The following is a 56,964-nucleotide window of genomic DNA, read 5'->3' on the forward strand; positions in this document are numbered from 1 at the left end:
TTAGCTTGTCCCTGAATCGCTTGCGCGTATAATAGCACCGCTGCTGGTTCCATTCAGCGTTCTTTAGCTCCCTTCGTCTAGCGGTCAGGACACTGGCCTCTCACGCCGGTAACAGGGGTTCGATTCCCCTAGGGAGCGCCATCTCAAATAACTATGGAAGCTCTGATTAATTTGAAATCGTCATTCCGGCGCAGGCCGGGATGACGAATTAATCAGACCTTCCCTATATTCTCAAATCCTTAGAATACAGATACGAAATAGTCTCCCCTTCAACCGTCGATGCATAGGCGGCCTCTTCATGCGAGAACTTCATAATATCTGCGGAACCAAATCCCTGAAAATGGTTGAAGACTTTTTCCAGAACATCACGCTCGGTTTGCTCAAATGCACCAGGATCGGGTTCAACACAGGCCACGCATTTGAAGCCCGTGTAATTACCAAAGATCTCCTCCTCAACAGCCAGGTAATGCTCACGTGACAATTCGGCAAAGTAGTAATCGTAATCATCGGGTACCGGACCATACTGAAGATGTACATAACGCGCACCAGTAATGGAAATAGAATATTCCTTGAAATGCTTGAAATCAGCATAAAAGAGTAGTTTGTTCAGTTTTGTTTTGGGTTGTCCGTCCGAGCAAAAGTAAATGATTGCATTACACAGCTTCCGCCAGTCCAGCTTGCGGTATCCGCTGAATTCATCCGGCGCATAATTACCAAAGCGTTCCTCGAAAAGACGTTCAAAAGAACACGCCTCATCATCTGCGGCATGCAGTTCTCGCAAGAGGCGCTCGCGCTTGTCCTCGGGAAGTGCATCCGGTGCTTCATCGATGAGCGTGATCAAATTATGGGGTTCCATCGCGAGCCGCAGAATCTTCTCGTGCGCCTCACTATGCAACGCGCCGTTTTCGTACCGGCTCAAGGTCACGCCACCCCAACCGAGGATTTTGCTCAATTCATTCTGGGTCAGCCCATATTGCTTGCGCCAGTCACGAATTTGTTCGGGCTGGAGCATGTCGTGGCGATGACGGTATTCCCGGTAGGCCAGCACAAGCGCATCCGGCTCCCGGGTATTTTCGAAGTCCACTCCGCACGCCATACACCGGAAGAATTCAACATCGACCTCGATGGGTTCGCCACGAACCTCAACCACTTCCCGGCAGCGTACACGTTCGAGTTCGGTCTCTTTCTCACAATTTGGGCAAATACCTTTCATAACAATTCCTCCACTGGCCGTTTAGGCACCGTTACCTGAGTGGGTACTTCAGTGGAAATCTGGCGATATGAAACGAGATACATTTCGCGATCTGTTTGTCTCCAATCTGCGCCACCTTCAACTTGATATAAACCTCATGTCCTTCAATCTCACGTCCGAAAATCCACAGATTACCTGGACGGTCCCGGTCGGGTTTCGGCCCCTGGCAGTAATCCGTGACCGATAACCCCAGCAAAATTTCTTCCAGATTCGCCTTGGTCAGACCCAGCCGTGCGAGTGTTGGTCGGGTTTCCGCCCGAGGCACAATGTCGACACCACTGCCGCCAGTAGCCACTTGTTTGAATTCCAACAGGAAATCCCGCACGTCCTGGATGGGCACTGAATCACTCCTTGATAAATAGCGGCCATTGACAACAATTATTTATCAATTGATAAGTTTTGGCAAGCGTAATAAACAAAAAGCCCCGCACCAACGGTGAGGGGCCATACTGATACACCTGACTAAAGTCGGCATACACCCGCCGGTTATACGGCAAACCGTATACCTGTAAATACGCTATACCGTATAAACATGGGGTTTCAGCTCAAACTGAACTGTGCCTCAGTAGCGTGAAGCCTCCGCCAGCTCTTTCATCACCTCGTTGAGCGAAGCTTCCTCATTATCGATGAAACACACCAGGTTGCCGACGCTGCACACAGTGGCCTTTGCGCCGCGCACGATCCAGCCGCCCGGCGGGGTCCAGCCCGGCATGCCGGTAAACATGGAAAACTGGTCGGTATTGCCCTGCACCATGCGTTTATAGTCGTGGGCGAACTTGGCGAGGCGTTCCATCATATCATCGCCGAGCATACCGTAACCTTCCACCAGTGCGCCGTCGTCACGGAAATGACAGATAACAAAGACACCGTCGAGTGCGAGTAACTGTTTAATCATACCCCGTACTCAACTGTCCAGCGCGGCGTAGGCCGCTTCGAAATCGCAATCGTTATTGCGCAACACCACTCCACGGTGGCCGTTACCCACGGCAGACCACTCCAGGCCCACCAGTGTGAAGCCCTGCACAGGGTAGAAACCGCCCTGCCCGGTGGTCTTCTCCCAGCCCCTCGCCTGCATGGTGGCGATGGCGATATTGGCGACAAATACATGCGCCAGCAAATCCAGCGCATCGGTTGTTAAATCCGAGTCATCGGAAATGCGGTGGTTGGTCAGTTCGCCGGTATCCGAAAATTCAAATGCAGCGGCGGCGCCGTGCAGGTTCATCAGGTTATCAAGACTGCTCATCATTGTTCTCCAACTGCATGGCCGGTGTAGCAACCGGCGCTAGATCATTTCTTCTACGTCAGCAAGTTTATCCTGCATCTGTTTCATCACGCGGTTCAGCAGGCCGGCTTCGTTCTGCAAAAAACAGAACACATTGGCCACTACACACACACTGAACTGCGGTCCGCGCACCACCCAGCCATGGGCCGGGTCAAACGGGCAATTCTCGCTGTTGGCGCCGAGAATTTCCGCCTGCATATGGGTTCCCATGGTGGTAGCGCGGCACATGATGGACGCCATGCGCGCCATTTCATCGTTCAACTGGCCCTTGTAGTTGTAGCGGTCACCCCGGTAGGCATATTCGCCTGCCGCAATGACGCCGGGGATGTCGGCCAGATCGGCGTAGACACTCATCCGGTTACTCCTTCGTGCTTTTGTTATTTTCCCGCCTTGCGGCGATCCCGTCCGAAATATGGCCTTTCAACCTATCCCGTAGGGGTTTCATAGCACAGCAACACACAATTGTCACCGTTGCAGCAAGTATGCCAGACACCGTACATTAGGCCTGCCGCCAACCGATCAAGATGACAATGACCGATTCCTCAAGCCAGCCGCCACCCGCCGGACTTTTCCGCCGGCTTGCCGCATTGCTCTATGATTCACTGCTGTTACTGGCAGTCATGTTCATCTCCACGGCAATCCTGCTGCCTTTTACCGGTGGCGAGGCGGTTCATCACAATCCGTTTCTGACGACGTATCTGCTGTTTATCAGTTTCGCGTTCTACAGCTGGTTCTGGATGCATGGCGGGCAGACGCTGGGCATGCGCAGCTGGAAGCTCCAGTTGCGTAACATCAATCCCGGCCCGATTACATTGTGGCAGGCATTGTTGCGCTTCATGGCAGCCATCCCTTCGGCGCTGCTGCTGGGCGCCGGATACCTGTGGATGCTGATCGACCGGGATAAACTCACCTGGCACGACCGCTATTCGGAAACACGCATCGTACAACTCGATGAAAACCCGCTGGCGCGCAAGCGCTGACAGGTGGGGGTATCTCGCAATGAACGGGGAGTTATATTAACCGTCGCATCAGGATCACAGCGGCAACAAACACCAGCAGCGAAGGTATTAGTGCCGTTATCCACGGCTCGCTGCCGTAAACCAGCCCGGCGTGTGCAACGGTTTCATTCCCCAGCTTGAACAGCAGCCCGATCATTACGCCGGCCAGCACGCGCAGGCCCATACCCTGACGGCCTAACGGCCCGAGTACCATACCGACCGACAGCATCAGCATGGCCAGCACCGCCAGTGGCGCGCTCAGGCGTTGCCAGAACTCCAGCCGGTATCGATCCACCCGCATACCGCCCTGCTCCAGCCCGCCGATGTAACGCAGCAATTCCGGCAGCGAAAAGCTGCCGGTCTGTTGTGCGAGCAAGCGGGCGAGTTGCGGGTCGACCAGTTCACCTGCGGCCAGCTTTTCCTGCTGCTCGACCGCAACCTCCTCCCCATTAAAGCGAGTACGCCTGACACCTTCCAGCATCCAGCCCTGCTCTGTATATACAGCCCGGGCAATGGCGCTGGCGGTAACCAGTTGCGGTGGCTGGTCGAGGGTATAAATGCGGACATCAGAAAGGCTGCCGTCTGCCTCGGCGCGGCCGACCTGTATCATCCGCTGCCCCTTGTGCACCCAGAAGCCGTTGCCGCGCTCAACGCCTGCCTCTGCAAAGATTGCCTGGGCACGAAGGCGGGTCGCCGTCTGCGTGGCCGCCGGCGCAATACCCTCGCCCAGCGGCAGTACCGGCACCAGCATCAACACACCGGCCAGTAATACCGAAAGACTCAGGCGCGACTGTGAGCACCCGGCCAGCCGGAACGCATTCAATTCACCTTGGGCGGCGAGATTCCCCAGGCCAAGCAGGGTGCCGATCAGTACGGCCATGGGAAAGGATTGCCACGCTTTGGCCGGTAACGACAATGACACGAACAGCAGGGCGTCCTGCCAGCCGTACTCTCCGCGGCCAATGTCCCCCAGTTCGCCGAGAAAACTGAACAGACCGTCAAGCGCGACCACCACCAGCCAGGCAAGCAGTGTTGCCGACATCACTGAGCGGGCGATATAACGGTCCAGGTGCTTCATGGCGCAAACCGTCGACGCAGGAACAACAGCGTGGCCACCGGCACCAGGATTACAGCATGCACCCACCAGAGACCGGCCTGCCCCACCAGCCTGTCCTGCTCGATCCACAGGCGCCCGACACCCATCAGGCTGTAATACACGGTAAACACCAGCACCCCGAGCCAGAGCGGCGTATAGCGGCTGTCGGCGGCCGGTCGCAACCGCGCCAGCGGCACAGCAATCAACACCAGCACCAGCACGCTGACCGGTCTGGCCACGCGCATGGCCAGTTCGGCGCGGGCAACCGGCGCAGGGTCCGCGACCAGTTCAGCCGTAGCAACGGCATCCTGTTTGTCAGGCACGCTGACCTGTGCAGGATCGAGGCGGACCCTGTAGTCGTGGAAGCGCAGGCGCCGGTAGTCCGCCTGCCCGGCCTCACCGTCATACTGGTAGCCTTCGCCCAGTACCAGGTAACGTCCGTTGTTACCCGCTTCGATCGAGGCGTGTTGTGCGACCAGTACCTGCGCACGTGGCCGCCGGTCGATATGGATAAAAATGTCTTCCAGCGTCCCGGCTTTCGCGCCGGCACGCTGCGCGTACACCACCCACTCGCCGCCGCGCAGGAAAGTAAACTGCCCCGGCGTCAATGCGCTGGCATCCAGCCGTTGTTCCGCCTCGGCACGCAGGCGATAGCCCTGCGCGGCCGTGTGCGGTACCAGCCAGGCACTCAGCAGCGCAACCAGCAGGGTCGCCAGCACGACCGGCACGGCGAAGGCCCGGTACAACTGCCACGGCCCGACACCGCTGGCGGCCAGCGCCAGCGCCTCGCTGTCGTGGTTCAGCCGCCCCAGCAACCACAACAGCGCCAGGAACAGCGTCAGCGGTAACAGGAACACAAAAAACCCCACGGATTTCAGGCCAAGCAGCCACAACACCGTATCGGCCGGGATGCGGCCACTGGCTGCCTGCCCGAGGTAAATGGAAAATCGCGCTGCCAGCAGCACCAGCCACAACACCAGCGTGAAGGACAGCCAGTAGCGCAGCAGTTCCCGGCCGAGGTAGCGATGCATGACGGAAGGCATGGAATGTAGCTTTATCCTGTTTGTCCGGTGGGGCGGCATTTCAAATCAACGCCCGGCCTGTTAAATTTGCGCGATACTGATAATCCAGCATAACGCACCGAAATTCCAACCGAAGGAGCAGTTCATGGACTTCAATGCCAAAACCGCTGACGCCGACAAGCTTGCAAGCAGTTGCGTGGTGGTCGCCGTTTCATCGCCGCGCCGCCTTTCACCGGCTGCCGCACGTCTCGACAAGGCCAGCCGCGGACAGATCAGCGCACTGATCCGGCAAGGCGATATCAGCACCGACTGCGGAAAAACCACCTTGATTCTCAACCCGGCCGGTCGGGTAAAGGCCAAACGTATTCTGGTGGTGGGCTGCGGCAAGGCCAAGCGACTCTCCGCGCAGGCTTTCAACAGGATTGCCTCGGCCGCTGCCAGGGCAGTACAGGACAGCGGCGCAACCGATGCCGCCAGCTGGCTGAGCGAAGTCGAGGTAAAAGACCGCGACAGCCGCTGGAAGGCGCAGCAGATTGCCTCCGCCAGCGAAGATGCCGTGTACCGCTTCGATGAGCTCAAGAGCGATCCCAAACCACCCAGACGCCCATTGCGCCGGCTCAGTGTTATCGCCGCCAGCCGTGATGAACTGGACGCGGTTCGCGAGGGCGTAACCGCGGGGGCGGCGGTGGCACACGGCATGAACCTCGCCCGTACACTGGGTAACCGTCCGGGCAATTACTGCACGCCAGCCGACCTGGCCGATGAAGCGCTGTCACTCAAAAAAGACTTCCCCTCACTCAAGGTGCAGGTGCTGGAAGAAAAGGACATGGAAAAACTCGGCATGGGGGCACTGCTTTCCGTGTCGCGTGGCAGCCGCGAACCGGCCAAGCTGATCGTGATGCAATATCACGGTGCTAAAAAGCGTGACAAGCCCACGGTACTGGTCGGCAAGGGCGTGACCTTTGATTCCGGCGGTATTTCCATCAAGCCGGGGGCGGCGATGGATGAAATGAAGTTCGACATGTGCGGTGCCGCCAGTGTGTTCGGCACGGTGGCCGCCGTGGCGGAGATGAAACTGCCGGTAAATCTGGTCGGCATTGTGCCGGCCACCGAGAACCTGCCCGATGGCCTTGCCACCAAGCCGGGCGATATTGTCACCAGCATGAGCGGGCAAACCATCGAGGTATTGAATACCGATGCCGAAGGCCGTTTGATTCTGTGCGATGCGCTTACCTACGCCGAGAAGTTCAACCCCGATGTTGTCATCGATATCGCCACCCTGACCGGCGCCTGCGTGGTGGCACTGGGCAAACACGCCACCGGCCTGTTCAGTAACCACCAGCCGCTGGCCGACGAGCTGCTGTCCGCGGGACAGACGACGGGGGACCGCGCCTGGCAAATGCCAATGTGGGACGAATATGACGAGCAACTATCGAGCAACTTTGCCGACATGGCCAACATCGGCGGCCGCGACGCCGGCAGCATCACCGCCGCCTGTTTCCTGTCACGCTACACCAGAGACTATCGCTGGGCACACATGGATATCGCCGGTGTAGCCTGGAAATCCGGCAAGGACAAGGGCGCTACCGGCCGCCCGGTGCCATTGCTCACGCAGTTCCTGATGGAACGGGCCCATGACGCAGGTTGATTTCTATGTACTCGGCGACAGCGCGCCGCGCTCGCGCCTGCAGTTTGCCTGCCGACTGGCCGACAAGGCCTACCGGCTGGGTCACCGGGTCTATATTCATACTGAATCGCCTGAACAGACGCAGGAACTCGACACCCTGCTGTGGACCTTTCAGCAAAACAGCTTTGTGCCGCATAGTACCGTGGAGAATACAGGTGATACGATACCACCGGTATTGCTCAGTCACGATACCGAACCGGACGCCAGCCAGGTGATGATCAACCTTGCCGCCGACGTTCCGCTGTTTTTCAGCCGTTTTGAACGCGTCGCCGAACTGGTCAACGCGGACAACACGGTACGACAACAGGGCCGCAGTCGCTACAGTTTTTACAAGGAACGCGGTTACCCGTTACGCACCCACGAGATCAAGTCCTGATGGAAGAACAACCGATCAAACTCGATGACGACGGGGTACCGGTGCTGGACAACCCCGTTAACCCTGAACTTCTCCAGCAACAACCCGTCCCTGCCGGCCCTGACCTCACCAGCCACGACGCCATCGAACAACTGCTCGAAACAGAGGGCATCCGTGAACTGGTTAATGACCTGACTGAAGACCTGCAGAAACTGGTCAGCTGGAAAATCGAGGCGGTACTCAAGGAAGAACTCGCCCGGTTGATACACAGCGCCACTGAACAGAGCAGTGAAAAGCTCAGCGAAGACATCCGCACCCAGTTACAACTGGCGCTGCCGGAACTGGTGGCGAAGATTGCACAGACGAAGCCGGAGTAACCTGGCTGTCTTCCTGCAACAGGATTTGCGTAACGGTGCTGTCCAGACCGTAGACAGACAGGCCAGCCAGTTGGCACGACAGGCGATTGAACCCGTTCACAATTCCGGCTACTGGAACACTGCCTGCACAGCGCTGGCAACCGTTACCAGGCGCGAGGCCGGCTGTGTACCGATCACCGCATAGCCAAACTCGCCATCGATCCAGTAGAACACGTGCAGATCACCCTGTTCACGGTAACGGAATTCACTGCTGCCATCCGCATCAGCAACCCGCCGCACATACACAGTCAACCGCTGCCCCTGTGCATCTTCGTACATGAACTGGGCGGCCATCCGGTTGGTGGATGGCAACAGGCGACCGCCAATAAATGTCAGGTTTTCATGTGACAGGTCCGGTGCCTTCAGTTCGGTGTGCATGCGCTGTGATAACCAGCGGTTCAGTGAAGCCTGTTCGGGTGCAGGGATTTCCACCGGGTAACGCATGTCCGTGGAGTAGACCTGGTGTGCAAACGTGGCAGGCTGGACCAGGTCTGCCATGATCGGCCCGGTCGACAGTATTTGCGCTGCGGGTTTCAGTGACCAGCCAAACAGACCGGAGACCAGCATCAACAGGAGGACAGTTGCCACACGTGAGAACTGCACAAGCGGGTGTCGACCGGCTGGCATGAAAGCTTCAGGTGATTCAGCCAGCACAGTGTCGAAGCGCTCGTGCAGTTGCGCCTGGACCTGTCGGTAATCATTTAACCGTTCAGCCGCATCGGGAGACGTCGCCAGCCAGGCTTCAATCTCCAGACACCGTTGTGCATCGAGCTCACCATCAAGGTAGGCATGCAGATCCTGTGCACTGAAGGTTGTGTCGTCTTCTTTCACTTCACACTCCGTATACGCCTGGCCTTGCCAGGGGCCCGGTTCAGCCTGCCACGCAGTTTTTCGCGTGCCCGGTGCAGACGCGACATCAGCGTACCCGGTCGAATACCCAGTACACGTGCGCTCTCGGCATAGGACAAACCCTCCAGGCTGACCAGCAACAATGCGGCGCGCTGCTCTTCAGGCAACTGCATCAGGACCTGTTCGATATCCTGCAGACCGGCGTGCAACTCTGCACTGTCGGCACTGGCCATTTCTGCGCAGACATCATCAAGCGGCACGACATCGGGGCGTTTCCGCACACGCCGGCAATCGTTGGCGAACTGGTTGTGCATGATGGTAAACAACCACGCGCGCATATCGCTGCCGCTTCGCCAGAAGTGCAATCTGCCAAGCGCACGCGCCAGCGTTTCCTGCACAAGATCTTCAGCATGCTCGCTATCACCGAGCAAGGCACGCGCATAGCGCCGCAATCGGGGAATGTACTGGAGTACAAGTTCGTCACGGCGGAGCATGCGAAATATCAGGCGGGAAACCCGCTATTTGAATACCGTGGGGAACAGGGCCGGCGTCGTAAACACCCAGTCATTGCCCTTGACCGGGGTGTGGCAGGCAATACACTCCTGGCCGACGCCCGCATCCTTGCCATAAGGCTTCTGCTCAGGACCGACCCAGCGCGCCCAGCCCCAGCCCGTGCCGTTAGCCGCCCATTTCTTACTGTCGCGAAACATGAACTCGGCATGCACAAATCGGTCAGGGGCAATGGCAGCCGGCCAGTGAGACTCTGCCATTTGCTTCCACACCACCTTGCCAAGTACTGCGCCATCCGGCCAGGGATTGGTGTTACCTGCCCGTGCAGCCTCGATGGCAATATCATTACCCAGAATAACGCGCATGGACTTGTTATCGGTGCGATGCGATATGGAGATAACCCGCCAGTTGGGATAATCGGCGGGAAATTCAATACCGTTCGGTGCCGGCGGAACCGCTGTGCCACCCCCCGCAAACGAGGCCGTGGCGAAAACCAGCGCAGATACCAGCAGGGCAATATTGATTGTTTTCATTGGGTGCTTCCTGTTCGTGATTGGAGGTATGTCACCCCTGTAAACAATCGGCAATACGGTTTATTCCATACCGAATTAAATTAATTCACCCCGGCAGTATCTGTTCACGTTGAAACAGTCTGGCGACTACTTGTACGACTCCGGCTCACGAATGGCCGGGATCAGCTTGCCTGACATCAGCACGACGTAATAATGGAGGACAGGTTTACCCTCCCTCATTGTCTCCACCACGACCATGTAGTGCCAGATATTTTCATGATGCGGGACAGGCCGTAACTGGATTTCCTTCAGGCTGGCGTTGTTCAGGGTTGGGGTTTTTTCCAGGTACGCCTGCATGATGCCGAGTACGCCTGTCAGTGTCAGGGGCGGCGCACCCTCAAACGGAGCCCACTGGCCTTCCCTGTGCAGGTCATCTTTATTGATATTGACGACGACACGTGCACCATCGACGCCTTCGATCATTTCAATCGGGAACTGAAACGCCCAGACACCGCTGCTTGATACATACAACAAACCCGCCAGTACTGCTCGAAACATACAAAATTCTCCCCATCAGTCATTACTGGATAGCACCATGCCACCCGGGGTGCGAGGATAGCATGACCTGCTCCCGCCCGACCTTTCCGCGCCAGTGCGGTATAATCCCCGCCCATTCTTGCAGCCTAACCAAAGACCCCTGATTTTCATGGAAAAAACCTACAAACCCCATCAGATTGAGCAGCGCTGGTACCAGACCTGGGAAGACAGGGGCTACTTCGCCCCCAGCGGCGAAGGCAAACCCTACTGCATCATGATCCCGCCGCCCAACGTGACCGGCAGCCTGCACATGGGTCACGCTTTCCAGGACACACTGATGGACGCGCTGATCCGTTTCCACCGCATGCGCGGCGACAACACCCTGTGGCAGGCGGGCAGTGACCACGCCGGCATCGCCACCCAGATGGTGGTGGAGCGCCAGCTGGAAGCAGAAGGCAAGACCCGCCACGACCTGGGGCGCGAGGCGTTCATCGAACGCGTGTGGGAATGGAAGAAAACCTCCGGTGGGCACATTACCCGCCAGTTGCGCCGCATGGGTTCCTCGCTGGACTGGGAACACGAACGCTTCACCATGGACGAGGGATTGTCCGAGGCAGTCAGGGACGTGTTTGTCCGCCTGTATGAAGAAGGCCTGATCTACCGTGGCAAACGACTGGTCAACTGGGACCCCGTCCTGCACACCGCCATCTCCGACCTGGAAGTGCTGTCGCAGGAAGAAAACGGCCACCTCTGGCACATGCGTTACCCGCTCAGCAACGGCACCGGTCAGCTGGTGGTGGCAACCACACGTCCCGAAACCCTGCTCGGCGACTGTGCCGTTGCAGTTCACCCCGGCGATGAGCGTTACAAGCACCTGCTCGGCGAGTTCGTTGAGCTACCACTGACGGGGCGCAAAATCCCCATCATTGCCGACGACTATGTCGACCCGGAGTTTGGTACCGGCTGCGTGAAAATTACCCCGGCACACGACTTCAACGACTACCAGGTGTGGACGCGTCACCGGGATGAAAAAGCCATCAGCGAACAACCGCACGGCGGCCTGATCAATGTCTTCACCCGCGATGCCGCCATTCGAAGCAATGAAGCGGAAGAAGATGGACTGATTCCCGAGTCCTACATCGGCATGGACCGCTTTGCCGCGCGCAAACAGATCGTCAAGGACCTGGAGGCGCTGGACCTGCTGGAAAAAATCGAGGATCACAAACTGGTCGTGCCACGTGGCGACCGTTCCGGTTCCGTCATCGAACCCTTCCTCACCGATCAGTGGTACGTACGCGTACAGCCGCTGGCTGACCCGGCCATCAAGGCCGTCGAGAACGGCGACATCCGTTTTGTGCCGGACAACTGGAAGAACACCTATTTTGAATGGATGCGCAACATCCAGGACTGGTGTATCTCACGACAGATCTGGTGGGGGCACCGCATACCGGCCTGGTATGACGACCAGGAAAACATCTATGTCGGCCACAGCGAAGCCGAAGTTCGCGAACGGCACAAACTGGCCGATGATGTCGAACTGCGCCAGGACGAGGATGTACTCGACACCTGGTTCAGTTCCGCACTATGGCCATTCAGCACGCTGGGGTGGCCGGAGCAGACCGATCGGCTGAAGACCTTCTACCCGACCAGCGTACTGGTCACCGGTTTCGACATCATTTTCTTCTGGGTCGCACGCATGATCATGATGGGCCTGAAATTCATGGGCGATGTGCCGTTCCGCGAAGTCTATATTCACGGCCTGGTGCGCGACGCGCACGGCAACAAGATGTCCAAGTCCAAGGGTAATGTCCTCGATCCCATCGACCTCATCGATGGTATCGACCTGGAATCGCTGGTGAAGAAACGTGCCGGCAGCATGATGCAACCGCACCTTGCAGAAAAAATCACCCGACAGACGCGCAAGGACTTCCCCAACGGCATCCCCTCATTTGGCACCGACGCACTGCGTTTTACCTTTGCCGCCATGGCCTCTACCGGCCGTGATATCAACTTCGACCTGAACCGCATCGAGGGTTACCGCAACTTCTGCAACAAGCTGTGGAACGCCGCACGCTACGTACTGATGAACACCGAGGACAAGGACTGCGGCCAGAAAGGTGGTGATAACGAACTGAGCAGCGCTGATCGCTGGATACTGTCCCTGCTGCAACAGACCGAACAGCAGGTCATCGACAATATCAACAACTACCGGCTCGATCTGGCTGCACAGGCCATCTATTCCTTTATCTGGGACGAGTACTGCGACTGGTACCTGGAACTCTCCAAGGCCGTACTGACCGACGAAAATGCCAGCGAAGCCGCACAGCGTGGTACACGGCAAACCCTGGTGCGCGTGCTGGAAACCGTACTGCGGCTGGCTCACCCGATTATCCCGTTTATTACCGAGGAAATCTGGCAACGCGTTGCGCCACTGGCCGGTGTCGAGGGCGAAACCATTATGCGCCAGCCCTACCCGCAACCGGATGAAACGCTCATCGACGAATCGGCTGTGGCGGAAATCAACTGGGTCAAGCAGTTCGTACTGGGGGTACGCAAGATCCGAAGTGGCATGAACATCGACCCGCGCAAATCACTGCCGGTGCTGTTACAGAACGGCAGCGCAATCGATCAGCAACGCCTCGAAGCCAACCGTAATTTTGTTACCTCGCTGGGCCGTGTCGAATCCATCGAATGGCTGGGCGACAGGGAAGGCCCGGAATCTGCTACCGCGCTGGTCGGAGAAATGAAAGTCCTGATCCCCATGGCAGGGCTGATCGACAAGGAGGCCGAGCAGGCACGCCTGAACAAGGCACTGGAACGCAAGCGAAACGAACTGGAGCGCACGGAAAAGAAACTCGGCAACGCCAGTTTTGTGGACAAGGCACCGGCCGCTGTGGTGGAAAAGGAAAAGGCCAAGCTGGAAGACATCCGCACCACGATTCGTCAACTGGAAGAACAGCTGGAGAAAATCGCCAAACTGTAATATTTGGGGTCAGAGTAAAAACTTCTTCCCGCGCATATTGTTAATCACATATTTTTACTCTGACCACAGATTTAATTCCGCAGGCTGAAGTCTGTGTTCCCGGGTTGAATTCGTCGCAGGTGGGGTGTCCTTTATCATCGACAACGGTTTGCCCGCTACGCGGGCAAACCGTGGAAGTGGAAAGCCCTGATAATCCATTGCTAACACCACAACATGCAAGCACCTTCAAAAATCAAAACCCTTAAGCACCATATCGGTAAAGCTGACTATCCCGACCATCTTCCTGTCATCTATGACCGGGGCGCGTGAAAGGCCAAACCGCTCAAACATGCGTGCGCAATAACGAATGTCCATATCGGACGGCACAGAGATAACCGGCTTGGCCATGATTTCGTAGATATTCACCCGTTCCGGCGAGCGATCACGCGCCAGCACCTGTTTGGCTATATCAGACAGTAGCACCATGCCATATTCATCGTCATCGTCACGTTTATCGACGATCAGACACTTGGTCTCGACGTGCTGCATGGTTTTCAGCGCATCAGCAACTGTCAGCTTGCCATCAATCATATCGAAGCGTGACTTCATCACATCACGGACCCGAACCACCCTGCGATCACTCATAATTCACTCTCCACTCGTTCTACCAGTTCCATCACTTGGTGTTGAACACCCACGGCATCCTCAACATCAATCTGAAAGGCGATACCGGTACCCGGCGTTTCATCAAAACGGCCGACTTCACACACCTTCTCCAGGATTTTCCGACTCAGATGTTCCTCGACCAGGAACAACAATACGTCACGCTGTGTTTCCAGCGACAGACCAAGAAATGTCTTGCACTTTTCCATACCTTCACCGCGCGCATTACCGATCACGGTCGCGCCTGTCGCTCCGGCCTCGCGCGCGGCATCCATCACCTTGTCTGTCTTGCTGTCTTCCACAAAAGCAATAATCAGTTTGAAATGCATACGCTATCCACTCCTCGTTGTACTGTGTTTTGCGCGCCTGGCCCGAAACTCCGACAACTGCGCATAGGCCATCACACTCATGATCGGAAACAGGCTGGCGAACGCAATCAAACCGAACCCGTCAATCAATACATTCCGCCCGGGTACGGTTTCCGCCAACCCGAGTCCCAATGCGGCAATCAGTGGCACCGTCACAGTCGATGTCGTTACACCACCGGAGTCATACGCCAGTGGCACAATAATTCTTGGTGCGTACAGTGTCTGGATCACCACAACAATATAGCCAGTGATAATAAAGTAATGGATCGGTAAGCCGGTTACGATTCGCCACGCACCCAGCGCAATACCAATCGCCACTCCAATCGCCACAGAGACCCTGAGTCCCCACACGCCCACTGAACCACCGGACACCTGGTTGGCCTTGATGGCAACCGCCATCAGTGAAGGCTCGGCAATGGTAGTAGAAAAACCAATGGCGAAGGCAAACAGGTATACCCAGTAATATTTCGTCCAGTGCACAGCCCCCGCAAGCTGCTCAACACCCCCAAAGATGAATACCGGGTCGGTCAGTTGCATGGCCATTACCCTTCCCAGCGGGAATAACGCTCTTTCCAGACCAAGCAGGAACAGCGACAGGCCAATCACAACATAGACAAAACCGGTCAGCACCTGGCGAAGATGGGGTGGGGGGCGCCGGATAACCATGAACTGGAACACGCCAATAACAATAACAATCGGCGCCACATCCCTGAGCGTACTGAGCAAGGTCTGCAGGAAATCAACCAGCAGGCTCATTGCACCACCATGCCGTAGAGCATCACGAAAACAATGGGGGTCAATGACGCCAGCGCAATCAGCCCAAAACCATCCACCATCGGGCTGCGCCCGCGGATCGAAGAGGCCAGCCCTACACCGAGCGCTGTCACCAGCGGTACTGTAATAGTGGAGGTCGTCACACCACCGGAATCATAGGCGATACCAATGATCTCGCGGGGTGCAAAGAAGGTAATAATCACAACCAGCACGTAGCCACCGGCAATCAGCCAGTGCATGGGCCAGCCTTTAAGAATACGGATCACACCCAGCACGATGGCGAAACCCACGGAAAACGCAACAGTCAGTCGCAGCCCACTGGCATAGGCATTGCGGGCCTTGTCACCGGGGCCTATGGCACCGGCGGCAGACGCCACATCGGCCGCCTCAGCCGCTACGGCAATCAGGGCTGGCTCGGCTATCGTCGTCCCGAAGCCCAGTGAAAAGGCAAAGATCAGCAACCAGGTGAGGCTGCCCTTGCGGGCCAATGCGTGCGCCAGTGATTCTCCAATCGGGAACAGCGCCATTTCCAGACCACTGATAAAAAACGTCAGCCCGGTAACCACCAGCAGGATACCAGCAAGAAGTTCAAGCAGATTGGGGACAGGCTGTTGCAGTACCACCAGCTGAAAAAACACCACAACCAGCACAACAGGTAACAAATCCCGGGAACTGCTCAACAGCGCCCCGGCAAACGCGCGCACCGGACCTGGCATCAGTCAATCCGGGTCAGGATGGCTGCACCGCGCTGACAACCAGCTGAACAACCGCCCAGATCGTCAGAATGAACAATAATGTCGCTACAGCGCCGACTATGATGTAAGTGGAAACCTTGCCTTGCCTGAAATCTTCCTTGTGTTTGCTGCTGCTCTGCACACCAAACATCGAGGCGGCCACACTGCGGACCACGCTAAACAGCGACTGACCGCGTTCTGATACCGGTTTTTCCTGCTGGGACATACAAACTCCTCGAAACAACCTGTGATAGATCAAGCCACTGGACGAAGGCCTGACGAATATCATTGAAATCCGTCACTTAAGTTTGGCCCAAACCCGCCGCTAGCTTCAATCGACGCCCGCCGTGAAGTTATTTTAACTCATTTTTCAGGGCGTTAGTGAGGCAATATTACCTCGGTAGTGCGGTAAGCAGGGAAGCTCCGCAGTGTAGTTTTTCTGCTGTGACGATTTCTGGACATTTTAGGGGCACCGTATGCCGACGGTCTTGATTCTCGACGGGGAGCTTTCCCGGCGACAACATCTGGTCAAGCTGATCACAAAAATCGATCCGCATCTCCATGTCGAGACGTTCGTCAAGGCTGAGGCCGCCCTGGCATGGCTGCGCTGGCACCCGGCCGATCTTGTCGTTTCCGACAGCCAGTTTGCCGATATCCGTGCCACCAGCATCATCCATGGCATACGCCAGCTCCCGGATTGCAGTGACCTGCCCGTTGTCATGCTGACACCGTGCGAGGATCTTGACTGCCGCCGCGACGTGCTGAACGCCGGCGCCACGGACCTCCTCACAACACCGCTCGACGACCTGGAGTTTGGTGTGCGTTGCAGGAACCTGCTGACCTGGCGCAGTCAGCAAAAGGTTATCCACCAGCGCGCCCGCTGGCTGGAACGGCGCGTGTCGGAAGCCACCAGCGAAATCCGCAAGCGCGAGCACGAAACCCTGCTGCGGCTGGCCAAGGCCGGCGAATACCGTGATGAAGATACCGGCAACCATGTGCTGCGCATGGCCAAATACGCCCGCCTTATCGCCGAACAACTGGGCCTGTCCAGGAGTGACTGCGACGCTATCGAGATGGCGGCACCCATGCACGATATCGGCAAGATCGGCGTACCGGACCAGATCCTGCGTAAACCGGGACGACTGACCCACGCTGAATTCGAGATTATGAAGCAGCACACGCTGATCGGTTATGAAATTCTGAAAGAAAGCCCCTCGAAGTATCTGCAGACCGGTGCAATCATTGCGCTGAGTCACCATGAAAAATTCAATGGGACAGGTTACCCGCACCAGTTGGGGGGACACGAAATCCCGCTGGTCGCGCGCATTGTCAGCGTGGCTGATGCCTACGACGCATTGACCTCTGAACGCCCCTACAAGGAAGAATGGCCCGTAAAGAAAGCTGTCGATTACATCAACAGCCAGCGCAGAAAATTCTTCGACCCGGAATGTGTGGATGCTTTCCTCGCCCAGCTCGACAACGCGCTGCGTATCAAACAAACCCTGACGGACAAGCCACGCAAGTCGAACTCACACCGCTAGGGAAGGCCTGATTAATTCGTCATCCCGGCGCAGGCCGGGATCCAGGGTATTGAATTGTCTGGATTCCGGCCTGCGCCGATGACGGGATATTGCGCTGGAATGACGGGATATAACGACTATGCTGGTTCGAGGAGAACTACTCGAACGGATGCCGTTTGATCAGCGTTTCCTCTCGATCCGGCCCGGTTGAAATAATATCGATCGGTACACCACACAGGGATTCAACCTTGTCCAGGTAATCGCGTGCTGCCTGCGGTAACTGGTCGAGCGACCTGGTGCCAACGGTTGATGCTTTCCAGCCTGGCATTTCGATCAACACCGGCTCGCACTTCGCCATCAGGTCAGCACCGACAGGAGGGATGGTGATCTCCTTGCCGTCCAGCTTGTAGGCCACGCAGATCTTCACCGTTTCCATGCCGTCCAGCACATCCAGCTTGGTGATACAGATACCGGTGACACTGTTCACTTCAAGTGAGCGACGCAGGGACACGATATCGAGCCAGCCACAGCGACGCTGGCGACCGGTCGTTGCACCAAACTCGTGACCTTTCTCACCCAGGTACTGGCCGTCGTCATCAAACAGTTCCGTCGGGAACGGGCCTGCACCCACGCGTGTGGTATAGGCTTTCACAATGCCAAGAATATAGTCGAGCGCACGTGGCCCTACACCACTGCCACTGGCTGCGCCACCGGATGTCGTGGTTGACGACGTCACATAGGGATAGGTGCCATGATCGATATCCAGCAACGCGCCCTGCGCACCTTCGAACATCACGCTCTTGCCTTCGGCGCGCAGCTTGTGCAGTGTGCCCGGCACATCCTCGACCATCGGCGCAATCTGCTCGCCCTGCGCCAGCGCTTCATCAAGTACCTTCTGGTAATCGACGGTATCCACCTTGAAATAATGTTCCAGCGCGAAGTTGTGGTACTCCATCACTTCACGCAGGCGTTCCCTGAAATGGCTCTCATCAAGCAGTTCACCAAGGCGAATACCGCGCCGGGATACCTTGTCCTCGTAGGTCGGACCGATACCGCGCCCGGTGGTGCCAATCGCCTTTTTACCACGCGCGATTTCGCGGGCCTGGTCGAGTGCGATGTGATACGGCAGGATCAGCGGGCAGGACTCGCTGATACCGAGCCGTTCACGTGCCGGTACACCATTGGCTTCCAGGGTTTCGATCTCTTCCAGCAGCGCGGCCGGCGACAACACCACGCCGTTACCGATCAGGCAACGCACACCCACGCGCAGGATACCGGAAGGAATCAGGTGCAATACGGTCTGCTTGCCATCGATGACCAGTGTATGGCCGGCATTGTGCCCACCCTGGAAACGCACCACGGCGGATGCACGGTCGGTCAGCAGGTCGACAATCTTGCCCTTGCCTTCGTCACCCCACTGGGTACCGATAATCACTACGTTCTTGCCCATGGAACTCTCAACCCTGTTTCTTGTAGCTGTTAAAAAATTGATCCCGGTTCAGGCGCCGAGCGGTTGAACAACCCACTGCGAACCATCCCAGTGCAACACCCGGTCGCAACCGGTTTCCGCGACATTGCCGGCCTGGCCGTGCAACTGCCGGATAACGATTTCCCCTGTATCACGCAGTTTGGCAATGGCCTCTGTCAATGCGGCATCATCCTCGGCCGGGGCGAGAATCGCACCTGCCTGTGCCGGCCATTGCCGGCTGCCCAGTTCCATCAGCGTGCGCAGATCGGTACTGAAGCCGGTCGCCGGTCGCGCCACGCCGAACACCTTGCCAATATCGTCGTAACGTCCGCCGCGCGCAATCTCCTGGCCGCGGTCTGCCACGAACACGGCAAATACAACGCCGGTCTGGTACTGGTAACCGCGCAGTTCGGCAAGGTCAAAGTGCAGGCTGACGTCCGGTAAACGCCGCGCTGCCAGTTCGGCAATCTGCTCCAGGTTGTCCAGTGCGGCCAGCACATTGTCACTGCTGCCCGCGAGCAGATCACGGGCGCGCGGCAACACATCCTGGTCACCATTCAACGTGGCCAGTCCGGCCAGTCGCTCACGTTGCGCCGTGGAAATCTCCAGGGCGCCAAGGAATTCATTGATTTCCGGAATCGCCTTACGTTGCAGCGCATCAAACAGTAAAGCTTCCTGCTCACCGTCCAGGTTGGCGTCACGCGCCAGGCCACGATAGATACCGACATGACCCAGGTCGATATACAGGTCATCGATACCGGTCAGGCCCAGTGTCGCTACCATCAGCTGCAGAATCTCGACATCACTTTCCGCACCGGCGTGGCCGAACAGTTCCGCGCCAACCTGCATGGGACTGCGCGAACCGGCAAACCCGTCCGGGCGTGTGTGCAAAACAGTACCGAGGTAACACAGTCGACTGGGGGCCTCGCGTTTCAGGCCGTGCGCATCGATACGCGCCGCCTGCGGTGTCATGTCCGCGCGCAGGCCCAGCAGACGACCGGACATCTGGTCAATCAGTTTGAAGGTCTGCAGGTCAAGATCGTGGCCGGTACCGGTAAGTAATGAATCCAGGTAATCCACGAACGGCGGGATAATCAGTTGATATCCCCAACCGCGATATAAATCGAGAAGTTCACGACGCAACTGTTCCAGCCGCGCGGCCGGCTCCGGCAGCAGCTCTTCAATGCCCTCGGGCAGTAACCAGCGATTCTTGCCTTTCATCACGTCGGTATCGTCCTAGCGAACCCAGTACAGTAGAGCCAGGCCGGCCAGCATACTCACCAGACCGGCGACACGCAGACTGCGATCGTCCATCTGCGCCAGTGTTGCCATCATACGCCTCACGGCACCCGGGTTTACGAACGGCGCAATGCCTTCGATGACCATCAGCAGCGCCAGCGCCGCCCAAAGATCATCCCACATCGCACCCTCCAAAAAAAAGCCGGACGACATAACGTCGCCCGGACTCAGTATTATACGTCATTCGCCGACTGGCGTTATCACTTTGCCTTATCGAAATAGCGGAAGAAATCGCTGTCCGGGCTCAACAACATCATGTCGCCACTGCCACCGAGACTTTCACGGTAAGCTTCCAGGCTACGGTAGAAGCTGTAGAACTCCTTGTCCCTGCCATAGGCTTTCGCGTAGATCCCGGCAGCAGTCGCGTCGCCTTCGCCTCGCACCTGCTCGGCGTCACGATAAGCCTCGGCGATAATAACCTGTCGCTTGCGATCTGCGTCAGCACGAATTTTTTCCGCCTCTTCGAAACCGCGTGAGCGGAACTCCTTGGCGACACGGGCACGCTCTGCCTGCATGCGTCGATAGACCGAGTTGCTGACTTCAGCCGGCAGATCGATGCGCTTGATTCGCACGTCTTCAATCGCAATGCCGATTTCCTGCGCCTGCAGGTTCGATTCCTCTGTCAGCGCACGCATGATTTCATCGCGTTCACCGGAAACCACCTCGTTGATGGTGCGTTTACTGAACTGTCCACGCATACCATCCTTGATGATCTGTTCCAGTCGCAAGCGTGCATGACGCTCGTCGCCCGAAACAGCGGTGTAATAGCGCGTTACATCAGCCACCCGCCACATGACGAAGGAATCGACAATCACGTTTTTCTTTTCCGCTGTCAGAAAACGTTCCGGTTCGACATCCAGTGTCAGGATACGCGCGTCGAACTTGCGCACGTTATTGACAAACGGAATCTTGAAATGCAGCCCGGGTTTGAAATCCGCTTCACGAATTTCACCCAGACGGAACATGATAGCCTTTTCCCATTCGCTGACGCGAAACATGGAGAAACTGCCGACCACCAGCACTACCAGTGCCAGCACCAGGACAAAACCCTTGCCATTAGCCATCAGCGTGTCTCCCTGGTCGTGCGCCGTGCCGGCCGGGTCGGTATTTTATTGTCACTCCGGACACGGGTTCCGTTACGGGCACCGGTACCGGTAAAGGCATCACTGACGTTGGTTCCGGTACTGCGTCTGCTGGTGTTCTGTTTCATTAACTGGTCCAGTGGCAGATACATCAGGTTATTGGCGTTATCGCTGTCCACAATAACCTTGTTGGTCCGCGACAACACGGTTTGCATGGTTTCCAGGTACAAACGCTGGCGGGTAACTTCCGGCGCGTTTTTGTATTCTTTCAGCAGCGCAGTAAAGCGACTGGCTTCACCTTCTGCCTTGGCAATCAGCGATTCCTTGTATGCCTGCGCTTCCTGGGTCTGGCGCGCGGCACGACCACGGGCCTTGGGGATAACCTCGTTGGCATAGGTCTCGGCTTCGTTCTTCAGGCGCTCCTTGTCCTCACGCGCCTTGATTGCATCAGAGAAAGCACCCTGCACTTCTTCCGGTGGCTGGGCATCCTGCAGATTGACGTCGGACACCAGCATGCCACTGTCGTACTCATCGAGGATCGTCTGCATCGATTTCTTGACCCGACTGACAACCTCGGCGCGTCCCTCCTTCAGCACGAAGTCCATCTCGCTCTTGCCGATCACTTCACGCACGGCGCTTTCCGCCACCTGCTTCAGTACAGCATCGGGTTGACGCACATTAAAGAGGTATTTACGCGGATCATCGATCTGGTACTGCACGGCCAGCTGGATATTGACGATATTTTCATCTTTGGTCAGCATCAGCGCTTCGCGCTCAACCGTCAGGCCGGCCTGGCCACCGGCACCGGAACGGTAACCGATTTCCACGAAACGGCGCTGTTCGACATTGACGATCTCGACCTCCTCAATGGGGTACGGCAGATGCCAGTGTGGACCAGGCATGGTTGCACCGGTGAATGCCCCGAAACGCATGACCACGCCACGCGTACCTGCGTCGACGATATAAAAACCGGAAAACAGCCAGACGACAAAGACAATACCGGCAATCAGGCCAAATCCCATCATCCCCTTGCCCGAACTGCCGCCACCCGGACCGCCACGCCGGCCACCGCCGCCGAACAGGCTGCCAAGCTTGTCCTGCATTTTCTTTACGACCTCGTCGAGATCAGGCGGGCCCTGGTCTTTACGACCTCCCCACGGATCCTTGTTGTTACCGCTTCCCGGCTCGTTCCAGGCCATGTATGACTCCAAAATTACATAAAAATGCTGGTTTATGGTGCTCGAAACCGGAGATTCTAGGGGGCTTGTGCCGCGCCCGCAACATTGATTGAATCCCGCCCGGTGTGCAGAGTGTATTCCAGACCCTCGCGGCGGTACAGATCATCCAGTTCCCGGCCACTGATGGTCACTTCCAGCCACCAGCCGCCAGCAGGATCCGGGGCATCCGTCAAAACCTCGCCAGTTTTGTAAATCATGGCGCGCAACCGTCCGGCAGCAGGCGGCAAATACAGCCAGCCTCGCACCTGGTCCGGCATGAAATACTCGCATAAGGCGCTTTCCAGTAAATCCAGCCCCTCGCCACTGACGGCTGAACACCCGATCCGCGTTACCTTGCCGTCGGAATCACGCAGCAACTTTGCCGGCTCGCTGCTCAGATCAATCTTGTTGTAGACCATCAGCTGCGGCACGTCACCCGCGCCGATGTCGGCCAACACCTCGTTGACCTGCTCAACGCGCGTCTGGCGCTCGGGATCATGGGCGTCCACCACGTGCAACAGCAAATCCGCTTCCAGCGTCTCTTCCAGGGTGGATCGGAATGCCGCCACCAGCTCGTGGGGCAGGTTACGCACAAAGCCTACCGTGTCGGCCAGCACCACCGGCCCGAAACCGGGCAGATCAAAACGCCGCAGGGTCGGATCAAGTGTGGCAAACAACTGGTCCGCGGCATACACGTCCGCCGCACACAGTCGGTTGAACAAAGTGGATTTACCGGCATTGGTATAGCCGACCAGCGACACCGTCGGCACTTCTGCCCGGTCTCTCGCACGACGTCCCTGGGCGCGCTGGCTGCGCACCTTTTCAAGGCGCTTGTGGATCTGCTTGATACGGTTGCCCAGCAACCGACGGTCGGTTTCGAGCTGCGTCTCCCCCGGACCACGCAGACCGATACCGCCCTTCTGGCGCTCAAGGTGGGTCCAGCCGCGGATCAGCCGGGTGGAAAGATGGCGCAGCTGCGCCAGCTCCACCTGCAACTTGCCTTCGAAGGAACGGGCGCGCTGGGCGAAGATATCCAGGATCAGGCCGGTACGGTCCAGTACACGCGCACTGAACAGCTTTTCCAGGTTGCGTTCCTGGCTCGGCGACAATTCGTGGTTAAAGATAACCAGCCCGGCCTCTTCCGCCAGCAACAGCTCGTGGATTTCCCCCGCCTTGCCGGAACCCACATAATATTTTGAGTCAGGCGCGTTGCGACTGGCGGTTACTGTCGCAACCGGTTCGGCACCGGCCGAACGTGCCAGGTCGGTAAATTCCAGCAGCTCTTCCGGCTCGGATTCGCCCGGAAAATCAACGTGAACGAGGATCGCCCGTTCACCACTATCTGGTCTTTCAAACATGAGGGTATTGGAAACCGGACCCCGTCAGGGTGAGGTCCGGTATGATGAACGTACTGCAGGAATCAGTTATTCCCGGCGTCTGAATTATGATTTTCATCTCCACTCGCCAGGCGCACATTACGCGCCGGCACAACAGTCGAAATGGCATGTTTGTATACCATCTGACTTACGCTGTTCTTCAGTAACACCACAAACTGGTCAAATGACTCTATCTGTCCTTGTAACTTGATGCCATTCACCAGGTAAATAGCAACAGGAATACGCTCCTTGCGAAGCGCATTCAGGAAGGGTTCTTGCAGTGACTGCCCTCGGGCCATGTCATTTCTCCTTCTTCTCGTAACGTGTACTTGCCCGCACGCCTGCGAAATTTCCGGGGCGCTGACGGTGTATACGGATTTATTGTGCCACATCCCGTGTGGTTAAAAATTTTCCTTACGGGCAAAACTATAGCACATTCAATTGCCTGCTGCGCCAACCTGCTTGATGAGCGTACTAACAGTTCTGGCTGCGTCCCTGATGGACGGATCAACCCGGTTTGTATTCCCCTCGCTGCGCAGCCAGGTAAGTTGTCGCTTGGCATACTGACGCGTTGCGACAATGGCCCGTTCGACCCATTCCTGCGCAGATAGTTTCCCATCCAGGTGCGCCCAGGCCTGGCGATAGCCGACAGCGCGCATGGACGGCATGTCGGGATTGAGGTCACCGCGAGCGCGCAAGGCACTGACTTCATCAAGAAAACCCTGTTCCAGCATGAGATTGAAACGCTGACGGATACGCTCGTGCAGTACGGCGCGGTGTTCCGGCACCAGGGCAATTTTCAGGAAATCCAGTGGCGGCGGCTTGTCGCTGCAACGCTCAAACTGCTCGGTCATGGATACCCCGGTGATTTCGTAGACTTCCAGTGCCCGCTGGATACGCTGCGGGTCATTGGGATGGATGCGCGCCGCGGCCACCGGATCGATGCGGGCCAGGCGTTCATGCATGGCCGCCCAGCCACTGACCCGGGCCTCCGCCTCAAGTCTGGCGCGCACCACTGGGTCGGCAGCCGGCAGGTCGGACAGGCCCTGCTCCAGCGCCCTGAAGTAGAGCATGGTGCCACCCACCAGCAACGGGATACGGCCGGCACGATGAATCGCACCGATTTCCCGCAGCGCATCGTCGCGAAACCCGGCCGCGGAATAGGCCTGTACCGGATCACGGATATCGATCAGCCGGTGAGGTGCAATCCGCAGGGTGTCGGCATCCGGTTTGGCCGTACCGATATCCATGCCCCGGTAGACCAGTGCCGAATCGACGCTGATGATATCCAGCGGGAACCGCTGCACCAGCTCGACCGCCACAGCGGTCTTGCCGGACGCAGTCGGCCCCATCAGACAGATGACCCGTGGGTGAGCCATGGGTGACCTACTGGCCGCGCATGAACAGGGCGTCCAGCTCGCCGAGGCTGAAACGCACCCAGGTGGGGCGGCCGTGATTGCACTGCCCGGAACGTTCGGTTCGCTCCATGTCACGCAACAGGGCATTCATCTCATCGAGGGTCAGGCGCCGGTTAGCACGTATGGAACCGTGGCAGGCCATGGTGGACAACAGTTCGTTGACAGCCTCTTCGATACGCTGGCTGCTGCCGTGCGCATTGAGGTCTGACAATACATCGCGCACCAGTGCCTCGACATCGCCACTGGCCAGCAGCGCCGGCGCCTGGCGCAGCACCAGCTGCTCGGGCCCCTGGCGGTCTATCTCGAAACCCAGCGCCGCAAACCAGTCGCGGCGTGATTCCGCCAGTTCCGCTTCGGCCTGGCTGACAGCAAGACTCAACGGCACCAGCAGCGGCTGGGAGCGAATACCCTCTGCGGCAAAAGCGGATTTGAGATGCTCATAGGTAATCCGCTCGTGTGCGGCGTGCATATCCACCAGCACCAGACCCTGCGCATTTTCTGCCAGAATGTAGATGCCTTTCAATTGCGCCAGCGCAAAACCCAGCGGGGGGATTTCAGCACTGTCGGTTTCGTGTTCAGCGGCAGACGGGGTCAGCGCATTGCCTTGCGCAGCCGGCACGCTGGCCAGCCCGGGGCTTTGTGTGCCGTGCAATCGGCCATATTGCCCGACCTGCTCCGCCATTTGCAGGGATAGCCCACCCTGCCGGGAAGGTCCCGCACCCGCATATCGTTGCCCCGCCCCGGGCAGTGGCCGCACCGGTTGCGGTGCAAGCTGGTCGTCGGCCGGGCGCAGATCGGCCAGCAGGTCATGCAGCGTGCGAAACAGGAAATCGTGTACCAGCCGCGACTCACGGAAACGCACTTCGGACTTGGCCGGGTGCGCGTTCACATCGACAGCCTTCGGATCAAGTTCAAGAAACAGGACAAACGCCGGGTGGCGGCCGTGGAACAGGACATCCTGGTAGGACTGGCGCACGGCATGTGCCAGCAGCTTGTCACGCACCGCACGTCCGTTGACGAAAAAAAACTGCAAATCGGCCTGGCTGCGGGAAAAGGTCGGCTGGGCAATCCAGCCGGACAAACGCAGCCCGGCGGCTTCGTGTTTGATGCGCAGCACCTGTTCGGCAAAGGCACCGCCCAGCAGGGTGTGAAGGCGCTCCAGTTGTGCCGCTTCGCCTGTCCCGGCACGCAGGTGGTATTGCGGCTTACGGTTTTTACGCACCGTGAGTTCAACATCCGGCCGGCTCAGGGCGATACGCTGCACCACCGCATCCAGGTATTTCTGTTCGGTGTTTTCAGTGCGCAGAAACTTGCGCCGTGCCGGGACATTAAAAAACAGGTCACGTACTTCGATGGTGGTGCCGGGCGGGTGAGCCACTGGCTCCGGCGCCAGTGTCGCCTCGCGGCCATCACCGCGCACCTGGTAACCGCTGCCACTGTCGGCTGTGCGCGACTGTACGGTCAGACGGGATACCGAAGCGATACTGGGCAGGGCTTCACCGCGGAAACCCAGACTCATCACCTGTTCCAGATCTTCCAGGGAAGCGATTTTGCTGGTGGCGTGGCGCGACAGGGCCAGCCCCAGGTCATCAACGTGTATGCCGTGCCCGTCATCACGTACCCGGATCAGGCGCCTGCCACCTTCCTCGATATCGACTTCGATACGCGTGGCACCGGCATCGAGGCTGTTTTCCAGTAACTCCTTGAGCACCGACGCCGGACGTTCGATGACCTCGCCGGCGGCGATCTGGTTAATCAGCTGAGGTTCGAGGGCATGGATACGCATGCCGGAATGGTACCGTGAAATACGCTGCCGGGGCGAACGCAAACGCAGCGGTTGGCTAGCCGCCCTTTGACGGAATCTTCAGCACATTCCCCACCAGCAGGCGGTCGCCCTTGAGACGATTGCGGCTGCGCAGGGAGGACATGCTCACGCCATAGCGCTGGGCGATATGGCTCAGTGTATCGCCGCGACGTACGACATGACGACGTGGTGTCTGTCTGGCCGCCAGACGGGTGCCCACCGGCGGATTGGATACAAAATAACTGCGGACACCCCTAAAGATGGCATTTGCCACTCGTTGCTGGTGCTTGCGGCTGCGCAGACGGTTCTCCTCGGACGGGTTGGAGATAAAGGCGGTTTCCACCAGCATGGAGGGAATATCCGGCGATTTCAGCACCACGAAACCAGCGTGCTGGACCTGCCGCTTGTGCACCTTGCCGAGTTTCCTGAGTTCTGTGAGCACATTGCTGGCGGCGCCGGTACTGGTTTCCAGCGTTGCGGTCTGCGCCAGGTCCAGCAGCACCTCGGCCAGCAGGTCATCCTTGTCATCCAGGCTGACACCGCCAACCAGATCGGCGGCATTTTCACGCGCGGCCAGCCAGCGCGCCATTTCCGACGAGGCACCGCGCCGTGACAGGACATAAACCGAGGAACCGTGCACGCGACGGTCACGGAAGGCATCGGCATGGATGGAGATAAACAGGTCAGCACGATGCTTGCGCGCCTTGTCGATACGTTTACGCAGGCCGACATAGTAATCACCGTCGCGCACCAGCACGGCTTTCATGCCCGGTTCTTTATTGATCAGCGCAGCCAGTTTACGTGCAATACCCAGCACCACATCTTTTTCACGCGTGCCCTTGCGCCCGCGCGCACCCGGATCATCGCCACCATGACCGGCATCGACGGCGATGACCAGATCACGCAGCCGGGCTGGCCGGTTGACTGCCTTGACGGTTTTTGGCTTACGCTGTTCCGCCTTGCCGGCCTTGAACAGATCAATGACCAGGCGGTGGCCGTATTGATCGTTGGGTTTGAGCATAAAGCTCCTGGGTTTGACCGGGCTGGAGAGATCCAGCACCAGGCGCAGGTCATCCTTGTTGCGCGAACCGCTGCGCAAGCCCTTCACCACGCCACTGGCCTGAAGCTGCCTGACCAGCGCCCTGTCGATGCTGGCGTGCTTAAGATCGATGACCAGACGATCCGGCCCCTTGAGGGTAAATAACTGGTGTTCTGCCGGACCGGTAATATCGAAAACGACCCGCGTGCTGTCGGGCGCCGCCCACAGTCGCACGCCGTTGACCTGCAACGAACCGGCATTCGCCATGCTGGTCAGCAGCCATAACAGCAACAGGCCGAGGCGCTTCACGTTTGTTGTTCCTTCCGGTCGAGGTGCGGCATAAGGCAAAGATATAGCGCATTCTGCGGGGAAATTCAACAAATCTCTTTAGATGTCACCGAGATAGGCCTGATAGTTAGCAATTCAAGTGAAGCGTTGAGCAGCGGCTCGCATGAATGTTGTTTTTATGCCGCAACCTGTGCCTGAAGCAGTGCGACAATCTCCTCGTGGTGTTAGCGCAGGCCTGCCCTGGATACATTCGTTGTGAGTATTGAGTATTTGGGGTCAGAGTAAAAACTTGTTATTAGCGATATACGAAATACGCGAAAGTCGTTTTTACTCTGACCCCAAATATTCAACGACCTGTTCGCCACGAACAGAATGCGCCTCTAATGTCAGCCGCCGTCCCTGCCCTTCTACGCTCAGGCGAATATTCACATCCGGCTCCGGCAACATCCCCTCACCGCGTTGCGGCCATTCGATCAGGCACACGCTTTCCCCGTCGAACAGGTCACGCAGCCCGATCCATTCCAGCTCTTCCGGGTCGGCCAGTCGGTAGAGATCGAGGTGGTAGAGATGCCCCTGCCCGGTTTCATAAGGTTCGATCAGGGCATAGGTCGGACTTTTCACCGCGCCCTGGTGACCCAGTCCGCGCAGGTAACCGCGCACCAGTGTGGTCTTGCCCGCACCGAGATCACCGTGCAGGAAAACCACCAGCCCGGGTTGCTGACAGGCGGCCAGGCGACGGCCGAAGGCTTCGGTAGCGCCGGCATCGTCCAGATGGATATCAATTCCGGTCATTGATCCCCTCGCGTAACAGCGGCATGAGATCCCCGGCGAGCAAGCCCCGTTCACCGCCCGTGGCGGCCGCCCGGTCGGCGGCCTGTGCGTGCAGACAAACGGCAGCGCGTGCCGCGGTACCCGCAGCCAGCCCCTGCGCCAGCAAGGCAGCCACAACACCACTGAGCACATCGCCCATGCCGCCACTGGCCATGCCGGGGTTGCCGGCCGCACAAATGGCGGGCAGATCACCCTCACCAATCAGGGTTCCCGCGCCTTTTAGTATGATGCTGCCGCCATAGCGTTCGCGCAGGGCTTCCAGTGCGGCAAAGCGGTCCCGCTGAACCGTGGCCGTGGCCGTGCCAAGCAACCGCGCAGCTTCTCCGGGGTGTGGTGTGAGAATCCAGTTGCGGCGAACCAGTGGATCACGCGCCAGCAGGTTGAGGGCATCGGCATCCACCACCAGCGGCAGGGTGGTTTCGAGCACTTGCTCGAACAGTTGCCTGGACCAGCCGGACTGCCCCAGCCCCGGCCCGACCACCACCACGCTGGCCCGTTGCAGCAGCGGCGCCAGCTCATGCGTATGCGTGACGGCATGCACCATCAACTCCCAGCGCCCGGCATTCAGCAGCCTGGCGTTGTCAGGGTGTGTCGCAACGGAAACCAGCCCGGCGCCACAGCGCAAGGCGGCCTCGGCCGACAGTCGCGCAGCACCCGGCATGCCGGTACCGCCCCCGACCACCAGTACATGACCAAAATCACCCTTGTGACTGCTGCGTAGCCGCGGCGCAGCCAGTGCACCAAGTGGCGGCTGTTGTAACAGACAGGCATGCGCCGGCTGCCTGTCATAGATGGCTGCTGGAACATCGAGGTCGGAAAACTCAACCCTGCCCGCACAATCCACACCCTGCGCGGTATACAGGCCACGCTTGCGGCCGATAAACGTTACTGTGCGCTGTGCCTGCACGGCAATACCACGGATCACGCCGCTATCCGCATCCAGACCACTGGGAATATCGACAGCCAGTACCGGCGCAGACTGCGCATTGAGCGCCGCAATCGCCCGCCGCCAGGGCCCTTCCACATCACGCGTCAAACCGGTGCCGAGCAAGGCATCCACCTGTAACGGGGCGGTATTCAGCTCACCGTCAAAGGGTGTCGCCTGGCCGCCGCCCGCCATGAAATCGGCAACCGCCGTCGCCGCATCCCCCCTCAGCTTCGCCGGTTCACCGAGCGTCTGCACACTGACCTCAAACCCGGCCTCGCGCAACAGGCGCGCCAGCACATAACCGTCGCCGCCATTGTTACCCGCGCCACACACTATATTGACACGCCGGCACGCCGGCCAGTTGGCAACAACCGCCCTCTGCAGTGCCTGGCCAGCCCGGCACATCAGGGTATAACCGGGGATTCCATGTTCCTCGATGGCGAGGCGATCCAGCTCACGCACCCCGGCCGCCGTATAAAGCGGCAAAGCGTGGGTTTCCGGCATACAATGTCCTTTTCCGACAGGCATCTGTAAACCATACCGCACCGTGACACTTTCACCCAAATCCACGACCTCGATCAGCCGCGACAATATCGACTTCACGCAGCTCGCACAGGACATCAGGGCCCGGGGCCGGGCGCTGGGCTTCCAGCAGGTGGGCATTACCGACACCCGCCTCGACGAACACGAGGCGCACCTGCTGAGCTGGCTGGGTGAAAACCTCCACGGCGAAATGAAATACATGGCCGCGCACGACAGCAAGCGCAGTCGGCCGCAGGAACTGGTGCCGGGGACGTTGCGAATCATTTCCGTACGCATGGACTACTGGCCCGGCCAGGCTGACCCGGCGGACCATGTGCTGGAAGATCCTGCGCGCGCCTATGTGTCGCGCTACGCACTCGGGCGTGACTACCACAAGGTATTGCGCAAGCGCCTGCAAAAACTCGCCGACCACATCGCCGAACAGGTCGGCCCGTTCGGTTTCCGCGCCTTCACCGACAGCGCACCGGTACTGGAAAAAGCCATTGCGCAAAAAGCCGGGCTGGGCTGGATCGGCAAGCACACCAACCTGATCAACCGTCGCGAAGGCTCCTGGTTCTTTCTCGGCGAACTGTTTACCGACCTGCCGTTACCGGTAGACACACCGGCAGACAACCATTGCGGCAGTTGCCAGGCGTGTATCGATATCTGCCCGACACAGGCCATCATCGCGCCTTACCGGCTGGATGCGCGCCGCTGTATCTCCTACCTGACCATCGAACTGCACGGCGCCATCCCGCTGGAACTGCGCAAGGGTATCGGCAACCGGATTTACGGCTGTGACGATTGCCAGTTGATCTGCCCCTGGAACCGCTTCTCCCGGCCCAGCGGGGAAACTGACTTCAGCCCGCGTCACCGGCTCGACAGCCGCACGCTGATCGATCTTTTTAAATGGAGTGAGGCGGAGTTTCTACGCTATACAGAAGGCACCGCCATTCGTCGCATCGGGCATATCAGCTGGCTGCGAAATATCGCGGTTGCGCTGGGGAACAGTCCGGGCAGTGAGGCGGTGATCGAAGCACTGAAGTTGCGCAGCAGTCATCCATCGGAACTGGTACGGGAACATGTGCGGTGGGCGCTGCAACAACATGCGCATGACGTCCAGGCAGAATACCCGTAACCTCAATCGGTTTTCCTGAGCGCAACACCGCGTTCGTACAGGTCTCGCTTGTTCAACCCTGTCAGTCGTGCCGCCAGTTTGGCAGCTGTTTTAACAGGCAACGCTTCCATGAGAATCTGCAACACACGTTCAGCCTCGGCATTCAGTAAATCACCCTCAGGCTGCGACCAGCCTTCTACCAGCACCACGATTTCACCTTTCTGCTGGTTGCTGTCTGCCTCGACCCAACGCTGTAATGCACCCAGTTCATCCTGATGAATGGTTTCAAATTGTTTGGTCAGCTCACGTGCCAGCACGGCACGGCGTGATTCACCAAACACGGCCGCCATGTCGGCCAGGGAATCGGCGATCCGGTGGCTGGATTCGTAAAACACCAGGGTACGCGGCTCACGCGCCAGCTGTTCCAGCCGGTTGCGGCGGGCGGTGGACTTTGACGGCAGGAATCCCTCGAACACAAAACGGTCTGTCGCCAGACCGGCTGCCGACAGCGCACATATCAATGCGCTGGGGCCCGGTATCGGTACGACCCGCACACCGGACCGGCGCGCCAGCCTCACCAGGTTGAAACCGGGATCGCTGATCAGCGGCGTCCCTGCATCGGAAATCAGCGCAATCGACTGGCCGGCCCGCAGCTGCTCGATGAGCGCGGGGGCAGCCGTGCGTTCATTGTGTTCATGCAGCGACAGCATCGGTGTCTGGATCGCGAAATGCTGCAATAACCGGGCACTGTGCCGGGTGTCCTCGGCTGCAATCCGGTCGACCTGTCTGAGTACGTCGATGGCGCGCGCACTCATATCGCCAAGATGCCCGATCGGCGTCGCCACGACGTACAGGGTTCCGCCATCGGCCGTCTGCTCCGCTTCCGTCATGGCTGTTTATCCCTGTCACAGCAGGTCCGGGAAAAGAACATGCACATCCGCATCCACCTCATTTACAATAGGCGCTCACCAAAACAGGTATCGCCCTTCGTGTCTGTATCCAGATTATACGTGCTTCTTCCCCTGCTGCTGCTGGGACTTGCCGGCTGCGGGGGCACCCCCGTGCAACCGCTCAAACCCGCAGACCAGGGCATTGATGCCCGGGTTCAGTCGTATGTTGAACAGGGCGACTATCTCATGGCTGCCCGGCAATACCTGGATGCAGCGCGCAGCGCAGCGGCCGACCAGCGCCCTGCGCTGCGCCTCAGGGCTGCCGCGTTGCTGGAACAGGGTGAATTGTGGGACCAGCTCAAACCGGTGCTGGCCAGTATCGACACACGCACCCTGAGTGAGCCGCAACGTATCCAGCACCTCCTGCTGAGCGCACGGCTGGACCTCGCCGAAGGCCATAGCGAGGCAGCATTGCAGCGGCTGCAACCCATTCGCAACCCGGAACTGTTGCCCGACCACGGCTACCGTTATTACCAGCTCCGCGCCATGGCCTACGCCATGCGCGGCAATGCACTGGAAGCCGCGCGCCAGCTGATCTGGCTGGATGGCCTGGTGGATGACCCGCAACAGAAACTCGACAACCAGTACCGGATCTGGGAACAGCTTTCCAGGCTCACCAACCAGGCACTTGAAAGACTGCGCACCAGCCCCCCACCCGACCCGCTGAGCGGCTGGATGGAACTGCTGCAGATCACCCGCCAGTCGCACGGCGATCGCCAGGCGTGGATGCAGCAACTGGACAACTGGCGCAACCGCTACCCGGGGCATGCGGCGGAATACGCCCTGCTGCCGGACCTGCTCGGACAGGTTCAACAACTCACCGCACGCCCGCAACACATTGCCGTATTGCTGCCCTTTACCGGCCGCGCCCACGAATCAGCGGCCGCATTACGCGACGGTATGCTGGCGGCCTGGTACGAAGAACAACCTGTTGATACGACACTGCGTTTCTACGATACCGGTGGTGATGCCATGCTGCTGTGGTCGGTCTATCAGCAAGCCGTGGAAGATGGCGCGGACTTTGTCATTGGACCGCTGCTGAAAGATGCTATCCGCCAACTGGCGCAATCCGGCCTGCTGCCGGTACCGGTTATGGCGCTTAACCAGATACACGGCGAAACCGGTGCCGGGCTGCCGTTCTACCAGTTTGGCCTGGCACCGGAAGATGAGGCACGCCAGGCAGCACAACGTATTTTCAATGATGGCCACCAGTATGTCATATCGCTGATTCCGGACAATCCCTGGGGTGAGCGTGTCTTTACTGCATTCACCGCAGCCTTCGGCAACCTTGGCGGCGAAGTCCTCGAAACCGGCCGTTACCCGCCAAACACCGCAGACTTCAAAAAGCCCATCGAGAGAACACTCAATCTCGACGACAGCAAGCGGCGGCATAATGCGCTGCAGCGGTTACTCGGGGAAAGACTCCATTACGAGCCTCGCCGACGCAAGGATGTCGAGGCGGTATTCATCCTCGGCTTTCCACCACAGGCACGCCAGCTACGGCCGCAATTGCGTTTCCATCACGCCGGTGACCTGCCGGTGTACAGTACCTCGCATGTATACGCCGCCACATCCGACCCCGGGCTGGATCGCGACATGGACGGCCTGATGTTCTGCGATATCCCCTGGGTACTGGACAAATCCGGGCGCTGGGCGGAAAAACGCCGGATGCTGGCCTCGATCTGGCCGCTGCGCAGTAAACGCTTTCAGCGTCTGTTTGCGCTCGGCTACGACGCCTGGCAGGTCACGCCCTGGCTGGGCACCCTGAATATGCCCGGTTTCGCCAACTACCCCGGGGCAACAGGCACCCTGACGCTGGACGAACAGAAACGCCTTCACCGCACTCTGGAGTGGGCACAGTTCCAGCGCGGCGTACCGAACAAACTTGCCCACAGTGATCACCCCGTGTCCACGGAGGGACGCCATGAATCACAAAAAGACCGGGAACCAGGCAGAGGCGCTGGCCTGTAGTTTTCTTCAACAGCGCGGATTGACGCTGGTAACGCGCAATTTTTATTGCCGGGGCGGAGAAATAGACCTGGTGATGCGTGACAGCGGCACACTGGTATTCGTTGAGGTACGATACCGCCGGCAAACCCGTTACGGGAACGCCGCCGAAACTGTCGCCAGAAGCAAACAGGTGCGCATCATCCGTTGTGCACAGTATTATATACACTGCCATCACGCCTGGAACGACATGGCCCGCTTCGATGTCGTATCCCTCGAAGGCGATCCGGGTGATCCTGCGATAGACTGGCTGAAAGATGCGTTCCGGCTCGACGCCTGACCGAACCGACCGATACGAGATAACAGGAGAACAATATGATGAAAACCCGCTGGCTGGCCTCTGCTGCACTACTGACCACAATACTGCTGCTCAATGCCTGTGCACCACTGGTCGTCGGGGGTGCGGCAACAACGGTTTCGCTGGCGCATGACCGTCGTACTGCCGGTACTGTTATCGAAGACCAGTCCATTGAGCTACGCATCCGCAACGCACTGAGCAAGGACCCGGAACTTGCCAAACAGGCGCATATCAATATCACCAGCTATAACGGCATTGTATTGCTGTCCGGCGAAGCACCCACCAGCGCCATGCGCGAACGCGCCGGCGAGATCGCGCGTCGCGCCAAAAAAGTAAGGCGCGTACACAATGAAATACAGATTGCCGCCCCCAGCTCGATGATGACGCGTTCCAGTGATTCATGGATTACCACCAAGGTCAAAACCTCGCTGGTTTCCATCAAACTGCCCGGCTTTGACCCGACCCGGGTCAAGGTCGTCACTGAAAACGGCACTGTTTTCCTGCTGGGTCTTGTCACCCGGGCCGAAGCAGATGCTGCAACCGAGCAGGCCCGCAGGAACAAGGGCGTACAACGGATTGTTAAATTATTTGAATACCTCGACTAGGCTGTTAGCCCGGTGCTGATGTGAGGCCGTATGGCGCAGGACATTATTGAAGCATTGCGAGCCTCACTGGGCGAACAGCTGCTGACCGATCCGGCGGATTGCCATACCTACGGTTACGATAACAGCAAGTTGCAGGGGCAGCCGATAGCGGTTGCCCTGCCAACCACGCACAACGAGGTGGTAGACGTGGTGCGTGCCTGTTATGAACATGGCACCCCGTTACTGGCACGCGGCCAGGGAACCGGCACCACCGGCGCCACGGTACCGCTGGACCGACACTCGGTTGTTATCTCACTGCACAGGATGAACCGGTTGATCGAACTGGACCGCGAAAACCGCTTTATAGTGGTTGAACCCGGCATCACCAACCAGCAGGTACAGCAGGCTGCGGCTGAACAGGGTTTCTTCTGGCCACCCGACCCGACCAGTGCTGCCGTCTGCACCGTGGGCGGCAACCTCGCCTACAACTCGGCAGGGCCGCGTGCCGTCAAGTACGGAACACCGCGTGACAATACCCTTGGGCTGCGCGTTGTCACCGGCGAAGGGCGCACACTGCGCACCGGTGTACGCACCACAAAGGGTGTAGTGGGCTATGACCTGACGCGCCTGTTGATCGGGTCGGAAGGCACGCTTGGGATTATCACCGAGGCGACACTGAAACTTACCCCGCTGCAACCCGCAAAGCGCACACTGCGCGCCGAATACCGCGACATGCAAAGTGCTGCCGGGGCTGTAGCGAACATCATGGCCAGCCCGGTCACGCCCTGTGCGCTGGAATTTATGGATGGTAACGCCATTGACATGGTGCGCAGCGAACTGGCGGGCAGTCTTGCCGATGACACAGGCGCACTGCTGATTATCGAGGTCGACGGTCTTGCGTCACAAATAGACGAACTCGCCGCACAGGTTTCCGGCAGTGCAAATACGTCCGGCTGTCTCGTTATACACCAGGCAAACAGTAAAGCGGAAGTTGCTGCGCTGTGGGATGTGCGCAAGGCACTGTCACCCGCCCTGCGGCGTGTGGCGCCAAAGAAAATCAATGAGGACGTTGTAGTACCGGTATCGCGCATCCCGGTGCTGGTCGACAGATTGTCTGCGCTATCAGAGAAACACGGTATTCACATTGTTAACTTCGGACATGCCGGCAACGGTAACCTGCACGTAAACCTGCTCTATGACCCGGGCAAGCCCGGGCAGCAGGAAAAAGCAGAAGCCTGTCTTGAAGACATCTTCGGCACGGTACTCGAACTGGATGGCACGCTCTCCGGCGAGCACGGGATCGGCCTGGTCAAGCGTGACTGGGTAGCGAGAGAGATTGGCGCCGACAGTCTTCAGCTCATGCATGCCATCAAACGGCAGTTTGACCCGAAGGGCATACTTAACCCCGGAAAGGCGCTACCCGCTATCGACTGACCGGACACCAGCCAGGCGTCTTCAGCAGACCTTCCCTGAATTGCACACGTGGCTGCCAGTCGAGCACCTTTGCCACCCCGGCGTTATCGCACACCCAGTCCGGGTGACGCAGTTCGCGCAGTTTTTCCGGTGTCAGCATCGGCGCATAACCCAACCCGCGCGATAAACGCTTATTCAACCAGGCGGGAACATCCAGCAGCAGGGAAGGTATTTCGACCGGGCGCACAGGGCGGTGACAAATTTCCGAAACAACCTGGCATACATCGAGCCAGTCATACCCGCCATCGCGTCCATCGTGCAGCGCATAGATCCCTGATTCGACATGTTCATGCTCCAGCCAGGTTGCAACCAGCTCGGCAATATCCTCGACATAGACCATTGAGAAGCGCGAGGTCTTTTTGCCGGGTACCGGTGCAAACCCTTTTGCCATGGCACGGAACAGCGGCAGCATTTCACGATCACCCGGCCCGTAGACGGCCGGTGGGCGCAATGCAAACCAGTCCAGGTCGGTTGCCCGCTGTTCGAGCAACAGCTCCCCCCGGCGTTTACTGGCCGCGTAGAAAGACAGCTCCGGCTCACGCGCGGCAAGCGACGATAATGTAAAAAGCCGTGGCGGATTTTCAACGGACTGGATTGCGTCCAGCAATTGAGACAGTCCGTCCACATTAACCCTGTCGAAATCCTGCTGGCTGGCACCACGCACAACACCGGCGCAATGAATGACGGCACTGCTGCCATCGACAAGGCGCGTCAGGGCAGCTTTGTCATGAAGATCGCCACGAATAATTTCAGCACCGATTTTGCCGAACAGCGCATCGTTGGCGGAAGCGCGCATCAACAGACGCAGGCTACAACCTTGTGTATGCAGGTGTTTGCAAATACTGCGGCCGATGAAACCGCTGGCGCCTGTAACGGCGATCTGTTTCGACATTAGCGCTTTACTCTGGAAAAGTTATTCCCGGGAAAATCATGACCCTATTAACTTCCGTCATACCGGCGCAGGCCGGCATCCAGTGCACGGAACAACATGGATACCGGCCTGCGCCGGTATGTCAAGTACATTGGAGCTTCCCTGAAACGAAATAACCGGCCGAAGCCGGTTATTTCACGTAACACAGACGTGCCTGCCAATCAGACTGAACCCTGTTTTAACTCCGGCTCATCGTCGGATGTGCCCGCAGTCAGATCACTGATGTCGTGGGACTCAATGAAATTCTGACGCGCCTTGGAACGTGACAGCTTGCCGGATGACGTACGCGGCAGTGTATGCAACGGCACCAGCTCGACAAAGACGTCGATCCCCAGTTCCATATGAACCAGACGATTCAGGCGGTCAGCCAGGTCTGCACGTTTGACAGGATCAGACTCGCGACACTGAACAACCAGGATACAGATCTCATCGTTATCAGGCCCCGGCACAGAGAACGCCAGGGCATCGCCGATACGGACTTCCGGCTGGTGTTCCGCCAGATACTCCAGATCCTGTGGCCAGATGTTACGACCATTGATGATAATCAGATCCTTCTTGCGGCCTGTAATAATCAGGTTGCCATTAACACGATAACCCACGTCACCCGTGTTCAGCCAGCCATCTCCGGAAAGACAGGCAATGGTTTCTTCCGGCGCGTTGAAATAGCCGGACATCACGCTCGGGCCACGCACAAAGATGGAACCGCTCAGGCGGTCCGACAATACCTTGCCTTCCTCATTGCGAATCTCGACTTCGTAATCAGGCAACGGCTTGCCACAATCCACAAAGCAACGCGCACGACCTGGATTCTCGGAGAGATGAATCGGCAAGGCTTCCTGGAAATCAGAATGGTGGTCACCATCGACACAGTCGGTCGAGTGCTTCTCGAACAGTGGTGCAAAACTGATCGCCAGCGAACACTCGGCCATGCCGTAGCACGCCAGGAAGGCCCTGTCATCAAAACCTGCCGGGGCCAGCGCCCTGGCAAAACGCTCAAGTGTCTCGGAACGGATCATTTCCGCACCGACACCGGCGACACGCCAGTTGCTGAGATCGTATTTACTCGCTTCCCCCGGGCGCAGGCGTCGTGTGCACAGCTCGTAACCGAACGGGGGGCCGAAAGAGATGGTTGCTTTGGTCTGCGTCATCAGGTTCAGCCACTGACGCGGGCGCATGGCAAAATCACGGGTGTCGAGGTAGTCGACAGAAACCTGTGAAGCCACCGGCACCAGCACCAGGCCAACCAGGCCCATGTCGTGGTAGAACGGCAGCCAGGAGAAACAACGGTCGCCGGGGCCAATGCAGACACCGTGACGAATAATGCCCGCCAGGTTGCTCATGACGGCACCCTGCTCAATCACAACACCGCGCGGGAAGCGCGTGCTGCCCGACGTGTACTGGATGTAGGCAGTATCAGCGGGCTGGATAGACGGAAAATCAATATCCGCATCCGGCAACGCATCGAAAATATCGGGTGAGCCAATCAGCTTCAGACCCAGGCCTTCACCGGCCTCTTCGAGGAACGAGGCATAACCTTGCGGCGCCATCGCAACAGAGGCCATGCTGCTTTCCAGCAGGCCGCGCAACTGGGTCACGTAGACGGTATGGCCGCCCAGGTTTACCGAGGCAGGCAGCGCAACAGGAATCAGCCCGGCATACTGACAGGCAAAAAAGAATCTCAGGAAATCGGGGTTGGTTTCTGCCACCAGTGCAACGCGGTCGCCCTTCTGCAGCCCCATGCCAAGCAGCTTGCGCCCGAGCACAAGGGAGGCCTCGCGCAATTCAGTGTAGGGCATCGTTGCATAGAGCTTGCCCCGACCTGTGTAGAAGTTTGCACCGGTCTCGCCTTTCGCAGCGTAATCGAGTGCATCAGGCAGGGTAGCGAAATCAGCGGCACGGAACGGCAGATTGTGTAAGGTTGGTGTCGATTCAGCGCCCAAAAGTTTTTTCCCTTTGAGGATTGTGTTCGGTTCCGGTCAGAGACAGGAACGCCCCAAAAAAGTTTCAGTTATGACTGACCGGAAGCACCACTGTGTCAATTCGTCTGCGCCAATTGCGCAAACGGCTCACTTCGCACACCGTCGTTGTTTTTTCACAACAACAACACCTGCACTCGACTGTCCAGTCAACCGGATGTGAATTATTCCTACAATAGGAAGAAAACACAATACTTTTTCAACGTTTTTTCGGCACTTGTTGGACTTATCTCAAAAATGTCGCCGATTCGCGACAGAAATAATACAACAACTCGGATCAAACCCCGCAAATCCGCGGGTTACTTCACCCAACAAATACCGCGTGAAATTAAAGCAAAATCCAGGCCAGATTCAGGCCTGTTTTTTGTGATCTCACAGCTTAAGTGTTTGCTCATGAAGAAAATGTGACGGATTCTGCATTTTACATCATAGCGGCCTGTCTGTTCGCCCGGTATGATCAGCGCCCCGAATGCCAATTAGCGAAACGCGATGCAAGCCGACAAGGATGATCTCGATGTCCGCCGCGTGGACAGCAAGCGCCGACTCAGGGACTTCATTCACCTGCCCTGGTCGGTCTACCGTCACGATCCAAACTGGGTTGCACCGTTATTGATCGAGCAAAAACAGCGCTACAGCCGCAAAAATCCGTTTTTTGAGCATGCGCGCTGGTGCGGCTGGGTGGCTTACCGCAATAACAGGCCCGTGGGTCGTATCAGTGCGCAGATCGACCAGCTGCATCTCGATCGTTACGCGGACCAGACCGGCTACTTCGGCAGCCTCGAAGCTGAAAGCGACCCGGCGATTTTCTCTGCCCTGTTCCACGCTGCGGAACAATGGCTTGCCGGGCAAGGCATGTCGCGCGTCATTGGTCCCTTCACGCTGTCCATCAACGAGGAAGCCGGCCTGCTGGTTGATGGCTTTGATACACCACCCTGCATCATGATGGGGCATAACCCGCCCTACTACAGCGCGCACGTTGAAGCCAACGGTTTCATACCGGCCCGGGATCTGCTGGCTTACCACCAACCGCCGACCTACACATTTTCGCCCATGGTGAAACGCCTGCTGGAACGTTTATCCGGACGCATACGCCTGCGTCCTCTCAACCACAAGGCGCTCGACAAGGAACTGGACATCCTGCGGCATATCTTCAACGACGCCTGGTCGGAAAACTGGGGTTTTGTGCCTATCACCGAGGCGGAGTTCAGGGAAGTGGGCAAGGCCATGACGCTGCTGCTGGACGATGATTTTGTGCAGATCGCCGAAGTCGACGGGGAACCCGCGGCCATGATCGTTGGCCTTCCCGATATCAACCAGGCGATCCAGGACCTGAATGGCCGACTGTTGCCGCTGGGCTGGCTGAAGCTGCTGTGGCGCATCAAGGTGCGCTACCCTACGCGTGCGCGTATTCCACTGATGGGGGTACTGAAAAAATACCAGCGTACACGACTGGGGCCGGCGCTGGCGTTTGCCGTCACCGAGGCACTGCGATCACCTTTTGTGCGCCGCGGTATCGAAGAGGTGGAAATGTCGTGGATACTGGAAAACAATCAGGCCATGCGCAACATCATCGAACAGCTGGGCGGTGTCGAATACAAACGCTACCGCCTGTATGAAAAACAACTCACATGACCGATCGTGGATTTACCGCCATCATTCTTGCCGCCGACCGCAGCCGCCATGACCCGCTGATACAACACGCCGGTGTGTGCACCAAGGCACTGGTCGGTATCCTTGACCGCCCCATGATCCAGCACGTTGTCGATGCACTGGCCGGAAGCCGGCAGGTCGACGACATTGTGCTGTGCGGCCCGACCAGGTCCTGCCTGGAAACGTCCAGTGTGCTGATGCAGATGATCGACACGGGAATGGTGCGCTGGATCGAACCCGCCGACAGCCCGGCCAGCAGCGCCTACAAGGCCTTGCAGCAATTGCCGGAGGGCCAGCCGGCGTTGATTACCACAGCCGACCATCCGCTGTTGCGCCCGGACATTCTGGATGACTTTTTGCAACGCGCCAGCGCAACAAACGCGGATGTTGCAGCAGGCGTCACGACCATCAACGCTATCCACAAGAAGTTTCCCGGCGCACACAAAACCGTGATGCGTTTCAGTGACGACGGCTACTGCGGCTGCAACCTGTTTGCCTTCCTGACACCTCAATCGCACCGGGTAGCCAACGCCTGGCGCAGTGTGGAAAAACAGCGCAAAAACCCGCTGTACATCATTCGGCAGCTGGGGCTGGGGTCGGTACTGCGTTATGCCCTTGGCATGCTGCGCATGGAAAGCGCTGCGGAACGCCTGTCAGGCAAACTGGGGGTAAAAATCAAACCGCTGTTGCTACCGTTTCCTGAAGCCGCCATCGATGTGGACAGCGTCGAGGATCAGCGCTTTGTAGAGGCCATTCTCGGCGCTGACAAGTGATGCTCGTGCGCCAGTGTGAAGCTGTGCTGCTCGCGCTGGTAGGCCCGCACGCGCACGTCGATACGCCAGCGCGCGCCCTCCGACCGCACCTCATAGAGATAATACTGCGCCGCTCGCCCGGGCTTGCGGCCGATAGCGGAAGCCGAAGGAATCCCGAACACCGGGATATCACCGACTTCGCGTTGAATATGACTGTGCAGTGCACGATGACTGTGCCCGTGCAATACCAGTTCCGCACCGTACTTCGCCAGCACTTCGCTCAACGCCGCGGTATCCGTCAAACGCTTGCGCCATTTCTCCGCACCTTCAACCGCAGGGTGGTGAAGCATGACCACACGGAACAGGCCCCGTGCCCCTGTTTCCTGTAACACGGTTTTCAAACGTTCGATCTGTTCGGCCCCCAGTTTACCGGTGGCGAGAAACGGCGCCGTCGCCAGTGCACTCGACAAACCGATAAACGCTACGCCACGGCGTATACGCAGGCTCGGAAACAACAACTTTCCGGTCGTTGCCGACGCCTGCCCCACAGCCACATCTGAACGCATCCACGGCTCCCACAACGCGAAGGTATCTGACCAGGCATGCCGGGCGTAGGCGTCATGGTTACCGGGGACGATGGTCACATCCTCCGCCTCACCCAGCCGCTCCAGCCAGTGCCGTGCCTGGCGGAATTCATCCGGCAGGCCGATATGTGTCAGGTCACCGGTTACCACAATGTGCTGTGGCCGGGTTTCGCGCATATCGTCCACCAGCGCGTCCAGCACCTCGCGGCGGTGCTCGGCACGCCGGCCACGCCGCCACGACAAATAGCCCAGGATCCGCTTGCTCAGCAGCTGGTTCCAGCGTACTGCCTCGAGCGTGGTGAGGTGCGGATCCGACAAATGCGCAAAACGCAGGCCGGATGGTGGCGTAACGTCATTCATGACAGAAATTTATGTCGTCTCTGATTAAACCGTCATGCCGGGATTAAACCGTCATGCCGGCGCAGGCCGGCATCCATGGCCTTGAAATTTCTGGATTCCGGCATTCGCCGGAATGACGGATGATTGAATTAATCTGAGGCTCCATGTTTTGTAAAGGTACTTATCCTGAGTGTACTGGGTTAGGATGTCTGTCAGGAAATAGTACCCTATTCAGACTGACAAACACGCTTGAATTCCACAGACAACCCAAATGATCGCCCCCGTGTGGGCCTGGTCACCAACCCCCACAGCCGCCGCAACCGTGCTGCACTGGCCAGAATCGAGGCCCTGGTGAAAGCGCACGGCCATGTATGTCATCACATCACACAATCTGTCGACGATATCCATACTGCATTGCGGGCGTTTGCCGAACAGTCCGTCGGCGTTGTGGCCATCAATGGCGGCGACGGCACAACAGCACAGGTGTTTGCCGCATTGCTCGATGCCTCGCCTTTCGCTATACAACCCGCCGTGGTTTTATTGCCGGGAGGCACCACCAATATGAATGCCGCAGACGCCGGTATGCGCGGCAGCCTGACGAAAGCGGTGGAAAAACTGTGCCGCTGGTCAGGCGGTGAAGAACTCCCCGAGGAACGGCGGTTCCGGCCCATACTGTGTGTCGAGGGTGCCGTCGGACAGGGCGCACTGTATGGCATGTTCTTTGGTGCAGGTAACATCATCATCAATGGCATTGAGCACTGCACCGATCACATTCACCGCGTAGGCCTCACGGATGAAATCGGCCCCGGTGTCACTTTGCTGCGGGCTGTGTGGGGCATACTGCGTGGCGATCCGCAGTTCACCGCGCCGATCGACGTCACCCTGCGCCTGGACGACCAGGATACGCCGACGCAAAAACAGCTTGCTATACTGCTGGTCACCAGCCTGGAACGACTTTTCCTTGGGCTGCACCCCTGGTGGGGAAAGGAACAACAACCGCTGCACTGCACCTGGATAGAAAACCCGGCGCAAGGCCTGCTGAGAAAACTCCCGGGCCTGCTGCGCGGAAAACCCGGCACTGGCGCCACACCGGAAAGCGGCTACTTCAGTCACAACACCCGGCAACTCGAACTGGATATGGATGCTCCCTTTACCATCGACGGCGAACTCTACCAGGCCAGTCGCGAACACGGGCCGATCCGGATCGGTCATGGTGGCACCCTTGAGTTCCTGAAGATCGGTTCGTAGGCAAATCAGCAACAAACCTTGCATTTTCAAATATAGACTTTAATATTACCTGGTATGAAAAGGCACGCCACCCCACTATTGCGTGAACTTTTAACACTCTTCCCCTGCGTTGCCATCGTTGGGGTGCGCCAGTGCGGCAAAACAACCCTCCTGCAGGAACTCCCTGGTGCCTGGAGGACTTATGACCTTGAAAAAGCAAATGATTACGACCAGATTGCCAAAGACCCCGACCTGTTTTTTCGTCTGAATCGTTCACACATTGCCATTGACGAATCCCAGCGGATGCCGGACATCTTCCCGGCGCTACGCGTTGCCATCGACGCCGACCGGCAGCAAGCCGGCCGATTCGTAATAACCGGTTCGAGCTCACCGGATTTACTTCACGCCATTTCCGAGAGCCTGGCTGGCCGGGTCGCCATTCTTGAACTGTCGCCGTTCAATCTTGCCGAAGCCTGCGCGCTACCGCCTTCAGATTTCTTTCAGGCGATCAATGAACGCGATGTCCTTGCAAAATTACTGGCGCTCCAACCGAGAGTTGAGCTACCTGGACTGTTCGACTACTGGCTGCGGGGTGGCTACCCGGAACCCTGGATAAAAAACCAGAGGCGATTCCAGATGCTATGGATGCAAAACTACACGCAAACCTACATTGACCGGGATATCCTGCAACTCTTTCCCGGTATCAACCGACAGAAATACCGGCTTTTCATCCAGATGTTAAGCAACCTGAATGGAACCATTATCAATTATTCGGAAGTTGCACGCGCGCTGGGCGTATCGCAACCGACAGTACGTGAATATTTTCAGATCGCACACGGAACGTTCATCTGGCGACACATACCCGCCTATGAAAAAAATGCAACCAAACGGATTGTGAAACATCCAAAGGGTTATCTAAGAGACTCCGGCCTGCTTCACTTCCTGTTACACCTGAACGACCTTGATGCGCTCATGGCACACCCGCAAATGGGGCGTTCATGGGAATCCATGGTGATCGAAACGATCCTGCGCGGCCTGGCCGCGCAAGGTATCGCCCATGATTACTACCATTACAGAACCGGGGGGGGCGCTGAAATCGACCTGGTCCTGGAAGGGGAGTTCGGCCTTCTACCCATTGAAATCAAATACGGACAAAAGGTCACATCAAAAACGCTGCGCGGCATCCGGGATTTTATCCGGGAACGGGAATGCCCGCTTGGCATCGTCATCAATAATGCGGAACGGGTCGAACAATACGAAGAAAACCTGGTTGGCATTCCGTTTGGTTGTCTATAGATTATGACAACAGCCGACACAGACAACATGGATCTGCGCATCGCCGACCTCACACCGGCGCCGCAACATCCGGCCTTGCACACACTGGTTGATAGCTTGAGGCAGCGGCATGGCGAGAATACAGCCGCCATCCTGTTCTACGGTTCCTGCCTGCGCAGCGGCAATCCCTACGATGGTCTGGTCGATCTCTACCTGATCGTCGACCGCTACCGGGACGCCAACAGTTCGCTGGCGCGTGCGGTGTGGAACCGGCTGCTGCCACCCAACGTCTTCTACACCGAGGTGGAGCACGACGAACATACGGTACGCTGCAAGTATGCTGTACTGACACTCGCTGACCTGCAACGCGGCACCTCGCGCCGCTGGTTCCATTCCTACCTGTGGGGGCGCTTCTGTCAGCCGGTTGCGATTGCCTGGCAACGTGACACCAACAGTCGGCAACAGGTCGGCCAGTGCCTGCTGCAGGCTGTTACCACCTTCCTGCAACGCGCACTGCCGGCACTTCCAGCTGCCGGCGATATACTGTCATTATGGCGTGACGGCCTGACACTCAGCTACCGCACGGAACTGCGCCCCGAATCCGCAAACCGCGCCGGTGAACTGGTTGCCGCGAACCTGGCTTACTACGAAACTGTCACGGGCTACGCGGCAACAGCACTGGCACCTGCATTCCGGCTGGAGGCCTCAGCTGACGCTCTGCGCTACCGGACAAACTACCCGGCACTGAAACGGTTCGCGGCAAAACTCGCCTGGAAGCTGCGCACCGTACAAGGCAAGCTGCTGTCTGTTGCACGCCTGCTGAAAGCCCTGTTCACCTTCGATGGCGGACTCGACTACATTGCCTGGAAACTCGAACGCCACTCCGGCGTCAGCGTTGAAATCCCCGAACGCGTACGCCGCTGGCCGCTGATTTTCATCTGGGGTATGTTCTGGGACCTGTACCGGCGCGGGGCATTCCGCTAGACATGGAAAACGCGAAGACAAGACAGGCACCGCGCATCTGGCTGGTGATTGGCGACAAGCCGGGGGATAACGCCCAGATCGAAATCATTGCCGAAGCACTGGGGCTGCCGTACGAAATCAAACGCATGCTGCCCAAACCGGAATATGTGCTGGGAAAACCCCGCTACAGGGTATCACTCGACCACCTGGACCTGGAACGCTCTGATCGGCTGGAACCGCCCTGGCCAGATCTGATTCTTACCATCGGACGACGGCCCTCGATGGCGGCACTGTGGATCCAGCAACAATCGGGCGGACACAGCAAAATTGTCCTGCTGGGCCGCCCCAAACGCTGGATGAAACGCTTTTCACTGGTGATCGTGCCCACCCAGTACCGGATGCCTGACAGCGACAAAGTACTTAAACTCGATCTCCCACTGATGCGCAGTAATGAAGTCGCCATCAGCGAAGCCACCGACGCGTGGCGCGATCGCCTCGCCGGACTGCCGCGCCCTCTCACCGCCCTGTTGGTCGGCGGCCAGACCAAACCTTTTTGCTTTGACGCCGATGCTGCGAAAGAACTGCTCGATTCCGCCTGCGAGGCCACTGGCCAGGGTTTCCTGTATATCAGCACCAGCCGGCGAACGCCGCCGGCGGTTATTGAAATATTGGAGAAACACCGACCGCCGAACAGTCGACTTTATTGCTGGTCCGCAGACAGCAGCGACAACCCCTACCTTGCTTTAATGGGCCTGGCCGACCGGTTTATCGTCACCGGCGACAGTATCTCAATGATGGTTGAAGTTGCGCGTATGGGGAAACCGCTGGCCATCTATGCGCTGCCGGACCAGAAAGGAATTACCGGGCGTTTACTACGATTCGGAAAGATTCTGAACCGCCTGGGGCTATTGCGTAATACACGAGATCTGACTGCCATACACCAGTTGCTGTACGAGAAACAGCTGGCAGTCCCGCTGGGAGAGAACTTCCTGACATCCGGCAAACGTCCTGACGATGAACTGTCGCGGGTCACGGCACGAATCAGGACAATAGCCGACGGGATCTCACAAGCTGGCGCAAATACTTACGTATAAATTTCATGCGTTTCATGCTGAATTGTGTTTTTTGAGAGAGAATAAAGTGCTTCAGTGCAACCTTTCTCAGGTCATTCTTCAATGCATTCCGTGCAAGATCGTAGTGGATATTTGAAAATCCTTCCGGCTTCAGTTCTTCGGGCGTGAACCTTTCGATGAACTCCAGTTTGAGACGACTTTGACGCACAAAATCCCTGTGGACATTCGCATCATGGTGTCGATAGAACACGACATCCTCATCCACGTAGGCATATTCCTGTCTGCTACGCATATGCGCAAAGAACCTGGCATTCAACAACCAGTCATCCGCCAGGGCTGTCTCGTCAAAACCGCCAACTGCCAGCAGAAGTGATCGTTTTATCAGGGCGGTTTGAAGAAACAGGGGGCTGGTATGAGTATATAGATAGCGCCGTATGTCTAGCGGCGCCCTGTTCAGGAGCTCCCATGTTTCGGGGCCATGCAGTTGCCGACCTGTTTTACCTTCTTTCAGAATCCTTCCGTTCCCATACACGATCTTCAGATCAGGGTTTCTGGCAAACAATGCCAATTGCGTGCCGAAACGATCTGCACAGAACAGGTCGTCCGAGGCAAACAACACCACCAGACCTCCTCTCGCGTGATTGAGTGCCGAATTAATTGTTGGCACCACGCCCTGATTTTCATTGTTAAAATACAAACGAATCGGCACGCCGGACTCGTGTAACAACTGTTCCAGAACTTTGGGCGAATCATCGGTGGAACAGTCATCAACAATAACGATTTCTATATTACGGTACCGTTGACTGCGGATACTCTCGACGGTCTCCCGGATATAGTGTTGATGATTATAGGACGGGATAAGGACGCTTATCAGTGGATGAAAACTACTCATATAGTGAACCAGACAAGGTGTCCGGTGTACCTCGTCGATCAGCCCAGTGTTATCTCGTAAAACTCATGAACCACTCCACCACCGCCAAACTCTGACTTGAAACCAAACAAGCCCTGGTTCAGAACCCTGCCCTGGTCTTGGTTGCTGATCCCAAAGTCGAAATAACGCGCGCCGGACTCATTCGCTACACCGATACTATACTCAAACACCTTGTCCAGCAGAGCCGCATCATTGGCGCATGGACTCGCAGCAATGTACTGAGCATGACAGGCAAGCGGGGTTTTAAACAAAACAACACCTGCCTCAACCCGGTCATTCAGCAACCCCGCGACAAACTCGACATTCTCCGGGAAACGTGTCGCCAGCAGCGTTATCTCGGCCAGAGTATGTACTGGCGCGACCCCGTGTTTTCGCTGCAGATTTTCTTCCAGAACCTGCCACAGCAATTCAATCTGCCCGCTATCGGCAACAACTACCCGGGCACCTGCCTTATCTGCCTTTTTCAAGGCCCGTTTCCTGCGCTGACTCACAGGCAATCGTCCATCCAGATCTATCGCGCATGAGAGATCACAACGCATCCTCACGGCCTGTGACCTGAACAAAGCATAGAGATCGTCCTGTGCCGGCGCACGATGGTAGATATATGGCACAGGCTTATAGAAAAATCTATCCCGCCCGTCGGCTTTGTAGTATGCGGTGACTGCTTCAAATGCATCGATCATACGCTGGCCACGCAATTTCCCCTGGTGCAGGAAGCCTCCGTAGGTAATACCCGGGTGGCTGACCACGCAACCCGGATCGTCCGGGTGCTCTGCGGCCGGCAATACCCCCCACTAATTCCCCTTGTGTTCCAGCACGAGCGATAAATCCCTGAACCGCACACCGTGATAGCCCAGGAATCGGCGACTGTGCAGGAACGTTGCCATATAGGCATCTGCGCAGAAACTATCCCAGCGTTCGGCATCAGCTTCGCTGTAAGGACGCACCTGCATCACTTGCCCTCAACCCGTTCCGCGACACCGAAGCCCGTACCGCCAAAGTCATTTCCGTTGTAGAAAAGGTAAGTCTTGCCGTCCACGCGGATAACAGCCGAATATTCGACCGATTCGGAATCCCAACCACTCTGCGACACGTCAAGACCCAGTTGCTCGTCCATTCGAGACCAGTGGAAACCGTCATCTGACTCGGCATAACCAAGACGATAACGCTGCAAGGATCGCTTGCGCACAGAGCAGAAAAGTTTGTAGCGGCCCTCTTCGTTCATCACAAATGGGCGACCAAAACCATGCTCATCCGGATCAGAAACAGCCATGGACACCCGCCCCTTCGAGGGCCAGTCAATCCCGTTTTCCGACTCCATATATCTGAGGTCATAAACCGGCATGGGCTTGCCATCCAGTTCTGTCCATTGACTGCCAGCCACGTACCACATTCTGAAGCCCGCTTCCCCACGTAAAACAAATGGCCCACCCCGGAAATACAATTCATCGTCGCTTCTTTCCAGGATCGGCGTCTGCTTTACCCTGTGAAAATGACACCCACCATCCGTGCTGACTGCAAGCCCCGTCAACAATCTGTACCTTATGTGATGACTTAACTCGAAACCCACGTAGTACATGTACAGACTGGAATCGTCCACCTTTATCACACACGTCTGAAGCACCCCATTGTCGTCAAAAGTGCCAGGGACCCCGATATCCAGCACTGGCCTGTCACTCACCTGCCGCACGGACAGGGGATCGTTTGCCGACACATCGACATAACCTACACGTCCCACGTTGTTATCATCACGACACTGGATGTACACTCGAATCAATGTATCGTTGAGCCTTACGGGTGTCGGGCAGGTAGCGTGTGTGCGCGCCCACGGCAAAGTACCGTCCGGCTTCCACACAACGCCCAGTTTCCGCCAGCGCATCGCTCAACTACTCCCTGACTTTGAAAAAACGCAGCGCCGAAACGCGGGAAGGCTCTGGCTGTGTAGCGCCATACAACTGCCCGGGCCGGGTATCCTTGATAATCACAAGGCCTGGCCCTATCCAGTTGTCTTCAGCGATACGAACATTATTGGAAATCGTGGCATTGACCCCCAGAAAGCAGTTTTTGCCAATCTCGCAAAAACCTGAAATTACAACGTGTGAGGATATAAAACAATTGTCCGAAATCCTTGAGTGATGCCCGATATGGTTCCCGCTCCACATAACGACATTTTCACCCACACTGACAAACGGCTGCAGTGTATTGTCCTCAAAAATAAAACAATGTTCCCCAAGCTCCACATTATCCCAGACGAACGCGTTCGGACTAATGAAAGACGCCAGCCTGAAGCCCTTTGCCCGTGATTCAGCCACCAGTCGTGTCCTGAGGCGATTCATCTGCATGTAGACGACCGCCACAAACACCTCGTGCTGTTGCGGGGCATATGTCTCGGCAAGCGTCTCAAAGGGAACCACAGGCAATCCATGTAATGTTTTACGTTTCAGGAAGTCTTTCTCGACACTGAATGCAACAACTTCGTACTCCGAGTCAGCATCAAAATATTCCTGCGCAATCTCGGCAAATGCAGAATCGCCGACAATGACCAGCTTTTTTGTCTTTTCCTGTACTGTCATGGCTTGTGTACCAACAGGTCTTCTCTTCGATTGGCCATAGGCAAATCCTCTGACTGCGGCACTACCCAGGCGTGATAACCGGCTGCACGGGCACGCGCAACCATTGCAAGCACCACGCTGTCATCAATAAGCCCTGGCTCAAGACAGTTGAACTCAATATCAGGCCGATCGCTCCTGCCGGTATACTGTTGATGAAACCTGACCCCCTGCTCGCTGGAAAAGAAACGCTTGCGCATGGAGGAATTCGGGATATCACCAATCAGAAAAAAAGCGCCGTCACGCATGAGCAAAAGGGCCTGATCGAAGAAAGCCCAGAAGCCGCCTTCCTCAAAGGGGTACTGAATAACACTATAGGCGAGCAACATATCCATTCGGCCAGCCTGGCTGGCTATAAAGTCCGGTACTTCGGGAAAACAACCCGCAATCTTGTCCAGGCAGGGTCGATCAGGGAGGTGTGCCAGCATCTCTTCGCTGTCAATCATAAAAAGATTGTGCCCCTGCGCCTGGCAGGCATCCATCAGCATCAGCGGCAAACCGCTGCAGCCCGGCCCGATCTCCAGTACATTCCTGTTGTTCGTACGAGCAATCGGCAACTTCTGCAGTATGTCCCGGAATATAGCTTCTTCCCGGCCCTCCCGATATTCATCGGGAAAACCGACTTTCTGATGCCGACTCAACCCTTCCGACCGGGCCAGCTCGCGGAACTTCTCATAGCTGAGATGTTCGTATTTCGTGTAATCTTCTTCCGACACCCGTGCGCTCCTGCGTGACTGCCTATCGATGACCCGATGATATCAGTTCCAGCGCCGAAACCTGTTCAACAACGTACGCCGCCTGGGTCTGGCTCATATGTGGACCTATTGGCAGGCTGAGTATGTCGTTCACAACCCTCTCGGTCCTGTCCAGTTTATACCCCCTGTACTCATCGACGTATGCCCCGGTCCGGTGGGGGGGGACGGGATAATGAATCAACGTCTCGATACCTTTCTCTCCCAGCCGCTTCTGCACGATTTCCCTGCTGCCGGTTCGCACCACGAACAAGTGCCATACAGGCTCTGCCCAGTCGGGCACTGAGGGTAACAGCAGGCCGGACAGTCCGAGGTTTTGCAGATAAAAACGGGCTATTTTGTCGCGCCGCCGGTTCCATGCATCCAGCCTGCCCAGTTTAACCCTCAATACCGCAGCCTGGATTTCGTCCAGCCTTGAGTTGTAGCCCACATGGTCATGAGTATATTTTTTACTGGATCCATAGTTTCGCAGGGATTTTATGCGTTCACACAGCGCATCATCATCTGTCGTAATGGCACCGCCATCCCCGTACGCCCCAAGGTTCTTCGCGGGGTAGAAACTGAATGCGGCAGCATCGGCCAGTGATCCTGTCCGTTTTGTTCTGTAACGGGCTCCATGTGCCTGTGCCGCATCCTCGATAACTTTCAGCCCGTAGCGGCCGGCCAGCGTATTGACATAATCCATGTCCGTACACTGTCCATAGAGGTGTACCGCAATAATCGCTTTCGTCCTTTCGCTGACCACTGCTTCCAGCAAGCCGGGATCCATATTGTAGGTACCCGGGACAAGGTCTACCGGGACCGGCTTCGCCCCGGTTCTGCTGACCGCGAGCCAGGTGGCGATAAACGTATGGGCAGGGACAACAACCTCATCCCCTTCTCTCACTCCATACCCCTTGAGAATCAGAAACAGGGCATCCAGGCCATTCGCAACGCCAATACAATGACGAGAACCACAATAGTCCGCGAATTCTGACTCGAACAGTTCCACCTGCTGCCCGAGTACATACCAGCCAGAATCGAGCACACTCGCAACAGCGTTATCTATTTCAGGCCTGAGTTCTGCATAGGCCGCGTGCAAATCCAGAAACGGGATATTCAAACCTGTGATCTCACACTACCCACGAATTCGGAATAGTCCCGGAAGTAATCATTTTCATCAAAATAGTCCGACGCGAGCACCATCGATACCGACCCGGACGAGAAATTATCCAGCTCACGCCAGACCATGGGGCAAACATACAGCCCGTGATATGAACGGTTAAGATGAAAGCGCTTTTTGGCCATGCCATCGTCAAGAACCACATCGAAACTGCCTGACATGGCGATTATCAGCTGATGCAGGGCCTTGTGCGCATGCCCACCGCGGGTCGCCCCGCCCGGTACATCATAGAGGTAGTAAACACGTTGTATATCGAAGGGAATATGCCTGTTTGCTTCGATATACGACAGATTCCCCCTGGTATCATTGATAACAGGCAACTCGATTATGCGGCACTTGTCCAGTTTCATTTCATTGTTCCTGTAGCAGGATTGAGCTGACGGTAATGTATCCTATCAATATCTGCGCACTGGCCCAATCCTTGTCGAAACATCGGTTGGCTTTATTGATATATAATGCGCGATCACCTCGACTACGAAACAAACCGGACATGGCACATTCTACCTCCCTGGATTCGACCAGCACCTGCCCGTTGTGCGGCAGTGCCGGCAACCGCGATTTGTCAGGCAGAGACCTGATGTTTGGCGGAAACAAGCGCTACGACTACGACCGCTGTACCCGTTGCGGCCTGATCTACCTGACACCTGCCCCTGCCGCGGCGGAAATTTCCGACTTTTATCCCGATTCATACTCGATATACACTGAACCCAGACAACCACATTTTTCCAGGCGCGCACTGCAAACACTCAAGAACAGGATGGGCTACCAGCACATCCAGGTTGAAAACAACGTAAAACTGCTGGATCGCATTCGCCCATACAAGTCAGTCCCCAATGTTATCCCTTATGTTCCCGATGGCCGGGTACTGGATATTGGTACCGGTAATGGAGAAAACCTGCTGCGACTGAAGTCTATCGGCTGGCAGTGCCACGGGGTCGAATTCAATGCCAGGGCAGTAGAGATTTGTCGTAAAAACGGGCTCGATGTCTTCCATGGCGACCTGTCATCCGCTGCTTTTGAGAATCATTCATTCGACTTTGTTACTGCGCACCACCTCATTGAACACGTTCCCGACCCTCACAGCCTGCTGGCTGAAATAGCGCGCATCACCAAGCCGGGCGGACATGTTCTGATAAGGACGCCTAACAGCAGATCGCTCGGACGCAGTCTGTTCGGGGAATACTGGTTTGCCAACGATATACCCCGTCACCTCATGCTGTACAACCAGGACAATCTGAACAGGCTGGCCAGCGAATATGGCCTTGAGCCTGTCTCCATAGATATCCACGTAAAACCGAAAATACTGTTGAGGAGCCTCGATTATAAAACAGGCAACACCGGCACCCCGTCAGAGAAAAAGCCGGTACTGAAGGCATTAGCCAGTCTCTATATTCCATTTGCACGCCTGGCATCGAAAGGTGATGAGCTGGCAGCCCTGTACCGGAAGAAGTAGCCCACTTTCACACTCTATCGGCCTGCCATAACCAACTCGACCAGGCCCTGCCAGCGTTTCGCAATCACCGGAAGACTGAACTGTTCCTGTATCAACCCGGCCGCACAATCGGTGTGTTGCCGGATTAACCGGGGATCTTCAAGATAGGCTGACAACCCTCCCTTCCAGTCGTCCAGGAATGCGCAACCGGAAAATACCCGGTAACTGTCGATACTGTCAGCCACCACACCCAGCCCCAGTGACAGCGACAAGGCGATCCGGTTGTTGGTCTTTACCCGGGTGAATGCGTTGACCTCGATCGGAATCACGGCAACCTGGTGACAACGCATAGCCGCAAAAAAGCTGTGGGCGCTCCAGCCCATGTAGTACAGCGGCAACCGCCAGTCCCGAAAAACATTTTCGAACACCTCTCTGGAATTACTGATAACGGTCAGCGTAAGCGGGTAACGTGTATTCAGCTGTTCCAGCAGGGGGCGGAGTTTTTGCATATGAGCAAGCCCGGAATCACCATAGCTGGCTTTATGATTACCAAACCACACCAGGTGCGCCGCCTGTCGGTTGGCCGGCCCGCTCAGGAAGCGCCTCAGTCGATACAGCTGTACCCGCGCTCTGACCCACCCTGGCAGATCAAGCATGTGGCCCGACAGATCTTCCTCCACGGCATCCTCTATTACGGTGAGCGGTCGTTCCACCCCGGCCATTTCCTGCCTGACAACATCCCCCAGAGCACGACTGGAAACGACCCAGTGATCGGCCAGCCCGAGCATGGTTCTCAGGCGCTTGACCCGTTCACTGGCCAGCAGGAAATGATTGTCGCACAAGTCAAAAACGATTTTTGTACCATGCGTTTTCAGCCGCTGCGCCAGTTCGACATCCCTTGCGTGGTAGGCCTTGGAAAAGATGATCAGGCGATAGTCTTTTTCGTGCCGTTCCTGGTAAAGCTCAATAGGCAGTCCCTGCTGGCGCAACTGCTTCATCGGCCGGAGGCAGCGGATACGCACACTCGCTACGCGTGCCTCATAGTTCTGGGGCTTCCAGGCTATCTTGTCTTTACCCGTCACGCGATTCAACCATGTTCGACCCCTGAGGGTTGGGGACTATAACAAAATTTGCCGCGTGCAAGCTTGCCCCACCGACTCCTGCACGCTGATGCCAGGCGCCTGTAACCATGCTAGAATCCGCCTCTTTACCGAAATCCGCGCCATTACCTCGCAGGTCGCCATTCATGCATACCGTCCTCAAGAAACTTACCCGGTTTCTGGTCCTCGGACTCCTGTTTTTCCTGCCAAAGGAAAAGAAAATACGCATCGACCGCTGGCTGCGTGGCAAGGAAGAGTACCGAAAGCTGAAACAGGCCGATGCGGTCATCGTATCGTTTGGCAAAAGCGGCCGTACCTGGGTGCGCGTAATGATCTCCCGCTTCTACCAGGTCAAACACGACCTGTCGGAACGCCACCTGATCGGTTTCGACAACCTGCACAAAAAGAACCGGGCCATCCCGAAGCTGTTCTTTACCCACGATAATTACATCAAGGACTACACGGGCAACGCTGACAGCAAGGCGGATTTCTACAACAAGAAAGTCGTGCTGCTGATCCGTAACCCGCTGGACGTTGCCGTCTCCCAGTTCTTCCAGTGGAAGTACCGCATGCGCCCGGGCAAGAAAGCGCTTAACGATTACCCGGACCACGGCGCAGATATCTCGATCTATGATTTTGTCATGCACCCGGCCGGCCTGCCGAAGATCATCGACTACCTGAACCTCTGGGCCAGTGAGGCGGAGAACGTCGGCCAGCTGCTCATCGTGCGCTACGAAGACCTGCGCTCGGACACCGAAGGTGCACTGAGGCGTGTCGTCGAGTTCATCGGGACACCTGGCACGGATGAGGAAATCCGCGAAGCGGTGGAATTTGCCTCCATCGACAACATGCGCAAAATGGAGCAGAAACGCACTTTCTGGCTGTCAGGCAGCCGTATGGTGCCGAAAGACCGTAAAAACCCGAATTCCTACAAGGTTCGCAAGGCCAAGGTCGGCGGCTACCGCGACTA

General features: G+C 57.4%; 59 protein-coding genes and 1 tRNA gene (1 of these 60 only partly in view). 20 read left to right on the top strand and 40 right to left on the bottom strand.

The annotated features are described in order from the left end of the window. Window positions 1-66 precede the first annotated feature (66 nt). Window positions 67-141, top strand: a tRNA-Glu gene (locus ACW81B_RS09935). 82 nt (window positions 142-223) lie between these two features. Here ACW81B_RS09935 and ACW81B_RS09940 read toward each other — a convergent pair. From ACW81B_RS09940 to ACW81B_RS09960, 5 genes are all read right to left on the bottom strand, one after another. Then, window positions 224-1,213 (bottom strand): type II TA system antitoxin MqsA family protein, encoded by a 990-nt coding sequence (locus tag ACW81B_RS09940; protein ID WP_491580070.1) that lies wholly within the window; start codon window positions 1,211-1,213, stop codon window positions 224-226. 31 nt (window positions 1,214-1,244) lie between these two features. Further along, window positions 1,245-1,592 carry a hypothetical protein gene (locus ACW81B_RS09945; protein WP_491580071.1) on the bottom strand — a complete coding sequence of 116 codons (348 nt, stop codon included), beginning with the start codon at window positions 1,590-1,592 and terminating at the stop codon, window positions 1,245-1,247. Between the two features lie 222 nt (window positions 1,593-1,814). Beyond that, window positions 1,815-2,147 carry a DUF2173 family protein gene (locus tag ACW81B_RS09950; protein ID WP_491580072.1) on the bottom strand — a complete coding sequence of 111 codons (333 nt, stop codon included), beginning with the start codon at window positions 2,145-2,147 and terminating at the stop codon, window positions 1,815-1,817. Window positions 2,148-2,156: 9 nt separating this feature from the next. Then, complete coding sequence (locus ACW81B_RS09955) at window positions 2,157-2,498, bottom strand: DUF2173 family protein (RefSeq protein WP_491580073.1); 342 nt, start codon at window positions 2,496-2,498, stop codon at window positions 2,157-2,159. Window positions 2,499-2,534: 36 nt separating this feature from the next. Further along, window positions 2,535-2,888, bottom strand: a complete 354-nt coding sequence (locus ACW81B_RS09960; RefSeq protein ID WP_491580074.1) for a DUF2173 family protein — start codon at window positions 2,886-2,888, stop codon at window positions 2,535-2,537. Between the two features lie 176 nt (window positions 2,889-3,064). Here ACW81B_RS09960 and ACW81B_RS09965 point away from each other — a divergent pair, with 176 nt between their 5' ends. After that, window positions 3,065-3,514, top strand: coding sequence for an RDD family protein (locus ACW81B_RS09965; protein WP_491580075.1), 450 nt, complete (start codon window positions 3,065-3,067; stop codon window positions 3,512-3,514). Between the two features lie 31 nt (window positions 3,515-3,545). Here the strand turns inward: ACW81B_RS09965 and lptG are convergent, their stop codons facing one another. Together lptG and lptF are read right to left on the bottom strand one after the other, a co-directional pair. Beyond that, window positions 3,546-4,610, bottom strand: coding sequence for an LPS export ABC transporter permease LptG (gene lptG / locus ACW81B_RS09970; RefSeq protein WP_491580076.1), 1,065 nt, complete (start codon window positions 4,608-4,610; stop codon window positions 3,546-3,548). Continuing rightward, entirely contained in the window at window positions 4,607-5,671 is a 1,065-nt protein-coding gene (lptF, locus tag ACW81B_RS09975) for an LPS export ABC transporter permease LptF (protein ID WP_491580077.1), read from the bottom strand. The genes lptG and lptF overlap by 4 nt, the downstream gene beginning before the upstream one ends. A gap of 124 nt (window positions 5,672-5,795) precedes the next feature. Between lptF and ACW81B_RS09980 the strand changes: the two genes are divergently transcribed. From ACW81B_RS09980 to ACW81B_RS09990, 3 genes are read left to right on the top strand one after another with little or no spacing between them, the layout of a single operon-like run. Then, a complete protein-coding gene (locus ACW81B_RS09980; RefSeq protein WP_491580078.1) occupies window positions 5,796-7,298 on the top strand; it encodes a leucyl aminopeptidase in 1,503 nt (500 codons plus the stop codon). Beyond that, complete coding sequence (locus ACW81B_RS09985; protein WP_491580079.1) at window positions 7,285-7,713, top strand: DNA polymerase III subunit chi; 429 nt, start codon at window positions 7,285-7,287, stop codon at window positions 7,711-7,713. Before ACW81B_RS09980 ends, ACW81B_RS09985 begins: the two co-directional genes overlap by 14 nt. Continuing rightward, complete coding sequence (locus ACW81B_RS09990; RefSeq protein ID WP_491580080.1) at window positions 7,713-8,069, top strand: hypothetical protein; 357 nt, start codon at window positions 7,713-7,715, stop codon at window positions 8,067-8,069. The genes ACW81B_RS09985 and ACW81B_RS09990 overlap by 1 nt, the downstream gene beginning before the upstream one ends. 108 nt (window positions 8,070-8,177) lie before the next feature. Here the strand turns inward: ACW81B_RS09990 and ACW81B_RS09995 are convergent, their stop codons facing one another. The 4 genes from ACW81B_RS09995 to ACW81B_RS10010 form a co-directional block, all read right to left on the bottom strand. Continuing rightward, window positions 8,178-8,939, bottom strand: coding sequence for an anti-sigma factor family protein (locus tag ACW81B_RS09995; RefSeq protein ID WP_491580081.1), 762 nt, complete (start codon window positions 8,937-8,939; stop codon window positions 8,178-8,180). Next, window positions 8,936-9,451, bottom strand: a complete 516-nt coding sequence (locus ACW81B_RS10000; RefSeq protein ID WP_491580082.1) for a sigma-70 family RNA polymerase sigma factor — start codon at window positions 9,449-9,451, stop codon at window positions 8,936-8,938. The genes ACW81B_RS09995 and ACW81B_RS10000 overlap by 4 nt, the downstream gene beginning before the upstream one ends. 24 nt (window positions 9,452-9,475) lie before the next feature. Continuing rightward, complete coding sequence (locus tag ACW81B_RS10005; protein WP_491580083.1) at window positions 9,476-10,000, bottom strand: cytochrome P460 family protein; 525 nt, start codon at window positions 9,998-10,000, stop codon at window positions 9,476-9,478. Between the two features lie 126 nt (window positions 10,001-10,126). After that, window positions 10,127-10,537 (bottom strand): hypothetical protein, encoded by a 411-nt coding sequence (locus ACW81B_RS10010; RefSeq protein ID WP_491580084.1) that lies wholly within the window; start codon window positions 10,535-10,537, stop codon window positions 10,127-10,129. A gap of 148 nt (window positions 10,538-10,685) precedes the next feature. Between ACW81B_RS10010 and ACW81B_RS10015 the strand changes: the two genes are divergently transcribed. Further along, entirely contained in the window at window positions 10,686-13,499 is a 2,814-nt protein-coding gene (locus ACW81B_RS10015; protein ID WP_491580085.1) for a valine--tRNA ligase, read from the top strand. A gap of 225 nt (window positions 13,500-13,724) precedes the next feature. Here the strand turns inward: ACW81B_RS10015 and ACW81B_RS10020 are convergent, their stop codons facing one another. The 5 genes from ACW81B_RS10020 to ACW81B_RS10040 are packed head-to-tail and all read right to left on the bottom strand — an operon-like array spanning window position 13,725 to window position 16,243. Further along, a complete protein-coding gene (locus ACW81B_RS10020; protein ID WP_491580086.1) occupies window positions 13,725-14,123 on the bottom strand; it encodes a CBS domain-containing protein in 399 nt (132 codons plus the stop codon). Further along, a complete protein-coding gene (locus tag ACW81B_RS10025) occupies window positions 14,120-14,470 on the bottom strand; it encodes a P-II family nitrogen regulator (RefSeq protein WP_491580087.1) in 351 nt (116 codons plus the stop codon). Before ACW81B_RS10025 ends, ACW81B_RS10020 begins: the two co-directional genes overlap by 4 nt. A gap of 3 nt (window positions 14,471-14,473) precedes the next feature. Next, a complete protein-coding gene (locus ACW81B_RS10030; protein ID WP_491580088.1) occupies window positions 14,474-15,265 on the bottom strand; it encodes a DUF1538 domain-containing protein in 792 nt (263 codons plus the stop codon). Further along, window positions 15,262-15,999 carry a DUF1538 family protein gene (locus tag ACW81B_RS10035; protein ID WP_491580089.1) on the bottom strand — a complete coding sequence of 246 codons (738 nt, stop codon included), beginning with the start codon at window positions 15,997-15,999 and terminating at the stop codon, window positions 15,262-15,264. Before ACW81B_RS10035 ends, ACW81B_RS10030 begins: the two co-directional genes overlap by 4 nt. A 13-nt stretch (window positions 16,000-16,012) precedes the next feature. Continuing rightward, a complete protein-coding gene (locus tag ACW81B_RS10040; protein WP_491580090.1) occupies window positions 16,013-16,243 on the bottom strand; it encodes a DUF2970 domain-containing protein in 231 nt (76 codons plus the stop codon). Between the two features lie 250 nt (window positions 16,244-16,493). Between ACW81B_RS10040 and ACW81B_RS10045 the strand changes: the two genes are divergently transcribed. Continuing rightward, entirely contained in the window at window positions 16,494-17,558 is a 1,065-nt protein-coding gene (locus tag ACW81B_RS10045) for a response regulator (RefSeq protein WP_491580091.1), read from the top strand. Window positions 17,559-17,694: 136 nt separating this feature from the next. On the opposite strand, the gene ACW81B_RS10050 is transcribed toward ACW81B_RS10045, so the two are convergent. The 12 genes from ACW81B_RS10050 to ACW81B_RS10105 form a co-directional block, all read right to left on the bottom strand. Continuing rightward, on the bottom strand, window positions 17,695-18,987 hold the full coding sequence (locus ACW81B_RS10050; protein ID WP_491580092.1) for an adenylosuccinate synthase: 1,293 nt from the start codon (window positions 18,985-18,987) through the stop codon (window positions 17,695-17,697). Window positions 18,988-19,035: 48 nt separating this feature from the next. After that, the gene (locus ACW81B_RS10055; RefSeq protein ID WP_491580093.1) at window positions 19,036-20,226 is read right to left on the bottom strand and encodes an ATP phosphoribosyltransferase regulatory subunit; all 1,191 of its coding nucleotides are present in this window, start codon (window positions 20,224-20,226) and stop codon (window positions 19,036-19,038) included. Between the two features lie 15 nt (window positions 20,227-20,241). Further along, the gene (locus ACW81B_RS10060) at window positions 20,242-20,427 is read right to left on the bottom strand and encodes a DUF2065 domain-containing protein (RefSeq protein WP_491580094.1); all 186 of its coding nucleotides are present in this window, start codon (window positions 20,425-20,427) and stop codon (window positions 20,242-20,244) included. A gap of 77 nt (window positions 20,428-20,504) precedes the next feature. After that, the gene (gene hflC, locus ACW81B_RS10065) at window positions 20,505-21,368 is read right to left on the bottom strand and encodes a protease modulator HflC (protein ID WP_491580095.1); all 864 of its coding nucleotides are present in this window, start codon (window positions 21,366-21,368) and stop codon (window positions 20,505-20,507) included. Further along, complete coding sequence (gene hflK, locus ACW81B_RS10070; protein WP_491580096.1) at window positions 21,368-22,585, bottom strand: FtsH protease activity modulator HflK; 1,218 nt, start codon at window positions 22,583-22,585, stop codon at window positions 21,368-21,370. The genes hflC and hflK overlap by 1 nt, the downstream gene beginning before the upstream one ends. Window positions 22,586-22,641: 56 nt before the next feature. Beyond that, the gene (gene hflX / locus ACW81B_RS10075) at window positions 22,642-23,961 is read right to left on the bottom strand and encodes a ribosome rescue GTPase HflX (RefSeq protein ID WP_491580097.1); all 1,320 of its coding nucleotides are present in this window, start codon (window positions 23,959-23,961) and stop codon (window positions 22,642-22,644) included. A 62-nt stretch (window positions 23,962-24,023) separates the two neighbouring features. Next, window positions 24,024-24,278, bottom strand: a complete 255-nt coding sequence (gene hfq, locus ACW81B_RS10080) for an RNA chaperone Hfq (RefSeq protein WP_491580098.1) — start codon at window positions 24,276-24,278, stop codon at window positions 24,024-24,026. A 138-nt stretch (window positions 24,279-24,416) separates the two neighbouring features. Beyond that, a complete protein-coding gene (gene miaA, locus ACW81B_RS10085; protein ID WP_491580099.1) occupies window positions 24,417-25,358 on the bottom strand; it encodes a tRNA (adenosine(37)-N6)-dimethylallyltransferase MiaA in 942 nt (313 codons plus the stop codon). A 7-nt stretch (window positions 25,359-25,365) separates the two neighbouring features. After that, the gene (gene mutL / locus ACW81B_RS10090) at window positions 25,366-27,183 is read right to left on the bottom strand and encodes a DNA mismatch repair endonuclease MutL (protein ID WP_491580100.1); all 1,818 of its coding nucleotides are present in this window, start codon (window positions 27,181-27,183) and stop codon (window positions 25,366-25,368) included. A 55-nt stretch (window positions 27,184-27,238) separates the two neighbouring features. Continuing rightward, on the bottom strand, window positions 27,239-28,549 hold the full coding sequence (locus ACW81B_RS10095) for an N-acetylmuramoyl-L-alanine amidase (RefSeq protein WP_491580101.1): 1,311 nt from the start codon (window positions 28,547-28,549) through the stop codon (window positions 27,239-27,241). Between the two features lie 306 nt (window positions 28,550-28,855). Next, window positions 28,856-29,320: a tRNA (adenosine(37)-N6)-threonylcarbamoyltransferase complex ATPase subunit type 1 TsaE gene (gene tsaE / locus ACW81B_RS10100; protein WP_491580102.1), complete on the bottom strand. Its 465-nt coding sequence runs from the start codon at window positions 29,318-29,320 to the stop codon at window positions 28,856-28,858. Beyond that, complete coding sequence (locus tag ACW81B_RS10105) at window positions 29,307-30,791, bottom strand: NAD(P)H-hydrate dehydratase (RefSeq protein WP_491580103.1); 1,485 nt, start codon at window positions 30,789-30,791, stop codon at window positions 29,307-29,309. Before ACW81B_RS10105 ends, tsaE begins: the two co-directional genes overlap by 14 nt. A gap of 43 nt (window positions 30,792-30,834) precedes the next feature. Here ACW81B_RS10105 and queG point away from each other — a divergent pair, with 43 nt between their 5' ends. Further along, window positions 30,835-31,947, top strand: a complete 1,113-nt coding sequence (gene queG / locus ACW81B_RS10110; RefSeq protein ID WP_491580104.1) for a tRNA epoxyqueuosine(34) reductase QueG — start codon at window positions 30,835-30,837, stop codon at window positions 31,945-31,947. Window positions 31,948-31,949: 2 nt separating this feature from the next. Here queG and rsmI read toward each other — a convergent pair whose 3' ends face one another. Further along, window positions 31,950-32,816 carry a 16S rRNA (cytidine(1402)-2'-O)-methyltransferase gene (rsmI, locus tag ACW81B_RS10115; protein WP_491580105.1) on the bottom strand — a complete coding sequence of 289 codons (867 nt, stop codon included), beginning with the start codon at window positions 32,814-32,816 and terminating at the stop codon, window positions 31,950-31,952. Window positions 32,817-32,915: 99 nt separating this feature from the next. Here rsmI and ACW81B_RS10120 point away from each other — a divergent pair, with 99 nt between their 5' ends. The 4 genes from ACW81B_RS10120 to ACW81B_RS10135 are packed head-to-tail and all read left to right on the top strand — an operon-like array spanning window position 32,916 to window position 37,199. Then, window positions 32,916-34,847 (top strand): penicillin-binding protein activator, encoded by a 1,932-nt coding sequence (locus ACW81B_RS10120; RefSeq protein ID WP_491580106.1) that lies wholly within the window; start codon window positions 32,916-32,918, stop codon window positions 34,845-34,847. Beyond that, window positions 34,801-35,163 (top strand): YraN family protein, encoded by a 363-nt coding sequence (locus ACW81B_RS10125; protein ID WP_491580107.1) that lies wholly within the window; start codon window positions 34,801-34,803, stop codon window positions 35,161-35,163. The genes ACW81B_RS10120 and ACW81B_RS10125 overlap by 47 nt, the downstream gene beginning before the upstream one ends. Before the next feature lie 35 nt (window positions 35,164-35,198). Beyond that, complete coding sequence (gene dolP, locus ACW81B_RS10130) at window positions 35,199-35,786, top strand: division/outer membrane stress-associated lipid-binding lipoprotein (RefSeq protein ID WP_491580108.1); 588 nt, start codon at window positions 35,199-35,201, stop codon at window positions 35,784-35,786. Window positions 35,787-35,816: 30 nt separating this feature from the next. Beyond that, complete coding sequence (locus ACW81B_RS10135) at window positions 35,817-37,199, top strand: FAD-binding oxidoreductase (protein WP_491580109.1); 1,383 nt, start codon at window positions 35,817-35,819, stop codon at window positions 37,197-37,199. On the opposite strand, the gene ACW81B_RS10140 is transcribed toward ACW81B_RS10135, so the two are convergent. Together ACW81B_RS10140 and ACW81B_RS10145 are read right to left on the bottom strand one after the other, a co-directional pair. After that, complete coding sequence (locus ACW81B_RS10140) at window positions 37,189-38,130, bottom strand: NAD-dependent epimerase/dehydratase family protein (protein WP_491580110.1); 942 nt, start codon at window positions 38,128-38,130, stop codon at window positions 37,189-37,191. The genes ACW81B_RS10135 and ACW81B_RS10140 overlap by 11 nt on opposite strands. A 200-nt stretch (window positions 38,131-38,330) precedes the next feature. Continuing rightward, the gene (locus ACW81B_RS10145; protein ID WP_491580111.1) at window positions 38,331-40,109 is read right to left on the bottom strand and encodes a fatty acyl-AMP ligase; all 1,779 of its coding nucleotides are present in this window, start codon (window positions 40,107-40,109) and stop codon (window positions 38,331-38,333) included. A 525-nt stretch (window positions 40,110-40,634) separates the two neighbouring features. Here ACW81B_RS10145 and ACW81B_RS10150 point away from each other — a divergent pair. After that, complete coding sequence (locus ACW81B_RS10150) at window positions 40,635-41,777, top strand: N-acetyltransferase (protein ID WP_491580112.1); 1,143 nt, start codon at window positions 40,635-40,637, stop codon at window positions 41,775-41,777. Continuing rightward, complete coding sequence (locus ACW81B_RS10155; RefSeq protein WP_491580113.1) at window positions 41,774-42,568, top strand: nucleotidyltransferase family protein; 795 nt, start codon at window positions 41,774-41,776, stop codon at window positions 42,566-42,568. The genes ACW81B_RS10150 and ACW81B_RS10155 overlap by 4 nt, the downstream gene beginning before the upstream one ends. Here ACW81B_RS10155 and ACW81B_RS10160 read toward each other — a convergent pair. Further along, the gene (locus tag ACW81B_RS10160) at window positions 42,529-43,491 is read right to left on the bottom strand and encodes a metallophosphoesterase family protein (protein WP_491580114.1); all 963 of its coding nucleotides are present in this window, start codon (window positions 43,489-43,491) and stop codon (window positions 42,529-42,531) included. The genes ACW81B_RS10155 and ACW81B_RS10160 overlap by 40 nt on opposite strands. Before the next feature lie 264 nt (window positions 43,492-43,755). Here ACW81B_RS10160 and ACW81B_RS10165 point away from each other — a divergent pair, with 264 nt between their 5' ends. From ACW81B_RS10165 to ACW81B_RS10180, 4 genes are all read left to right on the top strand, one after another. Then, window positions 43,756-44,718, top strand: a complete 963-nt coding sequence (locus tag ACW81B_RS10165; protein ID WP_491580115.1) for a diacylglycerol/lipid kinase family protein — start codon at window positions 43,756-43,758, stop codon at window positions 44,716-44,718. A gap of 78 nt (window positions 44,719-44,796) precedes the next feature. Next, window positions 44,797-45,993, top strand: coding sequence for an ATP-binding protein (locus ACW81B_RS10170; protein ID WP_491580116.1), 1,197 nt, complete (start codon window positions 44,797-44,799; stop codon window positions 45,991-45,993). Between the two features lie 3 nt (window positions 45,994-45,996). After that, window positions 45,997-46,956 carry a hypothetical protein gene (locus ACW81B_RS10175; protein ID WP_491580117.1) on the top strand — a complete coding sequence of 320 codons (960 nt, stop codon included), beginning with the start codon at window positions 45,997-45,999 and terminating at the stop codon, window positions 46,954-46,956. A 2-nt stretch (window positions 46,957-46,958) separates the two neighbouring features. After that, a complete protein-coding gene (locus ACW81B_RS10180; RefSeq protein WP_491580118.1) occupies window positions 46,959-48,029 on the top strand; it encodes a mitochondrial fission ELM1 family protein in 1,071 nt (356 codons plus the stop codon). Here ACW81B_RS10180 and ACW81B_RS10185 read toward each other — a convergent pair. From ACW81B_RS10185 to ACW81B_RS10215, 7 genes are all read right to left on the bottom strand, one after another. Then, window positions 47,977-48,900: a glycosyltransferase family 2 protein gene (locus ACW81B_RS10185; RefSeq protein WP_491580119.1), complete on the bottom strand. Its 924-nt coding sequence runs from the start codon at window positions 48,898-48,900 to the stop codon at window positions 47,977-47,979. The two genes, ACW81B_RS10180 and ACW81B_RS10185, sit on opposite strands and share 53 nt — an antisense overlap. A gap of 38 nt (window positions 48,901-48,938) precedes the next feature. Further along, on the bottom strand, window positions 48,939-49,622 hold the full coding sequence (locus ACW81B_RS10190; RefSeq protein ID WP_491580120.1) for a GNAT family N-acetyltransferase: 684 nt from the start codon (window positions 49,620-49,622) through the stop codon (window positions 48,939-48,941). A gap of 269 nt (window positions 49,623-49,891) precedes the next feature. Next, window positions 49,892-50,818, bottom strand: coding sequence for a glycoside hydrolase family protein (locus tag ACW81B_RS10195; protein WP_491580121.1), 927 nt, complete (start codon window positions 50,816-50,818; stop codon window positions 49,892-49,894). 7 nt (window positions 50,819-50,825) lie between these two features. Next, window positions 50,826-51,512: an acetyltransferase gene (locus ACW81B_RS10200; RefSeq protein ID WP_491580122.1), complete on the bottom strand. Its 687-nt coding sequence runs from the start codon at window positions 51,510-51,512 to the stop codon at window positions 50,826-50,828. Next, complete coding sequence (locus tag ACW81B_RS10205) at window positions 51,509-52,264, bottom strand: hypothetical protein (RefSeq protein WP_491580123.1); 756 nt, start codon at window positions 52,262-52,264, stop codon at window positions 51,509-51,511. The genes ACW81B_RS10200 and ACW81B_RS10205 overlap by 4 nt, the downstream gene beginning before the upstream one ends. A 22-nt stretch (window positions 52,265-52,286) precedes the next feature. Beyond that, entirely contained in the window at window positions 52,287-53,402 is a 1,116-nt protein-coding gene (locus tag ACW81B_RS10210) for a DegT/DnrJ/EryC1/StrS family aminotransferase (protein WP_491580124.1), read from the bottom strand. Continuing rightward, entirely contained in the window at window positions 53,399-53,812 is a 414-nt protein-coding gene (locus ACW81B_RS10215; protein ID WP_491580125.1) for a sugar 3,4-ketoisomerase, read from the bottom strand. Before ACW81B_RS10215 ends, ACW81B_RS10210 begins: the two co-directional genes overlap by 4 nt. A 140-nt stretch (window positions 53,813-53,952) precedes the next feature. Between ACW81B_RS10215 and ACW81B_RS10220 the strand changes: the two genes are divergently transcribed. Next, window positions 53,953-54,915: a methyltransferase domain-containing protein gene (locus ACW81B_RS10220; RefSeq protein ID WP_491580126.1), complete on the top strand. Its 963-nt coding sequence runs from the start codon at window positions 53,953-53,955 to the stop codon at window positions 54,913-54,915. A 14-nt stretch (window positions 54,916-54,929) separates the two neighbouring features. Here ACW81B_RS10220 and ACW81B_RS10225 read toward each other — a convergent pair whose 3' ends face one another. Further along, window positions 54,930-55,976, bottom strand: coding sequence for a hypothetical protein (locus ACW81B_RS10225; RefSeq protein WP_491580127.1), 1,047 nt, complete (start codon window positions 55,974-55,976; stop codon window positions 54,930-54,932). Window positions 55,977-56,140: 164 nt separating this feature from the next. Between ACW81B_RS10225 and ACW81B_RS10230 the strand changes: the two genes are divergently transcribed. Next, window positions 56,141-56,964, top strand: partial view of a sulfotransferase domain-containing protein gene (locus ACW81B_RS10230; protein WP_491580128.1) — the 5' portion only. 112 nt of this gene lie beyond the right edge of the window; only the first 824 of its 936 coding nucleotides appear in the window; the start codon lies at window positions 56,141-56,143; its stop codon lies off the right edge, out of view.

The organism is Thiogranum sp., assembly GCF_058323355.1.

Bases quoted from the DNA above. Each gene is read 5' to 3' on its own strand.
- ACW81B_RS09940 (WP_491580070.1), bottom strand. From the start codon at position 1,213: ATGAAAGGTATTTGCCCAAATTGTGAGAAAGAGACCGAACTCGAACGT.
- ACW81B_RS09950 (WP_491580072.1), bottom strand. From the start codon at position 2,147: ATGATTAAACAGTTACTCGCACTCGACGGTGTCTTTGTTATCTGTCAT.
- ACW81B_RS09955 (WP_491580073.1), bottom strand. From the start codon at position 2,498: ATGATGAGCAGTCTTGATAACCTGATGAACCTGCACGGCGCCGCCGCT.
- ACW81B_RS09960 (WP_491580074.1), bottom strand. From the start codon at position 2,888: ATGAGTGTCTACGCCGATCTGGCCGACATCCCCGGCGTCATTGCGGCA.
- ACW81B_RS09965 (WP_491580075.1), top strand. From the start codon at position 3,065: ATGACCGATTCCTCAAGCCAGCCGCCACCCGCCGGACTTTTCCGCCGG.
- lptG (WP_491580076.1), bottom strand. From the start codon at position 4,610: ATGAAGCACCTGGACCGTTATATCGCCCGCTCAGTGATGTCGGCAACA.
- lptF (WP_491580077.1), bottom strand. From the start codon at position 5,671: ATGCCTTCCGTCATGCATCGCTACCTCGGCCGGGAACTGCTGCGCTAC.
- ACW81B_RS09980 (WP_491580078.1), top strand. From the start codon at position 5,796: ATGGACTTCAATGCCAAAACCGCTGACGCCGACAAGCTTGCAAGCAGT.
- ACW81B_RS09985 (WP_491580079.1), top strand. From the start codon at position 7,285: ATGACGCAGGTTGATTTCTATGTACTCGGCGACAGCGCGCCGCGCTCG.
- ACW81B_RS09990 (WP_491580080.1), top strand. From the start codon at position 7,713: ATGGAAGAACAACCGATCAAACTCGATGACGACGGGGTACCGGTGCTG.
- ACW81B_RS10000 (WP_491580082.1), bottom strand. From the start codon at position 9,451: ATGCTCCGCCGTGACGAACTTGTACTCCAGTACATTCCCCGATTGCGG.
- ACW81B_RS10005 (WP_491580083.1), bottom strand. From the start codon at position 10,000: ATGAAAACAATCAATATTGCCCTGCTGGTATCTGCGCTGGTTTTCGCC.
- ACW81B_RS10010 (WP_491580084.1), bottom strand. From the start codon at position 10,537: ATGTTTCGAGCAGTACTGGCGGGTTTGTTGTATGTATCAAGCAGCGGT.
- ACW81B_RS10015 (WP_491580085.1), top strand. From the start codon at position 10,686: ATGGAAAAAACCTACAAACCCCATCAGATTGAGCAGCGCTGGTACCAG.
- ACW81B_RS10020 (WP_491580086.1), bottom strand. From the start codon at position 14,123: ATGAGTGATCGCAGGGTGGTTCGGGTCCGTGATGTGATGAAGTCACGC.
- ACW81B_RS10025 (WP_491580087.1), bottom strand. From the start codon at position 14,470: ATGCATTTCAAACTGATTATTGCTTTTGTGGAAGACAGCAAGACAGAC.
- ACW81B_RS10030 (WP_491580088.1), bottom strand. From the start codon at position 15,265: ATGAGCCTGCTGGTTGATTTCCTGCAGACCTTGCTCAGTACGCTCAGG.
- ACW81B_RS10035 (WP_491580089.1), bottom strand. From the start codon at position 15,999: ATGCCAGGTCCGGTGCGCGCGTTTGCCGGGGCGCTGTTGAGCAGTTCC.
- ACW81B_RS10040 (WP_491580090.1), bottom strand. From the start codon at position 16,243: ATGTCCCAGCAGGAAAAACCGGTATCAGAACGCGGTCAGTCGCTGTTT.
- ACW81B_RS10045 (WP_491580091.1), top strand. From the start codon at position 16,494: ATGCCGACGGTCTTGATTCTCGACGGGGAGCTTTCCCGGCGACAACAT.
- ACW81B_RS10050 (WP_491580092.1), bottom strand. From the start codon at position 18,987: ATGGGCAAGAACGTAGTGATTATCGGTACCCAGTGGGGTGACGAAGGC.
- ACW81B_RS10055 (WP_491580093.1), bottom strand. From the start codon at position 20,226: ATGAAAGGCAAGAATCGCTGGTTACTGCCCGAGGGCATTGAAGAGCTG.
- ACW81B_RS10060 (WP_491580094.1), bottom strand. From the start codon at position 20,427: ATGTGGGATGATCTTTGGGCGGCGCTGGCGCTGCTGATGGTCATCGAA.
- hflC (WP_491580095.1), bottom strand. From the start codon at position 21,368: ATGGCTAATGGCAAGGGTTTTGTCCTGGTGCTGGCACTGGTAGTGCTG.
- hflK (WP_491580096.1), bottom strand. From the start codon at position 22,585: ATGGCCTGGAACGAGCCGGGAAGCGGTAACAACAAGGATCCGTGGGGA.
- hflX (WP_491580097.1), bottom strand. From the start codon at position 23,961: ATGTTTGAAAGACCAGATAGTGGTGAACGGGCGATCCTCGTTCACGTT.
- hfq (WP_491580098.1), bottom strand. From the start codon at position 24,278: ATGGCCCGAGGGCAGTCACTGCAAGAACCCTTCCTGAATGCGCTTCGC.
- miaA (WP_491580099.1), bottom strand. From the start codon at position 25,358: ATGGCTCACCCACGGGTCATCTGTCTGATGGGGCCGACTGCGTCCGGC.
- mutL (WP_491580100.1), bottom strand. From the start codon at position 27,183: ATGCGTATCCATGCCCTCGAACCTCAGCTGATTAACCAGATCGCCGCC.
- tsaE (WP_491580102.1), bottom strand. From the start codon at position 29,320: ATGACCGGAATTGATATCCATCTGGACGATGCCGGCGCTACCGAAGCC.
- ACW81B_RS10105 (WP_491580103.1), bottom strand. From the start codon at position 30,791: ATGCCGGAAACCCACGCTTTGCCGCTTTATACGGCGGCCGGGGTGCGT.
- rsmI (WP_491580105.1), bottom strand. From the start codon at position 32,816: ATGACGGAAGCGGAGCAGACGGCCGATGGCGGAACCCTGTACGTCGTG.
- ACW81B_RS10125 (WP_491580107.1), top strand. From the start codon at position 34,801: ATGAATCACAAAAAGACCGGGAACCAGGCAGAGGCGCTGGCCTGTAGT.
- dolP (WP_491580108.1), top strand. From the start codon at position 35,199: ATGATGAAAACCCGCTGGCTGGCCTCTGCTGCACTACTGACCACAATA.
- ACW81B_RS10135 (WP_491580109.1), top strand. From the start codon at position 35,817: ATGGCGCAGGACATTATTGAAGCATTGCGAGCCTCACTGGGCGAACAG.
- ACW81B_RS10140 (WP_491580110.1), bottom strand. From the start codon at position 38,130: ATGTCGAAACAGATCGCCGTTACAGGCGCCAGCGGTTTCATCGGCCGC.
- ACW81B_RS10150 (WP_491580112.1), top strand. From the start codon at position 40,635: ATGCAAGCCGACAAGGATGATCTCGATGTCCGCCGCGTGGACAGCAAG.
- ACW81B_RS10155 (WP_491580113.1), top strand. From the start codon at position 41,774: ATGACCGATCGTGGATTTACCGCCATCATTCTTGCCGCCGACCGCAGC.
- ACW81B_RS10160 (WP_491580114.1), bottom strand. From the start codon at position 43,491: ATGAATGACGTTACGCCACCATCCGGCCTGCGTTTTGCGCATTTGTCG.
- ACW81B_RS10175 (WP_491580117.1), top strand. From the start codon at position 45,997: ATGACAACAGCCGACACAGACAACATGGATCTGCGCATCGCCGACCTC.
- ACW81B_RS10180 (WP_491580118.1), top strand. From the start codon at position 46,959: ATGGAAAACGCGAAGACAAGACAGGCACCGCGCATCTGGCTGGTGATT.
- ACW81B_RS10185 (WP_491580119.1), bottom strand. From the start codon at position 48,900: ATGAGTAGTTTTCATCCACTGATAAGCGTCCTTATCCCGTCCTATAAT.
- ACW81B_RS10190 (WP_491580120.1), bottom strand. From the start codon at position 49,622: ATGATCGATGCATTTGAAGCAGTCACCGCATACTACAAAGCCGACGGG.
- ACW81B_RS10195 (WP_491580121.1), bottom strand. From the start codon at position 50,818: ATGCGCTGGCGGAAACTGGGCGTTGTGTGGAAGCCGGACGGTACTTTG.
- ACW81B_RS10200 (WP_491580122.1), bottom strand. From the start codon at position 51,512: ATGACAGTACAGGAAAAGACAAAAAAGCTGGTCATTGTCGGCGATTCT.
- ACW81B_RS10215 (WP_491580125.1), bottom strand. From the start codon at position 53,812: ATGAAACTGGACAAGTGCCGCATAATCGAGTTGCCTGTTATCAATGAT.
- ACW81B_RS10220 (WP_491580126.1), top strand. From the start codon at position 53,953: ATGGCACATTCTACCTCCCTGGATTCGACCAGCACCTGCCCGTTGTGC.